This window comes from Pseudomonas sp. Z3-8, assembly GCF_051131975.1.
GTDB lineage: Bacteria > Pseudomonadota > Gammaproteobacteria > Pseudomonadales > Pseudomonadaceae > Aquipseudomonas.
In genome coordinates this window covers 2,644,752-2,702,422 of sequence record NZ_CP071643.1, presented here as the reverse complement: position 1 = coordinate 2,702,422, position 57,671 = coordinate 2,644,752, and the positions used below count along the sequence as shown (strand labels likewise).

At 62.2% G+C, this 57,671-nt stretch carries 49 protein-coding genes and 2 tRNA genes (1 of these 51 only partly in view); 29 read left to right on the top strand and 22 right to left on the bottom strand.

Annotation, left to right across the window (positions count from 1 at the left end; genetic code table 11):
- The 5 genes from J3P94_RS12525 to J3P94_RS12505 all read right to left on the bottom strand — a co-directional run.
- Positions 1–158: the 5' portion of a hypothetical protein gene (locus J3P94_RS12525; RefSeq protein WP_434573763.1), read on the bottom strand. 58 nt of this gene lie to the left of the window's left edge; only the first 158 of its 216 coding nucleotides appear in the window; it begins with the start codon at positions 156–158; the stop codon falls past the left edge of the window.
- A 493-nt stretch (positions 159–651) separates the two neighbouring features.
- Positions 652–1,089, bottom strand: coding sequence for a hypothetical protein (locus tag J3P94_RS12520; RefSeq protein WP_434573762.1), 438 nt, complete (start codon positions 1,087–1,089; stop codon positions 652–654).
- A 93-nt stretch (positions 1,090–1,182) separates the two neighbouring features.
- The gene (locus tag J3P94_RS12515; protein ID WP_434573760.1) at positions 1,183–1,626 is read right to left on the bottom strand and encodes a hypothetical protein; all 444 of its coding nucleotides are present in this window, start codon (positions 1,624–1,626) and stop codon (positions 1,183–1,185) included.
- Positions 1,627–2,004: 378 nt separating this feature from the next.
- A tRNA-Leu gene (locus tag J3P94_RS12510) sits at positions 2,005–2,091 on the bottom strand.
- Positions 2,092–2,283: 192 nt separating this feature from the next.
- Positions 2,284–2,357, bottom strand: a tRNA-Cys gene (locus J3P94_RS12505).
- 340 nt (positions 2,358–2,697) lie between these two features.
- On the opposite strand from J3P94_RS12505, the gene J3P94_RS12500 reads away from it, so the two are divergent.
- The 10 genes from J3P94_RS12500 to J3P94_RS12455 all read left to right on the top strand — a co-directional run bounded on the left by J3P94_RS12500 (position 2,698) and on the right by J3P94_RS12455 (position 15,261).
- A complete protein-coding gene (locus tag J3P94_RS12500; protein WP_434573758.1) occupies positions 2,698–3,537 on the top strand; it encodes an SRPBCC family protein in 840 nt (279 codons plus the stop codon).
- The gene (locus J3P94_RS12495) at positions 3,537–4,709 is read left to right on the top strand and encodes a zinc-dependent alcohol dehydrogenase (protein WP_434573756.1); all 1,173 of its coding nucleotides are present in this window, start codon (positions 3,537–3,539) and stop codon (positions 4,707–4,709) included. The genes J3P94_RS12500 and J3P94_RS12495 overlap by 1 nt, the downstream gene beginning before the upstream one ends.
- A 243-nt stretch (positions 4,710–4,952) precedes the next feature.
- Positions 4,953–6,176 carry an MFS transporter gene (locus J3P94_RS12490; protein ID WP_434573755.1) on the top strand — a complete coding sequence of 408 codons (1,224 nt, stop codon included), beginning with the start codon at positions 4,953–4,955 and terminating at the stop codon, positions 6,174–6,176.
- A gap of 99 nt (positions 6,177–6,275) precedes the next feature.
- Positions 6,276–6,791 carry a sigma-70 family RNA polymerase sigma factor gene (locus tag J3P94_RS12485; RefSeq protein WP_434573754.1) on the top strand — a complete coding sequence of 172 codons (516 nt, stop codon included), beginning with the start codon at positions 6,276–6,278 and terminating at the stop codon, positions 6,789–6,791.
- Positions 6,792–7,757: a FecR domain-containing protein gene (locus tag J3P94_RS12480; RefSeq protein WP_434573752.1), complete on the top strand. Its 966-nt coding sequence runs from the start codon at positions 6,792–6,794 to the stop codon at positions 7,755–7,757.
- Between the two features lie 88 nt (positions 7,758–7,845).
- Positions 7,846–10,281 carry a TonB-dependent siderophore receptor gene (locus J3P94_RS12475; RefSeq protein WP_434573751.1) on the top strand — a complete coding sequence of 812 codons (2,436 nt, stop codon included), beginning with the start codon at positions 7,846–7,848 and terminating at the stop codon, positions 10,279–10,281.
- A 63-nt stretch (positions 10,282–10,344) separates the two neighbouring features.
- The gene (locus tag J3P94_RS12470; protein WP_434573749.1) at positions 10,345–11,517 is read left to right on the top strand and encodes an ABC transporter substrate-binding protein; all 1,173 of its coding nucleotides are present in this window, start codon (positions 10,345–10,347) and stop codon (positions 11,515–11,517) included.
- Complete coding sequence (locus J3P94_RS12465; protein ID WP_434573748.1) at positions 11,514–12,572, top strand: FecCD family ABC transporter permease; 1,059 nt, start codon at positions 11,514–11,516, stop codon at positions 12,570–12,572. The genes J3P94_RS12470 and J3P94_RS12465 overlap by 4 nt, the downstream gene beginning before the upstream one ends.
- Positions 12,566–13,321: an ABC transporter ATP-binding protein gene (locus tag J3P94_RS12460; RefSeq protein WP_434573746.1), complete on the top strand. Its 756-nt coding sequence runs from the start codon at positions 12,566–12,568 to the stop codon at positions 13,319–13,321. The genes J3P94_RS12465 and J3P94_RS12460 overlap by 7 nt, the downstream gene beginning before the upstream one ends.
- 1,160 nt (positions 13,322–14,481) lie before the next feature.
- Positions 14,482–15,261: a TSUP family transporter gene (locus J3P94_RS12455; RefSeq protein ID WP_305500574.1), complete on the top strand. Its 780-nt coding sequence runs from the start codon at positions 14,482–14,484 to the stop codon at positions 15,259–15,261.
- Here the strand turns inward: J3P94_RS12455 and nudC are convergent.
- The 12 genes from nudC to J3P94_RS12395 form a co-directional block, all read right to left on the bottom strand.
- Positions 15,229–16,059 (bottom strand): NAD(+) diphosphatase, encoded by an 831-nt coding sequence (nudC, locus tag J3P94_RS12450; RefSeq protein ID WP_434573743.1) that lies wholly within the window; start codon positions 16,057–16,059, stop codon positions 15,229–15,231. The two genes, J3P94_RS12455 and nudC, sit on opposite strands and share 33 nt — an antisense overlap.
- Before the next feature lie 6 nt (positions 16,060–16,065).
- Positions 16,066–16,878, bottom strand: coding sequence for a crotonase/enoyl-CoA hydratase family protein (locus J3P94_RS12445; protein WP_434573742.1), 813 nt, complete (start codon positions 16,876–16,878; stop codon positions 16,066–16,068).
- A 214-nt stretch (positions 16,879–17,092) separates the two neighbouring features.
- Entirely contained in the window at positions 17,093–18,583 is a 1,491-nt protein-coding gene (locus J3P94_RS12440) for an efflux transporter outer membrane subunit (protein WP_434573740.1), read from the bottom strand.
- Positions 18,580–21,684, bottom strand: a complete 3,105-nt coding sequence (locus tag J3P94_RS12435; RefSeq protein ID WP_434573738.1) for an efflux RND transporter permease subunit — start codon at positions 21,682–21,684, stop codon at positions 18,580–18,582. The genes J3P94_RS12440 and J3P94_RS12435 overlap by 4 nt, the downstream gene beginning before the upstream one ends.
- Before the next feature lie 148 nt (positions 21,685–21,832).
- Positions 21,833–24,928 carry an MdtB/MuxB family multidrug efflux RND transporter permease subunit gene (locus J3P94_RS12430; RefSeq protein ID WP_434573736.1) on the bottom strand — a complete coding sequence of 1,032 codons (3,096 nt, stop codon included), beginning with the start codon at positions 24,926–24,928 and terminating at the stop codon, positions 21,833–21,835.
- Complete coding sequence (locus tag J3P94_RS12425; RefSeq protein WP_434573735.1) at positions 24,925–26,241, bottom strand: MdtA/MuxA family multidrug efflux RND transporter periplasmic adaptor subunit; 1,317 nt, start codon at positions 26,239–26,241, stop codon at positions 24,925–24,927. The genes J3P94_RS12430 and J3P94_RS12425 overlap by 4 nt, the downstream gene beginning before the upstream one ends.
- 190 nt (positions 26,242–26,431) lie before the next feature.
- A complete protein-coding gene (tpx, locus tag J3P94_RS12420; protein ID WP_434573734.1) occupies positions 26,432–26,932 on the bottom strand; it encodes a thiol peroxidase in 501 nt (166 codons plus the stop codon).
- A 106-nt stretch (positions 26,933–27,038) separates the two neighbouring features.
- The gene (locus J3P94_RS12415) at positions 27,039–27,710 is read right to left on the bottom strand and encodes a DUF3313 domain-containing protein (protein WP_434573733.1); all 672 of its coding nucleotides are present in this window, start codon (positions 27,708–27,710) and stop codon (positions 27,039–27,041) included.
- An 84-nt stretch (positions 27,711–27,794) separates the two neighbouring features.
- On the bottom strand, positions 27,795–28,289 hold the full coding sequence (locus J3P94_RS12410) for a hypothetical protein (protein WP_434573732.1): 495 nt from the start codon (positions 28,287–28,289) through the stop codon (positions 27,795–27,797).
- A 185-nt stretch (positions 28,290–28,474) separates the two neighbouring features.
- Entirely contained in the window at positions 28,475–29,272 is a 798-nt protein-coding gene (locus J3P94_RS12405; protein ID WP_434573730.1) for a transglutaminase family protein, read from the bottom strand.
- On the bottom strand, positions 29,269–30,219 hold the full coding sequence (locus J3P94_RS12400) for an alpha-E domain-containing protein (RefSeq protein ID WP_305500558.1): 951 nt from the start codon (positions 30,217–30,219) through the stop codon (positions 29,269–29,271). Before J3P94_RS12400 ends, J3P94_RS12405 begins: the two co-directional genes overlap by 4 nt.
- A 3-nt stretch (positions 30,220–30,222) precedes the next feature.
- Positions 30,223–31,632, bottom strand: coding sequence for a circularly permuted type 2 ATP-grasp protein (locus tag J3P94_RS12395; protein ID WP_305500557.1), 1,410 nt, complete (start codon positions 31,630–31,632; stop codon positions 30,223–30,225).
- Between the two features lie 684 nt (positions 31,633–32,316).
- On the opposite strand from J3P94_RS12395, the gene J3P94_RS12390 reads away from it, so the two are divergent.
- From J3P94_RS12390 to J3P94_RS12360, 7 genes are all read left to right on the top strand, one after another.
- Positions 32,317–32,907 carry an amino acid synthesis family protein gene (locus J3P94_RS12390; protein WP_434573727.1) on the top strand — a complete coding sequence of 197 codons (591 nt, stop codon included), beginning with the start codon at positions 32,317–32,319 and terminating at the stop codon, positions 32,905–32,907.
- Between the two features lie 45 nt (positions 32,908–32,952).
- Positions 32,953–33,786: an alpha/beta fold hydrolase gene (locus J3P94_RS12385; RefSeq protein ID WP_434573725.1), complete on the top strand. Its 834-nt coding sequence runs from the start codon at positions 32,953–32,955 to the stop codon at positions 33,784–33,786.
- A complete protein-coding gene (locus J3P94_RS12380; protein WP_434573723.1) occupies positions 33,783–35,264 on the top strand; it encodes an aldehyde dehydrogenase in 1,482 nt (493 codons plus the stop codon). Before J3P94_RS12385 ends, J3P94_RS12380 begins: the two co-directional genes overlap by 4 nt.
- Before the next feature lie 12 nt (positions 35,265–35,276).
- The gene (locus J3P94_RS12375; RefSeq protein WP_434573721.1) at positions 35,277–35,762 is read left to right on the top strand and encodes a flavin reductase family protein; all 486 of its coding nucleotides are present in this window, start codon (positions 35,277–35,279) and stop codon (positions 35,760–35,762) included.
- Between the two features lie 167 nt (positions 35,763–35,929).
- Positions 35,930–36,334 carry a carboxymuconolactone decarboxylase family protein gene (locus tag J3P94_RS12370; protein WP_305500549.1) on the top strand — a complete coding sequence of 135 codons (405 nt, stop codon included), beginning with the start codon at positions 35,930–35,932 and terminating at the stop codon, positions 36,332–36,334.
- 61 nt (positions 36,335–36,395) lie between these two features.
- Positions 36,396–37,148: a GntR family transcriptional regulator gene (locus J3P94_RS12365; RefSeq protein WP_434573718.1), complete on the top strand. Its 753-nt coding sequence runs from the start codon at positions 36,396–36,398 to the stop codon at positions 37,146–37,148.
- Between the two features lie 2 nt (positions 37,149–37,150).
- Complete coding sequence (locus J3P94_RS12360; RefSeq protein ID WP_305500547.1) at positions 37,151–37,714, top strand: NUDIX hydrolase; 564 nt, start codon at positions 37,151–37,153, stop codon at positions 37,712–37,714.
- Between the two features lie 9 nt (positions 37,715–37,723).
- On the opposite strand, the gene J3P94_RS12355 is transcribed toward J3P94_RS12360, so the two are convergent.
- Positions 37,724–38,017, bottom strand: a complete 294-nt coding sequence (locus J3P94_RS12355; RefSeq protein WP_434573716.1) for a DUF1330 domain-containing protein — start codon at positions 38,015–38,017, stop codon at positions 37,724–37,726.
- A gap of 81 nt (positions 38,018–38,098) precedes the next feature.
- On the opposite strand from J3P94_RS12355, the gene ribBA reads away from it, so the two are divergent.
- The 7 genes from ribBA to J3P94_RS12320 all read left to right on the top strand — a co-directional run bounded on the left by ribBA (position 38,099) and on the right by J3P94_RS12320 (position 45,059).
- A complete protein-coding gene (ribBA, locus tag J3P94_RS12350; RefSeq protein WP_434573714.1) occupies positions 38,099–39,208 on the top strand; it encodes a bifunctional 3,4-dihydroxy-2-butanone-4-phosphate synthase/GTP cyclohydrolase II in 1,110 nt (369 codons plus the stop codon).
- A 320-nt stretch (positions 39,209–39,528) separates the two neighbouring features.
- Positions 39,529–40,554, top strand: coding sequence for an ABC transporter substrate-binding protein (locus J3P94_RS12345; RefSeq protein WP_434573712.1), 1,026 nt, complete (start codon positions 39,529–39,531; stop codon positions 40,552–40,554).
- Positions 40,551–41,474 carry an ABC transporter permease gene (locus J3P94_RS12340; protein WP_434574159.1) on the top strand — a complete coding sequence of 308 codons (924 nt, stop codon included), beginning with the start codon at positions 40,551–40,553 and terminating at the stop codon, positions 41,472–41,474. The genes J3P94_RS12345 and J3P94_RS12340 overlap by 4 nt, the downstream gene beginning before the upstream one ends.
- Positions 41,475–41,480: 6 nt before the next feature.
- On the top strand, positions 41,481–42,290 hold the full coding sequence (locus J3P94_RS12335; RefSeq protein ID WP_434573710.1) for an ABC transporter permease: 810 nt from the start codon (positions 41,481–41,483) through the stop codon (positions 42,288–42,290).
- 17 nt (positions 42,291–42,307) lie between these two features.
- A complete protein-coding gene (locus J3P94_RS12330) occupies positions 42,308–43,459 on the top strand; it encodes an ABC transporter ATP-binding protein (RefSeq protein WP_434573708.1) in 1,152 nt (383 codons plus the stop codon).
- A 40-nt stretch (positions 43,460–43,499) separates the two neighbouring features.
- Complete coding sequence (locus J3P94_RS12325) at positions 43,500–43,985, top strand: flavin reductase family protein (protein ID WP_434573707.1); 486 nt, start codon at positions 43,500–43,502, stop codon at positions 43,983–43,985.
- 30 nt (positions 43,986–44,015) lie between these two features.
- Positions 44,016–45,059: an LLM class flavin-dependent oxidoreductase gene (locus J3P94_RS12320; RefSeq protein WP_434573705.1), complete on the top strand. Its 1,044-nt coding sequence runs from the start codon at positions 44,016–44,018 to the stop codon at positions 45,057–45,059.
- 177 nt (positions 45,060–45,236) lie between these two features.
- On the opposite strand, the gene J3P94_RS12315 is transcribed toward J3P94_RS12320, so the two are convergent.
- Complete coding sequence (locus tag J3P94_RS12315) at positions 45,237–47,288, bottom strand: TonB-dependent siderophore receptor (RefSeq protein ID WP_434573703.1); 2,052 nt, start codon at positions 47,286–47,288, stop codon at positions 45,237–45,239.
- 355 nt (positions 47,289–47,643) lie between these two features.
- On the opposite strand from J3P94_RS12315, the gene J3P94_RS12310 reads away from it, so the two are divergent.
- Positions 47,644–49,440 carry a methyl-accepting chemotaxis protein gene (locus tag J3P94_RS12310; RefSeq protein WP_305500532.1) on the top strand — a complete coding sequence of 599 codons (1,797 nt, stop codon included), beginning with the start codon at positions 47,644–47,646 and terminating at the stop codon, positions 49,438–49,440.
- Positions 49,441–50,005: 565 nt separating this feature from the next.
- Here the strand turns inward: J3P94_RS12310 and J3P94_RS12305 are convergent.
- On the bottom strand, positions 50,006–50,203 hold the full coding sequence (locus J3P94_RS12305) for a YbdD/YjiX family protein (RefSeq protein WP_003201656.1): 198 nt from the start codon (positions 50,201–50,203) through the stop codon (positions 50,006–50,008).
- Positions 50,204–50,218: 15 nt separating this feature from the next.
- Entirely contained in the window at positions 50,219–52,279 is a 2,061-nt protein-coding gene (locus tag J3P94_RS12300; RefSeq protein ID WP_434573701.1) for a carbon starvation CstA family protein, read from the bottom strand.
- A 329-nt stretch (positions 52,280–52,608) separates the two neighbouring features.
- Here J3P94_RS12300 and J3P94_RS12295 point away from each other — a divergent pair, with 329 nt between their 5' ends.
- On the top strand, positions 52,609–53,970 hold the full coding sequence (locus J3P94_RS12295) for a cache domain-containing protein (RefSeq protein WP_434573699.1): 1,362 nt from the start codon (positions 52,609–52,611) through the stop codon (positions 53,968–53,970).
- 31 nt (positions 53,971–54,001) lie between these two features.
- A complete protein-coding gene (locus tag J3P94_RS12290; protein ID WP_305500528.1) occupies positions 54,002–54,634 on the top strand; it encodes a response regulator in 633 nt (210 codons plus the stop codon).
- Here the strand turns inward: J3P94_RS12290 and J3P94_RS12285 are convergent.
- Positions 54,631–55,854: an arabinose transporter gene (locus tag J3P94_RS12285; protein ID WP_434573697.1), complete on the bottom strand. Its 1,224-nt coding sequence runs from the start codon at positions 55,852–55,854 to the stop codon at positions 54,631–54,633. The two genes, J3P94_RS12290 and J3P94_RS12285, sit on opposite strands and share 4 nt — an antisense overlap.
- Before the next feature lie 141 nt (positions 55,855–55,995).
- On the opposite strand from J3P94_RS12285, the gene J3P94_RS12280 reads away from it, so the two are divergent.
- Positions 55,996–56,649, top strand: coding sequence for a TetR family transcriptional regulator (locus tag J3P94_RS12280; RefSeq protein WP_434573696.1), 654 nt, complete (start codon positions 55,996–55,998; stop codon positions 56,647–56,649).
- A gap of 88 nt (positions 56,650–56,737) precedes the next feature.
- Entirely contained in the window at positions 56,738–57,529 is a 792-nt protein-coding gene (locus J3P94_RS12275; RefSeq protein ID WP_434573694.1) for a transporter substrate-binding domain-containing protein, read from the top strand.
- Positions 57,530–57,671 lie beyond the last annotated feature (142 nt).

Genomic DNA, 57,671 nt, shown 5'->3' with positions numbered 1-57,671 from the left:
CCCGGCGGTGGATTCCAGTCTTCCGGCCTCTCGCCAGTGCCCTGCTTTGGCTCGGATTCAGCTTGTTCAAGACCGGAATCATGACCTTTGCCAGTCTCAGGCGTCTTTTCATCAGGTCCCGGATATGGCGCTTCTGGACCGTTGTTGTCGATTACCATGATGTGTCTCCCGTTCTGAAGCGCAGGATCTGCGCATACCTGTGAGAGGATTCGCTCGGGGAGGAAGTGCTATGGCCTCGACGAGCGGACGAAAAACGGCTGATCGGCCTGATGCTGCTCACTTTCAATGGAAACGACAGACCCGTGGCGAGGGAGCTTGCTCCCGCTCGGCTGCGAAGCAGTCGTAAACCAGCAGATGCGGTGTGTCTGATGCTCGGTGTTCAGCAGGTTTTGGGGCCGCTTCGCGACCCAGCGGGAGCAAGCTCCCTCGCCACGGGTCTGTGGTGAACTTGGCTGGTACACGCCAAGCGCTTGCTGAGCTGATAGTGTGAAGTGGCATCGAGGAGATGGGCGGGGCGATCACGTTGATAATTCATCACCTGCACGGCCTTGGCCCAAGCGGCGCCCTCCCCTTACTGACACCTCACGATATCGCCGTCTGTGGCGCGGAAGCTTGAAAACTTCAGGGTGCGCGAGGTGCTACGGATCGGAACTAGCCGCAAGCCGGAATAGTTTGTTCCAGCACTTTTTTCAGAATGCCCATGAATGTTTTAACGCTCATCAGGCTATCGAAATCGCCGCTGGGAATCTCGTAGTTATCCGCTAAATCGCCGTTACGATCCACATTGAATCGGGATATCTCGCTCTCTTTGCCAGCAAGATTGGGAATGGTGACCACGACCTCGAGTCCTCCCCTGCCGTCGATTACAAGAGGGCTTATAAGCAACGAAAAAGGCTTACCCAACACCGATCCAACGAAGCCGCGCTGCTCAGGTAGATGATCGATAGTTACCAGTTGACCGTATTTACGATCCGCGAGATTCTTCCAGTGATCTAACCGATCAAGAAAGTTAGTTCTCGCATGAGTTATGTCTCTGGCAGCTTGCCCAAGGTAGCTGCCGAAACTGTCGGGGTCTTGCTGAAAATCCATTTTAAATCCTCCCGTTTAATTGTCTCGCTCGACTGAGCAAGAACGTAATCCCCCAACCCAAACAAAATTGCCACTGGGCGCAGCATCAGGCGGTTAGGGGCGCGGAACGTCCTCATCCACTCGCTCCCCGGTGCTCGTGTCGACAATGATAATGTCCCACCAGGTGTCACTGGGGGCGGTTGTAAGCTTGTATGAGCGACCAGCGACAAGATCAACATCTCGGAGCTTTCGATCCAAAGAACTGGCAGTGCCTACCCAATACCTGAGTTCCAGTCGATGCCTACCCGCAGTGAGTCGATATTCTGTTTGGGTAGCGAGTGCGAAATTGGTTTTCCTGCCGTCAACAGTGGCAATGAACAGTGACTTGTTGGTTAGGCCGATGCGCGCAACGTCAGAATCCGGCAACCCTTCAGCTGCTTTTTCGGTGTAGGAGATACAGCCACTGGTGGCAGTGACCATCAGGGCAATTGCTAAGACTCGTAATGCCCGTGCTTTTGACATCTCTGCATCCAGAACCATGTGGAATGAACGCAGCATTCAACCCCAAATCCAATCAAATTGCCATCACCGGTCACGGGAGGGCGGCGCCATCTCGACAACAAGCGCGAACTGAAACCTGATCGTGTCTTTGATGATCCGCCGGCGCCACTGAAAACAATCGAGCCGCTCCACTTAAGGCAGTACCTTTCCTGGCGGAAGGCTGCGCCGATCAGAGCGAACCGTGAGAAGGCTTTGCTCAGGGCGATATGGAACTTCGCCAGGGATAAAGGCGGTCGTTATGACCGAACGATTCATCCACAACCGGATAGGCAAAAAGGTATCGCCACCAAGTAATTGCGGACCATGGTCAAAATTGCGGACCAGAAACGAAAAAGGGCTTGCCTCAGCTTTCGCTCGCAAACCCTTGATCTTGAATGGTGCCCGAAGCCGGAATCGAACCGGCACGCCCTTACGAGCGGGGGATTTTAAGTCCCATGCGTCTACCAGTTTCGCCATTCGGGCGGTAGCGCGGTCAAGCCGTGTGGAACTGTCAAATGTGCATCTGACAGGATCCAGGCTAGTGCAACAGAGCGGGAAATATATACATCCCTCCCCTGTGAAGCAAGGTTGGCATCGGCCTTTTCAAGACAAAACCTTTCCTTGCCTGGAAATAAAAAAGCTCTGTAGATCAATAATCTACAGAGCTTTTAAAAGTGGAGGCCGAAGTCGGAATCGAACCGGCGTAGGTGGATTTGCAATCCACTGCATAACCATTTTGCTATTCGGCCTCAAGACGCCTGATGCACTACAAACCACATCAACCGCATACAAACTGTATCGGAGTCCAGCTCGCTTACAGCGCGCTATCTCCTTGAAAACATTGAAGTTTTTTACGCTCCGATGCATTCGATGGGCGCAATTATGTACTCATTTGCCCAGGCTGACAACCCCTTGATTTCAAAAAAAATTTACCTGACGGCCAGGCCAAAGCGGCTTTTCGACGGGGTAGCGCAACGAGCTGGACCCTTGTCTCCTGCTCATCGGGAAACCATCGATTTAAACGGAACAACCTCCTTCACCCTCGGTTCATTCGTTATGTCGTCCTTGAATCAGTAAAGGAGAACCATCATGACTGAACGCCCACAACTGGTGGCGAGCCGGGCTCCGGTGCCGACGCCTTCGCATCCCAATCTCGGCAAGCCGGAGCGGCTGATGTCGCTGGCGGCCGGTTCATTGTTGATCGCCAACGGCCTGCGCCAAGGCGGCCTCAAGGGCTGGCCTCAGGTATTGCTTGGCGCGTGTGCTGCCTGGCGTGCCTATTCCGGCACGTGCCGGGTAAAACGGGCGCTGACGCATAGTCCGTTCGAGCAGACCTTCGAACAGGATCGTGACTGGGGCGGCAGCAAGGTGATTTCCCGCAGCATCACGGTTGGCAAGCCCAGGGAGGAAGTGTTCGCGTTCTGTCGCGACCCCGCCAATCTGGGTGCGCTGATGCCTTGGATCGACGCCATCGAGCAGACCGGCGAACGCACTTATCGCTGGGTCGCCCATGGCCCGATGGACAAGACGTTGCACTGCGACCTCGAACAGTGCGAGCCCAAGGAAGACCGCAAGCTGCACTGGATCGCCGGGCCGGACACACGATTCAAGCACGATATCCAGATGCATTTCAGCGATGCCCCGGGCGGGCGCGGTACGCAGATCAAAGTCATTGTCGCTTGCCAGACGCCGCTCGGCGCGGCTGGCTACGCGCTGGCGGCGGCGATTTCCCGGTTCTCGGACAAAGCGTTGTTGAATGTGCTGCGCAGCATCAAGCAGCAGCTTGAAACCGGAGAAGTCAGCACGAACAGGATGCGCCCGGAACAGACGCAGGATTTTCTCTTCGTGCACCCTGCCACACGCGCGACTCAGGCACCCGCCAATGACTCATCCACTGCAAAATCCGAACTCAACGGAGGAACCGTCTGATGCGCGCATTGACTTGGCAAGGCCCCAACAAGCTTCAGGTCGAGACGGTCGCCGACCCCTCCATCCTAAACCCTCGTGACGCCATCGTGCGGGTGATTCTGTCCTCGGTGTGCGGCTCGGATCTGCACCTGCTGGGCGGTTACGTGCCGACCATGCAGGCCGGTGACATCATTGGTCACGAGTTCATGGGCGAGGTGGTGGAGACCGGCTCGGCCGTCACGCAATTCAAAAAGGGCGACCGGGTTGTCACGGTGTCGATTGTCGGCTGTGGAGAATGCGAGCACTGTCAGCGCTCGGACTTTTCCTGCTGTGACAATTCCAATCCGAACCCCACGGCGACAGACATTGCCTACGGCCAACCGGCGTGCGGCATCATCGGCTACAGCCATGCCTTCGGCGGTTATGCCGGCAGCCATGCGACCTATATCCGCGTGCCCTACGCCGACGTCAATCTGTTCAGCATTCCCGAAGGCGTCAGAGATGAGCAGGCAGTGTTTGTCTCCGACGCAGTGCCTACCGGCTATTTCGCCGCCGACAACGCCGACATTCAGCGCGGCGATACGGTAGCCGTCTGGGGCTGCGGCGGCGTCGGGCTGATGGCGATCACCAGCGCTTACCTGCTGGGCGCCGAACGGGTGATCGCCATCGACCGCTTTGCCGATCGCTTGCGCCTGGCCGAGGAAAAAGCCGGGGCCATCGCCCTCAACTACGAGACCACCGATGTGCATGCCGCCTTGCTGGAGCTGACCGGCGGTCGTGGGCCGGATCGCTGCATCGATTGCGTCGGCATGGAGGCCCACGGCACCGAGGTCGATTATTTCTACGACAAGACCAAGCAATTGCTGCGCCTGCACACCGAGCGCGGAACGGTGCTGCGCCAGTCGATCCGCGCCTGCCGCAAAGGCGGGACGGTGTCGGTGGTCGGGGTCTATGGCGGCTTGCTGGACAAATTCCCGATGGGCGCGATCGTCAACAAATCCCTGACCCTGCGTTCCGGCCAGCAACCGGGGCAGCGCTACGTGAAGCGCTTGTTCGAACACATCCAGAACGGTGAGCTGGACCCCTCCTACCTGCTGACCCATCCCATGGGGCTGGAGCAGTCGGTAGAGGGCTACGCGATGTTCAAGGAAAAACGCCAGGATTGTCTGCGGGCGGTATTTCGGCCGGAGTGAAGCTCGTGGCGAGGGAGCTTGCTCCCGCTCGGCTGCGCAGCAGTCGTAGATCGGCGGGCGCGGTTTGCCTGATGCACCGTGTCGGGCCATCTGGGGCCGCTGCGCAGCCCAGCGGGAGCAAGCTCCCTCGCCACGAGAGCGAGTGCGCGCCAGCGGCGGGATTGAGTGTCGGCGCATTTTCCCCTTGCCCCGATCGACGCAGTGGTGGATAAGACACAGCTTTGTCGCCCTGCGAATGTGTCCATGCCCCGTATAGGTCTCCACCAGACTTCCAGTGTTCGCCTGCTCGTCTTCCTGCTGTTCTCCATCCAGCTGGTTTCCATGGGCGCGATGGAAATGAGCGGGCCGTTCTGGCCTGTGCATTTGCGCCAGCTGACCAGCAACGACGCGCTGTTCAGCTTTGCCAGCACGGCGGTGTACGTCGGCCCGATGCTGGGCATCATCCTGACCAGTGCCTTCTGGGGCCGGATCGGTGATCGTTACGGCCACAAGCTGATGATGATTCGCGCGCTGGCGGGGCTCTCGTTGACCCAGCTCGGGCTGGCATTGAGCAGCGATATCTGGACGATCCTGGTCCTGCGTTTCCTGCAAGGCGCCTTTGCCGGTTATATCGCCCCGGCCCAGGCCTATGGGGTGAGCATCGAGGCACCGTCGCGGCGGGCCAGGCTGTTTGCGCTCCTGCAGATTTCCACGAACGTCGGTTCGTTGCTCGGGGCGGTGGTCGGCGGGCTGATTCTCGATCATGCGACGTTTTTCTGGATCAACATCGTGGCCTCGGGCCTCTGCGCCGTATGTACCGTCGTCGCGGCGCTGGCGTTGCCCAACGTGGCGCCAGTAAAAAAAGCACCGCTGGCAGGCAAGCCTCCCCTGCCGCCCAGGCTGTTCGACCCGGCAATCAACTGGCTGCTGGGCATCATGGGCCTGCTGCTGCTGGCGCGAATGCTGCCACAGACTTCGTTTTCCTTGTACGTGGGGACGACCTTCGAGGTCAGCAATGCCATGGTCGGGCTTTGCTACGGCTTGCTAGCCCTGGGCTTCATTCTTTGTGCGACGTCCTGGTCGCGCTACTTCGAACGGCGCAACCCGGCGCAAACGCTGCAGGCCATGGCGAGCATCGTCATCTGCCTGGTCATCGTCACCGCCGTGGCCGGCCTGACGCCCCAGCCGGTCGTCTTCGCCCTCGCCTATTTCATCTGGGGCCTGCTGCTGGGCGCAACCACGCCAGTGCTGACGGCGCTTATCTCCAGAAGCGTCGACAACAGTCGCCAAGGCCAGGTGCTGGGGTTGGCACAGGGCGTTTCACAGACGGCATCGATCATTGGCATCTCCCTTGGTGCATTGCTCAGTCAGGTGTATGGCCTGGAGCACATTTTCCTTTATGTCTGCCTCGCCTACGCAATCGCACTGGTGCCCTTGATGCTACTGCGCCACAAACCACTCGGAATCGCCGACAGGGCTGGCGAATAGCGACACAAACCTAAATTGCCCGCCTATCAACCTTGCGCGGCACTGAGCGCCTCCACTACTATTGGGAATAATTCTCACTATCAAAAAAATACAACAGCCATGAGCGATCCAGGGTCAGCGGTCAACGATTGTCACCTGCGCACCGTCGCAGACCTCTACAGCGGACACCATGGCTGGTTGTACGCCAGGCTTTATCGAAAACTGGGCAATGCGCTGGACGCCGCCGACCTGGCCCATGACACGTTCATTCGCATCCTCGCCTCGAAGGTGGCGGTGATCGAGGAACCGCGTGCGTACCTGAGCTGCGTCGCCGGGGGCATCCTGGTCAACTGGTTCCAGCGCAAGGCACTCGAACGCGCCTACCTCCAGGCACTGGCGGCATTGCCCGAGCCCGAGGCGCCATCGCCCGAACGACGCTTGCTGGTGCTCGAGACACTGCATGAAATCGACGCCATGCTCGACACCCTGCCGCCCCTGGTAAAGCGTGCGTTCCTGCTGTCGCAGATCAACGGCCTGAAATATGACGACATCGCCACGCAACTCGGCGTTTCGCTGATCACCGTCAAGCGCTACATGAAACAGGCTTTCCTGCACTGCCTGATGCTGGTGGACTGAATGCCTGCCCATGACCGCCACGCCCTCGACCCGGCCATTCTCAACGAAGCCGCCGATTGGCTGATGCGCCTGAGCGAAGGCAGCGTCAACGACGCCGAACGCCTGGAGTGGGAACGCTGGCGTACCAGCAGCCCGGCCCACCGCCAGGCCTGGGCGCGGGCCGAACTGCTGCTGAGCAAGCTGCAAGGCTTGCCGCCCGCGCTGGCGATGCCGGCGCTGGACCGCCCGAGCAATCCGGCGCGGCGTGCCGCCATGGGGAAGCTGGCCGCCCTGCTCGCCCTGGCGCCATTGGCCTGGGGCAGCTGGAAGCTCAACGACTGGCAACAGTGGACCGCCGATTACCGCGCTCCGGTGGGCGAGCGGCGCGACCTGACCCTGACCGACGGCACCCGCCTGACGTTGAACACCGACACCGCAATCGATGTGTTTTTCGACGAACACCAGCGCCTGCTGCTGTTGCGCCGAGGCGAAATACTGGTCCAGACCGCAGCGGACCCATCAGCGCTCGCCCGGCCGTTCCGGGTGCAGACCGACGAAGGCCGGATGCAGGCGCTCGGGACGCGCTTCAGCGTTCGCGAAGACACCGGCCATACTCGCCTCGTCGTGCTGGAAGGCGCGGTGCGCATCGAGGTCAAGGGCATCGGCGAGCAAGTGGTCGGGGCTGGCCAGAGCAGCGGTTTTACTGCCCGGGGCATCGACGCCCTGAAACCTGTCGACAAGTCGGTGCTGGCCTGGACTCAGGGCATGCTGATGGCGGACAACATGCGCCTGGCGGATTTCGTCAACGAACTGAGCCGTTATCGCAACGGCGTGCTGCGTTGCGACCCGGCGATCGCCAACCTACGGATATCCGGCGCCTTTCCCCTGAACGACAGCCGGCAGACCCTGAACATGCTCGCCCGAACCTACCCCATCCGCGTCACATCCCGCCTGGGCGATTACTGGGTGATGCTGGCGCCGGCTTGAGCCCTGAAAAAATAATCGGGCGGGGCTGATACTTTTTTCAATCCTGGCTGGCTTAGAGAGCAAACCCTCTGCACAGGATCATCCCGCCATGCCCGTTGCCCGCCCCCTGCGTTCGGATCGCAAGCTGAATCTGGCGATTCGCAGTGCCATGCTCAGCGTTGCACTTTCCACCTTGAGCCCGTGCACTTGGGCGGCACCGGGCGCGCCGCTGGACAACGTTGCCAGCCAGTCCTACAACATCCAGTCAGGTCCTTTGGGTGCCACGTTGTCGGCGTTCGCCGTGCAGGCCGGCATCGCATTATCGTTTGAACCCTCCCTGACCCAAGGCTTGAACAGCCCGGGCCTTTCAGGGCAGTTCACGGCGCGTGAAGCGTTTACCCGATTGCTGGCCGGCAGCGGCCTGGAACTGGTCGCCCGCGACGATGGCAGCTACACCCTGGAAAAATCCGCCGGCGACGGGGGGCTGGCCCTGGCGCCAACCACCATCAATGCCGCCGAGGTGCGCCCCGGGGATTTGCCGGCGACCTACAGCGGTGGCCAGGTGGCCCGTGGCGGCCGGGTTGGCCTGCTGGGGAACAAGGACCTGATGGACACGCCATTCAGCGTCAGCAACTACACCTCGACCCTAATGAAAGACCAACAGGCCGTAACCGCCGCCGACGTGCTGGAGCGCGACTCCTCGGTGCGCTCCACCGGCCAGACTGGCGGCATCGTCGATTCGTTCTTCATTCGCGGTTTCCCGGTGGGCGAAGGCAACCTGGGTGAGCTGGCGTTCGACGGCGTGTACGGCGTGGCGCCGAACTACCGGGTGTTCACCGAATATGCCGAGCGCATCGAGGTCATCAAGGGCCCGGCTGCCCTGTTGTACGGCATGTCGCCCAACAGCGGCGTCGGGGGCGTGATCAACATCGTGCCCAAGCGCTCGCTGGACCAGGACCTGACTCGCGTTACCGCCAGCTACGCCATGGACACCCAGGCAGGCGGGCATGTCGACATCAGCCGCCGCTTCGGCGAGGAACGCCGCTTCGGTGTGCGCATCAACGGCAGCCTGCAGGGTGGCGACACCGCGATCGACAAGCAGTCCCGGGATGTCGGCATCGGTGCGATCTCCCTGGATTACCAGGGCGACCGGTTCAGGACCAGCCTGGACCTGATCAGCCAGGAAGAACAGTGGGACGCACCCTCCCGGCCGTTTGCCATCGCCAGCGGTGTCGAGGTGCCTTCGGCGGCCAACGGGCGCAGCAACGTGACCCAGGAATGGGGCTGGTCCGAAACCCGCGATAAGTCGGCGCTGCTCAGTGGTGAATATGACCTGAGCGACAACCTGACGGTATTCGGCCACGCCGGGGGCGGCAAGTCCGATGTGGCACGACTGTCGGACCAGACCCCGACGATCCTCAACAGCGCCGGCGACACCCGCTCGATACCGGGCTACTACAAGTTCGAGGTGGAGCGTTACACCGTCGATGCCGGTGCCCGTGCCCGCTTCGAAACCGGTCCGGTCAGCCACAGCGCCACCTTGCAGGCCAGCCGCTATCGCGATGAATTGCGCCGGGGAATCAATTCTGGCGCCCCGGTCTTTTCGAATATCTATCACCCGGTGGCGCGCGACAAACCGTCCATCGCGTCGCCCGATGTGGCGAAGGTCTCGGATACCGAACTGTCCGGCGTGGCCCTGGCCGATACCTTGTCGATCCTCGATGAACGGGTCCAGGTAACGCTTGGCCTGCGCAAGCAGAGCATTGAATCAAACAACTACAACACTCTCGGGAATGTCACCAGCGCCTATGACGAAAGCGAAACCACGCCTTTGTTCGGCGCGGTGGTCAAGCCCTGGGAACATGTGTCGTTCTACTACAACTACATCGAAGGCCTGAGCAAGGGCGACACCGCGCCGGCCACTGCGAGCAACTCGGGCGAAATCTTCAAGCCCTACATCTCTCGCCAGCAGGAGGTCGGGGTAAAGGTCGACTACGGCACGTTCACCTCGACCCTGGCGCTGTTCCAGATCAAGAAGCCCGCCGGCGAATTGACCAACGGCACGGCCGGTGGCATGTATTCGGTCCAGGGCGAGCAGCGCAACCGCGGCATCGAACTGAACATGTTCGGCGAACTGCGCGAGGGTACGCGCCTGCTCGGTGGCGTCACCTTGCTCGACGGCGAACTCACCAAAAGCGGGACCGCCGCCAATCGCGGCAACAAACCGGTGGGCGTGCCCGAAGTGCAGGCCAACCTCTGGGCCGAATGGGACACCCCCTGGGTCCAGGGCCTGACGTTGACCAGTGGAGCGATCTACACCGGCAGCCAATACGTCAACCAGGCCAACACCCAAGAGCTCGATCCGTGGACACGCTTTGATGCCGGCGCCCGCTACAGCACGGTACTCGATGGCCGGCCGACCACGCTGCGCGCCACGGTGCAGAACGTATTCGACCGCGAATACTGGTCCGGCGTGGCCTCCTACGGCGCGTTCTCCCAAGGCGCGCCACGCACCCTGTTGCTTTCAGCGACGGTCGACTTCTGATTGCGCCTCGCCCCGAACAGCGCGTGCACCGCTGGCGGGGCGATCCCTGACAAGGTTCCAACCATGCAGATTCAATCTCTGACGCGCTCATCGCTAATCGCCTGGCTGCTGGGTGCTGCCGCCCTGTTGCTGAGCGGCCTTTGTTTTGCAGGCACATCGCCTGTCACCACAACCACCGTCACCGACTTGCTCGGCCGCCAGGTCCAGGTGCGCATTCCGGTGCAACGGGTCATCCTCGGCGAAGGTCGCCAGTTGTACCTCGTCGCGGCACTCGACACCGACAATCCGATCCGCCGCATCGTCGGCTGGCGCAAGGACCTGATCCAGTCCGACCCGGACACCTACGGCGCCTACCTGCGGCGGTATCCGGCAATTGCCCGGATTCCGACCTTCGGCGGTTTCGAAGACGGCACCTTCGACATCGAGCAAGCGATCAGCCAGCAACCGGACGTGATCGTCCTCAACATCGAGGCCCAGCACGCCACCGAAGACGCGCGCTACATCGAGAAACTCGATGCGCTGGGCATTCCGGTGGTCTACGTCGACTTTCGCAACAACCCGATGCAGAACACCGAACCGACCATGCGCCTGTTTGGCCAGCTGTTCGGCGAAGAGGCACGCGCCGAGGCGTTCATTGCCTTTCGCAACCAGCAGATCCGTCGCGTCACCGATGTGATCCAGGCCCGCCAGCCGCCCCGCCCGAAAGTGTTCATCGAACGCATCGGTGGCTACACCGACGATTGCTGCCTGAGTTTCGGCAACGAAAATTTCGGCCGTTTCGTCGAGCTGGCCGGGGGCCGCAACATTGCCAGCGCAATCATTCCCAACACCTTTGGCCAGTTGAACGCGGAACAGGTGATCGTCGCCAACCCGGAACAGGTGGTGGTCACCAGCGCCAACTGGGAGGCCTTTGCGCCGGGCGGGCACTGGGTCGGTGTCGGGCCCGGTGCCGATCTGGCCGAGGCGCGGCGCAAATTGCAGTGGTACACCGCCCGCCCGGCCTATGCCGGGATCAAGGCTCAGCAAACCCAGGGTTTTCATGCCATCTGGCACCAGTTCTACAACAGCCCCTACCAGTTTATCGCCATCCAGCAACTGGCCAAGTGGTTCCATCCGGAGCTGTTCACCGACCTGGACCCCGACGCGACGTTTCGCGAGTTCCACCAGCGCTTCTTGCCTGTGCCCTATGAGCCAGGCTATTTCGTCAGCCTCAAGCCCGCGCAGGCCCAACCATGAATGGCCGTATCGAGGGGATCGCCCTGGGCACGATTTACCGCGAGCAGGTCTGGCGCAAACGCTTGATCCTGCTCAGCCTGGCCCTGTTGCTGCTGTTCAGCGTGCTGCTCGACCTGGCCCTCGGCCCGGCCAGCTACAGCCTGGATGAAGTGCTGGGCGCGCTGTTCTCTCCCGATGCCGCGGCGCCCCAGGTGCGGGTGGTGATGTGGGATATCCGCCTGCCGGTGGCGCTGATGGCCGTGGCCGTGGGCGCCGCGTTGTCCCTGGCCGGCGCGCAGATGCAGACCATCCTCAACAACCCGCTGGCGAGCCCATTCACCTTGGGCATCTCGGCGGCAGCCAGTTTCGGCGCGGCCCTGGGCTTGGCATTCGGCGTGGCCCTGGTGCCGGTGATCGCCCAATACATGGTGCCGCTCAATGCCTTTATCATGGCGATGCTCTCGGCGCTGCTGATCCATGTCCTGAGCCTGCGCCGGGGCATGACCAGCGAAACCATCGTGCTGCTCGGTATCGCCCTGGTGTTCACCTTCAATGCGCTGTTGGCGCTGGTGCAGTTCTTCGCCACCGAGCAGGCCGTGGCCGCCGTGGTGTTCTGGACCATGGGCAGCCTGACCAAGGCCACCTGGCCGAAACTCGGCGTGATCTGCCTGGTAATCCTCGTCACCTTGCCGATTTTTGCCCGCCGCGCCTGGGCCATGACCGCCCTGCGCCTGGGGGATGAAAAAGCCGCGAGTTTCGGCATCAACGTGCGCAAATTGCGCTTGCAGACCCTGGTCATGGTCAGCCTGCTGGCCGCGTTTCCAGTGGCATTTGTCGGCACCATCGGCTTCATCGGCCTGGTGGGGCCGCACATCGCCAGGATGCTGATCGGCGAAGACCAGCGTTTCTTCCTGCCGGCCTCGCTGCTGACCGGCGCGCTGATCCTGTCGGCCAGTTCGGTGGTGAGCAAGACCCTGATACCCGGGGCGATCTTCCCGATCGGTGTGGTCACGTCGCTGATCGGCGTGCCGTTCTTCATTTCTCTCATTCTGGGCGGCAGGAAACAGTCATGGTGACGATCGAGCTGCAAGGTGTCGGCGCTCGTTATGGTCGTCGGTCGATACTGGACGGGATCACTACGCCGCTGCTCACGGGTGGCGAGGTCGTGGCGGTGGTGGGCCCCAACGCGGCCGGAAAATCGACCTTGTTCAAACGCATCGCCGGCCTCATCGACGGCCCCGGCCATATTCGCCTGGAAGGCTCGCTCCGGGGCCAGCAGGGCATTTGCTACATGCCGCAGAACCTCAACGCCAACGCCCGGCTGACGGTCTACGAATCGGTGCTGCTCGCGCGCAAACAGCAGGCGCCCGGGTGGACAGTACAAGCCGATGAGCTGGAAGTGGTGGACCGCATCCTCGCGTCCCTGGGCATCAGTGATTTGTCGTTTCGCAACCTCGGTGAACTGAGCGGTGGGCAACAGCAACTGGTGTCGATCGCCCAGACGCTGGTGCGCGAGCCCGAAGTCCTGTTGATGGACGAACCCACCAGCGCCCTGGACATGCACCGCCAGGTCCAGGTCCTGAGCTTCATGCGCGCCCTCGCCCGCCAACACTCGATCATCGTGTTCATTGCCATTCACGACCTGAACCAGGCGTTGCGCTTTGCCGACCAGGTGCTGGTCATCGCCGAGGGCACCCTGCAAGGCTGCGGTCGAAGTGAAGAAGTGATCACCGAGCAGATGCTGCGCAACGTGTATCGGGTCCAGGCCCGGATCGAACGCTGTTCAAGGGATCAGCGGCACATCATCGTGGACGACGTGGTTTGAGCGGTAGCGTGGCGAGGGAGCTTGCTCCCGCTCGGCTGCGCAGCAGTCGTAAATCGGCAGGTCCGGTTTGCCTGATACACCGTGTGCGGCAATTGGGGCCGCTGCGCAGCCCAGCGGGAGCAAGCTCCCTCGCCACGAGAGTGGGTGTGCACCCGTGTATCTTCGCAGCTTCGCCGCCGCTGTTTTTTGCAGGATCAAATTCGCTACAGTCGATCCGCGCTGGCAAATACAACGCGTCACCGTGGCGAGGGAGCTTGCTCCCGCTCGGCTGCGCAGCAGTCGTAGACCGGCGGGCGCGGTTTGCCTGATACACCGTGTGCGGCAATCTGGGGCCGCTGCGCAGCCCAGCGGGAGCAAGCTCCCTCACCACGAGAGCGGGTGTGCACCCGTGTATCTTCGCAGCTTCGCCGCCGCTGTTATTTGCAGGATCAAATTCGCTACAGTCGATCCGCGCTGGCAAATACAACGCATCACCGTGGCGAGGGAGCTTGCTCCCGCTCGGCTGCGCAGCAGTCGTAGATCGGCAGGTCCGGTTTGCCTGATACACCGTGTGCGGCAATCTGGGGCCGCTGCGCAGCCCAGCGGGAGCAAGCTCCCTCGCCACGAGAGCGGGTGTGCACCCGTGTATCTTCGCAGCTTCGCCGCCGCTTTTATTTGCAGGATCAAATTCGCTACAGTCGATCCGCGCTGGCAAATACAACGCATCACCGTGGCGAGGGAGCTTGCTCCCGCTCGGCTGCGCAGCAGTCGTAGACAGGCGGGTCCGGTTTGCCAGATATGTCGTGTGCAGCAATGGGGCCGCTGCGCAGCCCAGCGGGAGCAAGCTCCCTCGCCACGAGAGTGGGTGTGCACCCGTGTATCTTCGCAGCTTCGCCGCCGCTGTTTTTTGTAGGATCAAATTCGCTACAGTCGATCCGCGCTGGCAAATACAACGCATCACCGTGGCGAGGGAGCTTGCTCCCGCTCGGCTGCGCAGCAGTCGTAGACAGGCGGGTCCGGTTTGCCAGATATGCCGTGTGCAGCAATTGGGGCCGCTGCGCAGCCCAGCGGGAGCAAGCTCCCTCGCCACGATTTGAGGCAGTCGCGGCCCGGCGTTGTTATGGGTAACATAGCGGCCTTTCCCGCAGTCTTTCTGCGCCCTGCCGAATAAGCCCCATTCCATGCCTTTTGAGCTCAGCGTCGACCTTTCCACCCTCGCTATCCTTGCCGTCGTCGCGTTCATCGCCGGCTTCATCGACGCCATCGCCGGCGGTGGCGGGCTGCTGACCACGCCGGCGCTATTGACCGCCGGCCTGCCACCGCACCTGGTGCTGGGCACCAACAAGCTCAGCTCGACCTTTGGCTCAGCCACGGCGAGTTTTACCTTTTACAAGCGCAAGCTGTTTCACCCACGGCAATGGACCCACGCCCTCGTCGGCACGCTGGTCGGTGCCTTGGTCGGTGCCGTCGTTGCTCATTACCTGCCCGCCGAGTGGCTGAACAAAATGCTGCCGGTGATTGTCTTTGCCTGTGGCCTGTACCTGTTGTTCGGCGGCACGCCCAAGGCGCCGCTGGACAGCAATGCGCCGATCAAGAAGACCTGGCAGTCATCCCAGGGTTTCACCTTGGGTTTCTACGACGGCGTGGCCGGCCCGGGCACCGGTGCGTTCTGGACCGTCAGCAGCCTGCTGCTCTACCCCATCGACCTGGTCAAGGCCAGCGGCGTGGCCCGCAGCATGAACTTCGTCAGCAACATTGCGGCGCTGTCGGTGTTCATCTTTTCGGGCCAGGTGGATTGGATCATCGGCCTGAGCATGGGCCTGTCGGTGATGGTCGGCGCGTTCTTCGGCGCGCGCACCGCCATCAGCGGCGGCGCGAAGTTCATCCGCCCGGTGTTCATCACCGTGGTGCTGGGCCTGACCGTGCGCCTAGCCTGGCAGCACTGGTTCAGCGTGGCCTAGACGTCGGGCGACATACAGGTCGATCAGGTAGCGGGCGATGGAGCGCGAGGCCGGCAACGGCGGCAGGTCATGGACGCTGAACCATTGGGCGTCCTCGATCTCGTCTTCCTGGGGCACGATCTCACCGCCGGCATACTCGGCATGAAAACCCAGCATCATCGAATGGGGAAACGGCCAGCACTGGCTGCCCACGTACTGGATGTTCTTCACTTCGATGCTGACCTCCTCGCGTACCTCTCGGACCAGGCAATCCTCGGCCGACTCGCCCGGCTCGGCAAACCCGGCCAGGGTGCTGTAGACACCGGTGACAAAGCGCGGCGAACGCGCCAGCAAGACCTCATCGCCACGGGTAATCAGCACGATCATGCTCGGCGAGATTCGCGGGTAATGCCGCAGATCGCATGCCTCACAGTACATCGCCCGCTCTCGCGGCACCTGGGTCATGCGCTGGCCGCAACTGCCACAAAAGCGATGTTCGCGAGCCCAGGTGCCGATCTGCGCCGCATAACCCAGCACCTTGAACAGCGTGTGGTCGTCCTCGAGCATGAAGGCCCGCAGGCCTTTCCAGTTGCAGCCGGGAATCTCCAGCGAGCTATGCAGTTCCAGCAGGTAGACCGGCTCGCCGTCGAGATGGCCAATGCCGTGCTCGGCGAGAATCGATACATCCTGGCGCTTGAGCCACTCGCGGGGAAACAGTGCGCCGTTGTCGTCGTAGAGAAAGCCCTCCGGGCTGCGGGCCACGGCCCAGCCGCCCGCGAGGTCGGTGTCGAGTACTGCGGTGGTCCAGCGTGAAATCATGATCGATCAATCCAGAAATTCGGGTTTCTGTTTGCTCATATGGGCGGCCATGGCCACGCGCAGGTCATTCGATTGCAACATGGCGGCATTCCACGTGGCGACGTATTCCAGCCCGTCGTCGATGCCGTGATCACGCATGTAGCCAATCATTTCCTTGGTGCCGGCTATGGCGATCGGCGACTTGGCGGCGATCTCCCGGGCGATGCCCATCACTCCGTCAAGCAGGCTGGCGGTATCGCTGTAGACACGATTGACCAGACCAATGCTGCGCGCTTCGTCGGCACCAAAGGTGCGCCCCGTATAAGCGAGTTCACGCAGCATGCCGTCCCCGATGATCCGGGGCAAGCGTTGCAATGTGCCAACATCGGCCGCCATGCCGATGTCGATTTCCTTGATGGAGAATTGCGCGTCCTCGGCCGCGTAGCGCATGTCGCAGGCAGAAATCAGGTCGATGGCACCGCCCAGGCAATAACCCTGGATCGCCGCGAGAACCGGTTTGCGGCAATTGTCCACGGCGTTGAACGAGGCTTGCAGTTCGAGGATCTTGCGCCGCAGCATACGGGCGTTGCGGCCGACGTCCTTGCCCAGTTCGTTCGCCACGCCGGCCAGCATCATCAGGTCGATGCCCGACGAAAAATGCTTGCCGGCACCGCTCAGGACCACCACCCGCACTTCGTCGGTATCGTCGATCCACTGGAAGATCTCGATGATCTCGCTCCAGAACGCGGCGTTCATGGCATTGATCTTGTCGGGGCGATTGATCTGCACATGGGCGATTTTGTCTGCAAGTTCGACGTGGAACGCTTGGTATTGCGACATGGCAGTGATCCTTTACCGGCTGAAAAGAGGCCTGAACTATACCAAGCCATCGCCAAGGGACGTAGGCAGCGCATCGGCCAAAAGCGGGACTGGCTTCGCCGAAAGCCACTGTGGGAGCGAGCTTGCTCGCGATAGCGGTGGTTCAGCCAAGGAGATGTCGCCTGGGCTGCCGCCATCGCGAGCAAGCTCGCTCCCACATGGATAGCGCTGGGTATCAGTCCGCTGCTGGCTGTTCGCTCGCCTGCAACTGCCCATCCCACCCGCCGCCCAGCGCCGCGATCAGTTGCACGCTGGCGATCAACCTGCTCTGTTGCAGGCTCAGCATGCTGCGTTCGTTGCTCAGGGCGGTGGCCTGGACGGTCACCACGTCGAGGTAACCGATCAAGCCGGCCCGGTACTGGTTCTGGGTCAGGCGCAGGGACTCGCGGGCGGCGTCCAGGGCTTCCTGGCGCACGCGGGCTTCGTCTTCGAGCACCTTGAGCTGGATCATGTAGTTCTCGACTTCGCGAAAACCGTCGAGCACGGTCTGCCGATAGGTCGCCACGGTCTGGTCGTACGCCGCGACGCTGCGGTCGACTTCCGCCGAGCGCTGGCCGCCGTCGAACAGCGTCATTGCCAGCTGTGGCCCGACCGACCAGAAGCGGTTCGGCACACTTATCCAGTTATCGTAGGTACTGCTGCTGTAGCCGCCACTCAGGCTCAGGGTCAGGTCCGGATAATAGGCCGCCTTCGCCACGCCGATGTTGGCGTTGGCGGCCATCACCGAGCGTTCCGCCGAAGCGATGTCCGGACGTCGTTCGAGCAATTGCGAGGGCACCGCCACCGGGACCTGCGGCAGCGCCGGGACGTCCTCGGTTTCGTCCAGGCTGAATTCGGCCGGAGGCAGGCCGATCAGCACGGCGATGGCATTTTCGAACTGGGCCCGCTGCCAGATCAGGTCGATCAGGTCGCCCTGGGTGGTCTTGAGCTGGTTCTGCGCCTGGGCCACCGCGTCCTTGCCCGACACCCCTGCGCGGTACTGGTTTTCGGTCATTTTTAATGAGCGCTGATAGTTATCGACCGTGGTCTGCAACAAGCGCTTCTGTTGGTCGATGACCCGTAACTGCAAGTAGTTCTGCACCAGCTCGGACTGCTGGCTCAGGCGCATCGCCGCCAGGTCGGCAAAGCTGGCTTGCGCGCTGGCTTCATCGGCTTCCAGGGTGCGGCGCAACTTGCCCCAGACATCCGCTTCCCAACTCACCCCGGCCTGGGCGCTGTAGGTGTCGCGAATGCCGCTGGAAGAACTGCTCAGGCTCGAACTGCTGCTGCCGGTGCCTTGGCTGGAGCGGTTCTTGCCGACGGTAAGGTCGACCGTTGGGAAAAAAGCTCCCCGCGCACTGCGCGCCAACGCCTGGGCCTGACGATACTGGGCTTCGGCCTGGGCCACGGTCTGGTTGGATGCGTTGAGCTTTGCCACCAGCTCATTCAGCCGGGCGTCGCTGTACAGCTCCCACCAGGCGCCCCGGGCCAAGGCGTCGCTGGGGTTGGCCTGGCGCCACCCTTGGGCTTCCTTGTACTGCACCGGCGCAGCGGCCTCCGGGCGCTGGTAATCCGGGCCGATCGCGCAAGCACTGAGCAGCGCAACGCACAGCGCCAGGCTCAATACCCGCGAGCCACGGGCGGCTGCCAGCGGTGCGGCAAGGTTGAAAAGCGAACGGTCGGTCATAGCGGAGTTTCCAGGGCAGCATCGGTGCGCACCCCACGCCAGCGGTTGAAGCGGTGGCGCAGGTTATCGAGATAAAGGTAAACCACCGGCGTGGTGTAAAGCGTCAGGACCTGGCTGAACACCAGGCCGCCGATGATGGTCAGGCCCAGCGGCTGGCGCATCTCCGAACCTTCGGCACCGCCGAGCAACAGCGGCAAGGCACCGAGGATCGCCGCCACCGTCGTCATCAGGATCGGCCGCAAGCGCAACAGGCAAGCACTGCGGATCGACTCCAACGGCGTCTGGCCGGCACGCTCCAGTTGCAGCGCGAGGTCGATCATCAGGATCGCGTTTTTCTTCACCACGCCAATCAACAGGAACAGCCCCAGCAGCGAGATCAGGCTGAACTCGCTGCCCAGCACGTAGATCGACAGCAACGCGCCAACGCCGGCCGAAGGCAACGTGGACAGGATGGTCAACGGGTGGATGTAGCTTTCATACAGCACGCCCAGGACCAGATACACCGCCAGCAGCGCCCCGAGCACCATGAACGGCTGGCTTTTCTGGGTGGCGGCGAAAGCGTCGGCGGTCCCGGCCATTTTCGCGATGACGTCTTCGGGCATCCCCAGCTTGGCGATCGCCCGTTCAATGGCGGCCGTGCCCTGCTCCACGGTCACGCCTTCGGCCATATCGAAGGAGATGCCCTCGGAAGCGAACTGGCCTTCGTGGCTGACCCGGTCGTCTTCCAGGCTGTTCTCGTAATGGGCAATTGCGGACAGCGGGACCCGCGCGCCATCGGCCGTAATCACCTGGACCTGTTCGAGGGTATTGGGGTCCTGGGCGTATTTGGGATTGACCTCCATGACTACCTGATACTGGTTGAGGCTGTCGTAGATGGTTGATATCTGCCGCTGGCTGTAGGCGTTGTTCAACACCGATGTGACCATGTCCATGTCGATGCCCAGGCGCTTGGCCTGGTCGCGGTCCACAATCAGGGTTACCTGCTGTGCCCCGCCACCGTCACGGGCATCGATGGCGGTAAGCTCCGGCAAGGCGCGGAACGCCGCGACGACCTTGGGGTACCACTCGCGCAGCGACGCCAGGTCGGCGCTCTGCAGGATGTAGGAATATTGCGAGGTGGTCTGCTCGCGGCCGCCACCAAATTGCAGGTCCTGGTCGGCCATCAGCATCAACTGGCCGCCGGGCACCTTGGGCATCTCCTTGCGCAGGCGCTCGATGACTTTCTGCGCGGAAATCCTGCGCTCGTTGATCGGCTTGAGGCGCACCAGCATGAAGGCATTGTTGGTGCCGTTGTTGCCACCGATAAAACCGGCCACGCTCTGTACGGCCTCGTCCTTGAGCACAGCGCGACGGAAGATCTCCATCTTCGGTTGCATCACGTTGAACGACAGCCCGTCGTCACCGCGCACGAAGCCGATCAACTGGCCGGTGTCCTGCTGGGGCATGAAGGTTTTCGGCACCACTACATACAACGCGATGTTCACGCCAATGGTCACCAGCAGACTGAGCAAGGTCAGGCGCCGATGGCGCAGTACCCAGTCCAGCGTGCGCGCATAGCCACGGACCATTCTTTCGTTGGCGCCCTGGCTCCAACGCTGCAAGCGGTTCTCCTGCCCTGGCACGTGAGGCTTGAGCCAGCGCGCGCAGAGCATCGGCGTAAGCGTCAGGGACACGATAAGCGAGACGATGATGGCCGCCGCCAGGGTGATGGAAAACTCCCGGAACAGGCTCTCGACGATCCCGCCCATGAACAGGATCGACAGGAACACCGCCACCAGCGAGGCGTTCATCGACAGCAGCGTGAAGCCCACCTCCTCGGCCCCCAAATACGCGGCCTTCAGCGGCGGCACGCCTTCATCGATGTGCCGGGAAATGTTCTCCAGCACCACGATGGCATCGTCCACCACCAGCCCGGTGGCGAGGATCAACGCCATCAGCGACAAATTGTTCAGTGAGAAACCGTACAGATACATCACCGCGAACGTGCCCACCAGCGACACCGGCACCGCCAGGGTCGGGATCAGCGAAGCGCGGAAATTGCCGAGAAACAGGAACACCACCAGTACCACCAGGGCGACGGCGATCAGCAAGGTCATTTCCGCTTCGTGCAGGGTCGCCTTGATCACCGGCGAGCGATCCATCGCCAGGTTCAGCTTGACGCTGGCGGGCAACACGGCCTGCAAGGCCGGCAACTGGGCCTTGATCTCGTTGACGGTCTCGATGATGTTGGCGCCGGCCTGGCGATTGATCACCAGCAACACGGCGGCATCGTCGTTGAAGAAACCGCTGTTGTAGCGATCCTCGACGCCGTCGCTGACCTTGGCCACGTCCTTGAGCCGCAACACCGAGCCATCCTGGTAGCGGATGATCAGTGTTTCGTAATCCTTGGCCTTTTCCAGTTGGTCGTTGGCCTGGACTTGCCACATCCGCTGGTCGTCCTCGACCGAGCCCTTGGGCCGGCGCACGTTGCTGTTGGCAATCGCCGTTCGCACGTCGTCCAGCGCCACGCCGTACTGATTGAGCAATTGCGGCTCCAGTTCGATGCGCACCGCGGGCAGCGAACTGCCGCCGATCTGCACCTCGCCCACGCCCGACACCTGGGACAGGCTCTGGGACAGAATGGTCGAGGCCAGGTCATAGAGCTGGCCTTTCTCCAGCACATCCGAGGTCAGCGACAGCACCATGATCGGCGCCTGGGACGGGTTGACCTTCTTGTAGGTCGGCATGCTGCGCATCCCGCTGGGCAGCAGGTTGCGCGAGGCGTTGATGGCCGCCTGCACCTCCCGGGCCGCACCGTTGATGTCGCGGTCCAGGTCGAATTGCAGGATCACCCGGGTCGAACCCTGGCTGGACCGACTGCTCATGGTGTTGACCCCGGCGATCGCGCCGAAGGAACGCTCCAGCGGCGTCGCCACGGTAGAAGCCATCACCTCGGGACTCGCCCCCGGCAGGTTGGCCTGGACCACGATCACCGGGAAATCCATCTGCGGCAGCGGCGACACCGGCAGCAAGCCAAAGCACACACCGCCGAGCAGCATGATGGCGAAGCTCAGCAGCATGGTCGCCACGGGGCGGCGGATGAAGGGGCCGGAGAGGTTCACTGGTCGCCGCTCCAGCTTTCAACCAACAGGCTCTTGTGGCGAGGGAGCTTGCTCCCGCTGGGTCGCGCAGCGGCCCCTTTTGTGAGCGCTGCGCACTCAAGCGGGAGCAAGCTCCCTCGCCACGGAAAGCACCCATGGAGTCCGGACGTCATACCCGCACCTCTTTCTCCTCAGGCCGGGCAAACCGACGGCCCAGACGATCGAAGTACAGGTAGATCACCGGAGTGGTGAACAAGGTCAACACCTGGCTCACCAGCAACCCGCCCACCATCACCAGGCCCAACGGCTGGCGCAACTCGGCGCCAGAGCCGGTGGCGAGCATCAGGGGCACCGCGCCAAACAGCGCCGCCAGCGTGGTCATCAGGATTGGCCGGAAGCGCAGTAACGCGGCCTGGTAGATGGCCGTCTGCGGATCCAGGCCCTGGTTGCGTTCGGCGTCCAGGGCGAAGTCGATCATCATGATCGCGTTTTTCTTGACGATGCCGATCAGCAGGATGATGCCAATGATCGCGATCATGCCCAGGTCATTGCCGGTGAGGATCAACGCCAGCAAAGCGCCGATGGCCGCCGAGGGTAAGGTGGACAGGATGGTGATCGGATGTATGTAACTTTCGTACAAGACCCCCAGCACGATGTACATGGTCACCACCGCAGCCAGGATCAACAGCAAAGTGCTCGACAACGATGCCTGGAACGCCTGCGCCGCGCCCTGGAACTCGGTCTGCACGCCCACTGGCATGCCGATGTCCTGCTGGACCTTTTCGATCACCTCCACCGCATGCCCGAGGGCCACGCCTGGCGCCAGGTTGAACGACATCATCACCGCCGGGAACTGGCCGATGTGGGCGATTGCCAGTTGCGCCTGACGCTCTTCGACACGGGCCAGGCTCGACAATCGGACCTGGCCGCCGTCGGTGGTCTTGACGTGGATCTGGTCCAGCGCCTGCGGCCCGATCCTTTCCCCGGCCTGGGCCTGCAGCACCACACGGTACTGGCTGGCCTGGGTATAGATGGTGGAGATTTGCCGCTGGCCGAAAGCGTCGTACAGCGCATCGGTGATGTTCGACACCGACACGCCCAGGCGTGAGGCGGCGTCGCGATCGATGACCAGGTAGACCTGCAAGCCCTTGTTCTGCAGGTCACTGGCGACATCGGTCAGTTCCGGCTGTTGGGCCAGGGCCTCGACCAGACGGCCGCTCCAAAGGCTGAGCAACTCGGCGTCCGGCGATGACAGGCTGAACTGGTACTGGGTGCGGCTGACGCGGTCTTCGATGGTCAGGTCCTGCACCGGCTGCATGAACAGGCGAATGCCCACCAGCCGGTTGAGCTGCGGTTGCAGGCGGGTGATGATCTCGCTGGCGCTGTCGTCCCGCTCGCTGTGGGGCTTGAGGTTGATCAGCAGGCGTCCGCTGTTTAGCGTGGCGTTGTCGCCGTCGACACCGATGTAAGAGGACAGGCTCTGCACCGCCGGGTCGGCGAGGATGACCTTGGCCAACTGCTGCTGGCGCTCGCTCATGGCGGCGAAGGAAATCGACTGCGGCGCTTCGGAAATGCCCTGGATCACGCCCGTGTCCTGCACCGGGAAAAAGCCCTTGGGCACGGCCAGGTACAACACCACCGTCAGCACCAGGCTGCCCACCGCCACCAGCAGGGTCAGCGGCTGATGCTTGAGCACCCATTGCAACTTGCGCCCATAGGCAGCGATCAACCAGTCGATCCAGGCACCGCTGGCCCGGTAGAAACGGCCCTGCTGCTCTTCCTTGGGCTCGCGCTTGAGCAAGCGGGCGCACATCATCGGCGTCAGGGTCAGGGACACCACCAAAGAAATCAAGATTGCCACCGCCAGGGTGATGGCGAACTCGCGGAACAATCGGCCGACCACGTCCGCCATGAACAACAGCGGGATCAGCACCGCGATCAACGACAGCGTCAAGGAAATCAGCGTGAAACCGATCTGCCTGGCGCCCTTGAGCGCGGCTTGCATCGGGCTGTCGCCCTCCTCGATGAAACGCGCAATGTTCTCCAGCATGACGATGGCATCGTCCACCACAAAACCGGTGGCGATGGTTAGCGCCATCAGGGTCAGGTTGTTGACGGAAAACCCGGCCAGGTACATCACGCCGAATGTACCGATCAACGACAGCGGCACGGCCACCGACGGAATGATCGTGGCGCTGACCCGCCGCAGGAACAGGAACGTCACCATCACCACCAGGGCAATGGCGATCAGCAGTTCATGCTGCACATCGGTGACGGAGGCGCGGATGGTCTGGGTGCGGTCGGTCAGCACGGTCACGTCGAGGCCGGCCGGCAGGTTATCGGTGATGCTCGGCAGCAGCGCCTTGATCCGGTCCACCACCTCGATGACGTTGGCCCCGGGCTGGCGCTGGATGTTCAGTAGCACGGCCTGGTTTTCGTTGGCCCAGGCGGCGAGGCGTTCGTTCTCCGCGCCGTCGACGATCTGTGCCACGTCCTTGAGCCGCAATGGCGCGCCGTTGGCGTAGGCCAGGATCAGTTCGGCGTAGTCCTTGGGCGAGGTCAGCTGATCGTTGGCGTCGAGCATCGAGACCCGCGTCGGGCCGTCGAAGTTGCCCTTGGGCTGGTTGACGTTGGAAGCGCCGATCAGGGTCCGCACATCGGCCAGGTTCAGCCCGGCGGCCGCAAGTGCCTCCGGGTTGACCTTGATCCGCACGGCCTGGCGCTGGCCGCCGGCGATGGTCACCATGCCAACGCCGCTGATCTGGGCGATCTTCTGCGCCATGCGCGTGTCCACCAGGTCATTGAGCTTGGGCAGCAGCATGGTCTTGGAGGTGATCGCCAGCGTCAGCACCGGGGTGTCCGCCGGGTTGACCTTGTTGTACACCGGCGGCGCCGGCAGGTCGGTAGGCAACAGATTGGTCGCGGCGTTGATCGCGGCCTGCACCTGCTGCTCGGCGACATCCATGTTGATGTCCAGATTGAAACGCAGGGTGATCACCGACGCACCACCGGAACTGGTGGAAGCCATTTGGGTGAGGCCCGGCATCTGCCCGAACTGCCGCTCCAGGGGCGCGGTCACCGCGCTGGTCATGACGTCGGGACTGGCCCCCGGGTACAGCGTCATCACGCGGATGGTCGGGTAGTCGACCTGGGGCAGTGCCGACACCGGCAGCAGCCGATAGGCAATCAGGCCGGCCAGGACAATCGCCAGCATGCTCAACGTGGTGGCGACCGGGCGAAGGATGAACAGCCGCGAGAGATTCATGCGCCGCCCTTTTTCGCCTTGTTGGCCGTGGTCGGCTCAGTCGGGGCCGCGGCCGTCTTGCCTTGCAGGTGTTCGGTCGGTGTGGTCGGCACCTCCTGGCTGTCGTTGACCACTTCCACCTCGCTGCCCTCCTTCAAGCGGTCGGTGCCTTCGAGCACCACCCTGTCGCCGGCGGCCAGGCCCTCGGTGACAATGGTTTTTTCGCCATCGCTGGCACCGATCTTGAGCTTCCTGATGGTGACTTTCCTGTCGCCATCAAGCGCGTAAACGAAGGTGCCGTTGGTGCCGAACTGGATGGCTGCGGTCGGCGCCAGGACCACACCCTTGAGGGTGTCGGCCAGCAGGCGCACGTTGACGAACTGGTTGGGAAACAGCGATTGGTCGCGGTTTTCGTAGCGCGCCTTGAATTTCAAGGTGCCGGTGGTGACGTCGATCTGGTTGTCCAGGCTTTGCAGAACACCGCTGGCCTGCAGTTTCACATCGCCACGGTCCCAGGCCTCGACCGGTAGTTTCGCTCCGCTGCGATAGCGGGCGAGCACGGTTTCGAGGTTGTTTTCCGGCAGCGTGAACACAACGCTGATGGGCTGGGTCTGGGTGATGACGGCCAGGGCCGTGGTGTCGTTGGCGGCCACCAGGTTGCCGATGTCCAGTTGACGCAAACCTACGCGGCCGCTGATCGGCGCGCGGATCCTGGTGAATTCCAGGTTGAGCTTGGCGTCGTTGACCGCCGCCTGGTTGGTCTTGACCGTACCCTGGTACTGGCCCACCAGCGCAGCGGCGGTATCGAGGGTCTGCTTGGCGATACTGTCTTCGGCGTACAGGCCGCGATAGCGTTCCAGGTCGACCTGGGCATTTTTCAGTTGGGCCTGGTTTTGCAGCAGCGTGCCTTCGGCCTGGAGCAAGGCATTCTGGTAAGGACGAGGGTCGATTTCCGCCAGCAGGTCGCCGGCCTTTACCATCTGCCCTTCTTCAAAGGCGATCTTCACCAACTCGCCGCCGACCCGGCTGCGAACGTTGATCGTATTGAGCGCGGTGACCGTGCCCAGCGCCTTGTAGTACAGGGGAAAATCCCCGGTGACCGCTGGCGCCACCCGAACCGGAATCGGCCCCGTAGCCCCGCCAAACCCTGGCCGCATGCCACCCGAGCGTCCCGCGTGTCCAGCCGCGGCTTTCTGCTCTGCGCCGTTTTTCGGGTCGGTACTGGCGGGCCAGAACTTCCAGGCCAGCAGCGCGATGACCAGTACGACAAACAGGCCGAACAGCCAGCGACGGGATTTGCGGGAAACAGAGGATTGCATGGAGTGGTCAACCATTGGGCGCGTGAGCTTCTTTTACAGGAGGCTGAACGATAAGCACTGGCGGATATTTAGCAAAGCGCCTTTACCGGCAATTTACCTTGGGCTTACATTCCGCCCGGTTAGCTAAAGCCTTGAAACACAAATGAAAACGGCCTGGTCAGGCCAGGCCGTTAACAATTGTAATAAATACTTTATTTCAGCGCAGTTATTTCAGAGCAGCGAGTGCAGCGTCGTAGTTCGGCTCTTCAGCGATTTCCTTGACCAGCTCGCTGTGCAGCACGGTGTCGTTTTCATCCAGCACCACAACGGCACGGGCGGTCAGGCCTTTGAGCGGGCCGTCGGCAATCGCAACGCCGTAGTTCTCAATGAACTCGGCACCGCGCAGGGTCGACAGGTTCTGCACGTTTTCCAGGCCTTCGGCACCACAGAAACGGGCCTGGGCGAACGGCAGGTCGGCGGAGATGCACAGCACTACGGTGTTGTTCAGATCGTTGGCCTGGGCGTTGAACTTGCGCACGGAAGTGGCGCAGGTCGGCGTGTCGACGCTTGGGAAAATATTCAGCACTTTGCGCTTGCCGGCGAAATCCTTCAGGGAAACGTCCGACAGATTGCCGGCAACCAGGGAAAAGGCTGGCGCCTTGGAACCGGCTTGGGGCAACTGGCCGTTGACTTGGACAGGGTTGCCTTTGAGAGTGACTTGAGCCATGAACGGATTCCTTCTGACAGGTTTGAAAATGGTGAGGCCGGAGTTAACCATGAAATGGTGCTCCGACCTATGCCTGCACACAAAAAGTCACGAGTGACCGGGCCTGCTATTTAGCCTTGAGCTGCAAATATGACTGATGCAGATCCGCCGCCCAGCCATCGATGACCCCTTTGACATCATCGGGCTTCATGATCTGGGACTCGTTCGACAACGGTTTACCCGTGCCCTTGCGCACCACCTGGGCGATTACCGCATTATTGCCACCGTCGAGAAACACCGCTTCGGTGCCCAGGGTGGTTTCCTGGTCACGAATGCCGCTGGCGGTACTGACCGCGGCGGCCACCAGGGCGATCGGAATCACTTCGTAGGGTTTCAGGCCCTCGGTCTTGCTGTTGACCGCGGTGATCGCCGCCCGCACCACCAGGACACCCGGGCCAGGGCTGGTCGCCAGCGGCAGGGACTTGCCGGCTTCACGCTTGAGCGCCTGGTCGTAGTAGCTGGTGATGCCGGCCAACGTTGCCGACGGGATCTTCACCGTCGCTTGCGGCTTGGGGTACAGCTGGGTCGGTTCGATATAGATGCGGGAGTACTTCGCCAGATCGATCTTCGGATCGACCCAGCGCATCACCTCGGCCCCCGACGGCGATTTTTCTTCCTTGAGCCGGCTGTAGTCCCCCAGGAATCCGGAATACTCGTCCGGCTGGGTGACTTTGCTGGAGCAGCCCGCGAGCGCGAGCGAGGCGATGCAAACGGTGCCGATCAGGGACGCGAATTTCATGCTGTTACTCCTGTAAGCCACACCCGACGGGGGGCGGAACTACAGGTATAGCCAATGCGCGGGGTTTTGCCCGGCCAAGCGTATTCAGCTTCGCTCGCGCGGTATAAGACTCTGCAACTGCTGAGCGAGGAAATTTGCATCGAAGACGTAGGTGTCCGGATCCTTCAACCCGTTGGTCCTGCGCCATTGCCACTGCGTTGATGGCGGCTGGCAAACCAGGGAAATGCTGCCGTGGCGAGTGGCGGTCAGGCCGATGATGGACAAGGAAATCAACCCGCCCGCGCCCATCACATCCGGCACAAACTCAACCGGTTTACCGGTAATGGACAAGGTCAGTTTTTCCGTCTTGAAAGTCGACGTCTCGGCAGGAACACTCGGCCCATGGGCGACATACGCGCCACGGCTCAACTCCAGCAGGTTCGGCGCCAGGACCGGCGCCAACCATTGCTCGATCTGCCCGTACAACGCCTCGATCCGCTCAGCCCATACCGCCGAGTGAGCCTGGTGCTGCTGCTTCTTGTGCGCTTCGCTGTCGGCGTAGTGACGGAGCATCTCACCCAATTGCTGTACATCGTCCATGGCGCTGTTCCTTTATAAGGGGGTGTTGCGAAGCGCGATGATGACAGGTTCGCACGGCTGCGTACGCAAAAGAACCGTGCAGCCGCCTTCGCGAGCAGGCTCGCTCCCACAATGGACCGGTGTCCGGCCGAAACCCTGTGGGAGCGAGCCTGCTCGCGAAGGGGCCTCAGGCTTTATTGGATCAATTACTGATGCTGCACCTGCACCATTGAGCTCACCTGCACCCGCGCGTGCATCTGCTCCGCCCCGCCGCCCCGGCGCATGCCGCGCACCGGGCAGGCGTCGAGGTAGTCCAGGCCGATCGCCAGTTTCAGGTGGCGATCGGGACGGGTCAGGCGATTGGTTACGTCGAAACTGTACCAGCCATCCCCCAGCCAGGCTTCAGCCCAGGCATGGCTCGCCAGGTGGTTTTCGTCTTCGGTGCACAGGTAGCCAGACACATACCGCGCCGGCACGCCCAGGCTACGGGCACACGCCACGAACGCATGGGCGTGGTCCTGGCAGACGCCGGCACCGCCGGCAAACGCCTCGGCCGCCGTGCTGCTGACCGCGGTAGTGCCCGGAAGGTAGGCCATGCGATCGGCAAGGCCATTCATCAAGTCGGCCAGCGCCGAACGATCACGCCGTGCCCCGCACCGGGCCACGGCGAAAGCGCTGAGACTCTCATCGGCCTGGCTGAGACGGCTGGTGCGCAGGAACGGCAGCGGTGACTGGCTGTCAGGCTCCATCTCGACGGCCTGGTCGATCTGCACTTCACCGTAAGCGGTCAGTACCAGAGCCCCATGAGGCTCGTCCATGGTCATGACATGCAGGATGTTGCCGTAAGGATCGAGCTGGCTGCGCACCAGGCGTGGCAACTCCAGGTGCCATTGCAGAATGCGCTGGCGCGGGCTGTCCTTGGGCGTCAGGCGCAGGAACTGGATGCTGGTGCAGACTTCGTCGGCATAGCTGTAGGTCGTGTCGTGGCGAATGGACAATTTCATACCACCTCCAGGTAGGCATCGTGAACGGTCTGGCCCAGGTGGCGGATCTGGCCGATGAGTTCGGTCAGCCATTGATGCAGGCCCGACGCGAGAATCTCGTCGATGCCGGAATAACGCAGGCGCGCATTCAATTCCGCGGCCAGGCGCTGGGCCGGACGACCGTTGTTGCCAGGCAGGCTGGCGAGGATATGGTCCAGTTCTTCGATGCACGCATGCAGCGAGCGCGGCACGTCGGCCCGCAGCAGCAACATCTCCGAGACCTGCTCGGCGTTGGGCGCGTTACGGTAGATCTCGTTGAACGCCTCGAACGAAGACAGCGCCCGCAACAAGGCACTCCATTGGTAATAGCCGCGCGCCGAGTTGTCGCTGACCTCCTCCGACTCCTCGCCGAACATCTCGTAGCGCGCGTCCAGCAGGCGCAAGGTGTTGTCCGCGCGCTCGATGAAGGTTCCCAGGCGAATGAAACTGTAGGCGTCGTTGCGCATGATCGTGCCCGACGTCGCTCCGCGGAACAGGTGCGAACGCTCCTTGACCCATTCGCAGAAATGGCTGATGCCGTAGCGGCCCAGGCCGTTACTGGCGATGTTGCGCATCTCCAGCCAGGTGGCGTTGATGTTTTCCCACATGTCGGCGGTGATGCGTCCGCGCACGGCGTGGGCATTGGTGCGCGCGGCACGCAGGCAGCTATAGATACTGCCGGGGTTGGCTTCATCCAGAGCAAAGAAATGCAGCATGCGCTCGCTGTTGAGCGCGTCATAACGGGCGTTGTAATCGTCCAGCGTACCGGCCGCCAGCAGCGACATCGCCAGCTCGGCATGCCCGTCGCTGCGCCCGGCCTGGGGCATCAGCGACAGCGAATAACTGACTTCGAGCATGCGCGCCAGGTTCTCGGCGCGCTCCAGGTAGCGGGACATCCAATAGAGGTCCGAAGCGGTTCTTGAAAGCATGTCTTAGTCCTCCACTACCCAAGTGTCCTTGGTGCCGCCACCCTGGGACGAGTTCACCACCAGCGAGCCTTCGCGCAGCGCCACGCGGGTCAGGCCGCCCGGTACCAGGCGGGTTTCCTTGCCGGACAGCACGAAGGGACGCAGGTCGATGTGGCGCGGGGCGATGCCGCTTTCGACAAAAGTCGGGCACGTGGAGAGGCTCAAGGTCGGCTGGGCGATGTAGGCCTCCGGCCGGGCCTTGAGACGGGCACGAAAATCCTCGATTTCCGCTGCGGTGGCGGCCGGCCCCACCAGCATGCCGTAGCCGCCGGAACCCTGGGTTTCCTTGACCACCAGGTCGGGCAGGTTCGCCAGCACATGGGACAGGTCCTGGGGTTTGCGGCACTGCCAGGTGGGCACGTTCTTCAGGATCGGTTCTTCGGTGAGGTAGAAGCGGATCATCTCGTCGACATAGGGGTAGATCGACTTGTCGTCCGCCACGCCAGTGCCGACGGCGTTTGCCAGCACCACGTTGCCGGAACGATAGACCGCGACCAGCCCGGGCACGCCGAGCATCGAATCGGGATTGAACGACAGCGGATCGAGATAGGCGTCGTCAAGGCGACGGTAAATCACATCCACCTGCTGGGGGCCGGCGGTGGTGCGCATATAAACGTGGTCGTCACGCACGAACAGGTCGGCGCCCTCCACCAGCTCCACGCCCATTTCCCGGGCCAGGAACGCATGTTCGAAATAGGCACTGTTGAAACGCCCCGGGGTCAGCACCACGGCGGTAGGGTTGTCGAGTGGACTTGAGCTTTTGAGGGTATCGAGCAGCAGGTTCGGATAGTGGTCGATGGGCGCCACGCGCTGGGCGGCGAACAGCTCGGGGAACAGGCGCATCATCATCTTGCGGTCTTCGAGCATGTAGCTCACGCCGCTGGGCGTGCGCAGGTTGTCTTCCAGCACGTAGTAGCTGCCGTCGCCGTCGCGAACCAGGTCGACACCGGCAATGTGCGCGTAGATGCCACGGTGCAGGTCCAGGCCCTGCATTGCGATCTGGTAGCCCTCGTTAGCCAGCACTTGCTCGGCCGGGATGATGCCTTCCTTGAGGATGCGTTGCCCGTGGTAGATATCGGCCAGGAACATGTTCAGGGCCTGGACCCGCTGGATGCAGCCACGCTCGACCGTCTGCCATTCGCTGGCCTTGATGCTGCGGGGGATGATGTCGAAGGGGATCAGGCGCTCGGTGCCCTGCTCGTCGCCGTAGAGGGTGAACGTGATGCCCGCGCGATGAAACAGCAGGTCGGCTTCGCGGCGGCGTTGTTCCAACAGCTCCAGCGGCGTATCCGCCAGCCAGCGCGAGAAGGCTTGGTAATGCGGGCGGCAGTCACCCTGTGCGTCGTACATTTCATTGAAAAAAGCGTGGGGCATAGCCAACTCCCAGCCGTGTCGTACACGGCATTTCTTATGACTTCGTCATTTCACCAGTCTGGCCTTGCCTTGTTTGATGAGCCTGTTCCTTGGAGCACCTCTTGGTTCTTGCGTCTTTGAGCCGTAGCAAACGCTGTGCCTAAGCGCGGGCGCATCCACACAATGCTGGAAAAAACGGCGCGCAACGCTGAAAAAGCGAAATTTCTTTTCTATTTGACGGCAAAAATCGGTTTGCTGGCTGAAACGTTTATTTCAGTGCCCGGCGTCGATGCCACAAACGGGTCGAATCGGTGCAGTCGGGCGAGAAGTTGGCCCCGGATGCCCTGAAAAGGGGAAATTTATACCCACCGGCAAAAATGGCTGGGTTTACCCAACGATAGCTCAAGCGCCGAGATTTCGCGGGAAAGCACATCGTGGCGAGGGAGCTTGCTCCCGCTGGGGCGCGAAGCGGCCCCATCATCGGCAACCATTTCACCTGTTACACCCAGTGGACTCCTTTGCGGCGACTGCGTCGCCGAGCGGGAGCAAGCTCCCTCGCCACTGGGTTCCCTGGCATCCTCAAGACCTCCTGCCCGCCCCCAGCCTTCCGTCGCCTCCCCTTGCACAAATCCTAAGTCGCCACTTGCACCAACAGTATTATGGTATACCATCATACGCACAGACACTTTCCCCACGGAGCAGCTCATGAGTTTCGAAATTCGCAAGATCGTCAGCTATGTCGAAGAAACCTTCATCGAAGGTGGCAAGGCTACCGACAAGCCGGTGACCATGGTCGGGCTGGCGGTGGTCATGAAGAACCCTTGGCTGGGCCGTGGTTTTGTCGAAGACCTGAAACCGGAAATCCGCGCCAATTGCTCCGATCTCGGCGCGCTGATGGTCGAGCGCCTGGTGGGCATCATTGGCGGTGCGCAAAAGATCGAAGCCTATGGCAAGGCCGCGGTCGTCGGCGCCGATGGCGAGATCGAGCACGCCTCCGCCGTGATCCATACCCTGCGCTTCGGCAACCACTACCGCGAAGCGGTCAAGGCCAAGAGCTACCTGAGCTTCACCAACAAGCGCGGCGGCCCCGGCACCTCGATCCAGATCCCGATGATGCACAAGGACGACGAAGGCCTGCGCTCGCACTACATCACCCTGGAAATGCAGATCGAAGACGCACCGCGCGCCGACGAAATCGTCGTGGTGCTGGGCTGCGCCGATGGCGGTCGCCTGCATCCACGCATCGGCAATCGTTACATCGACCTGGAAGAGCTGGCCGCCGAAAAGGCCCAGTGAACCCGCCGGGGCAACCACAATAAAAAAGGCATGCAGGAGCGCTCCATGATTCGGCTCACCGCTGAACTCACCCCGGCCGGCACCAGTTACCTGGCGACCGGCCAAGGCCAGCCCGTGGTCCTGATCCACGGCGTGGGCCTGAACAAAGAAATGTGGGGCGGCCAGGTCGTTGGCCTGGCCACGAAGTATCGCGTCATCGCCTACGACATGCTCGGCCATGGCGCCAGCCCGCGCCCTGCCACTGGCACCGGACTGCTCGGGTACGCCGATCAGCTGTTGGAGTTGCTGGACCACTTGCAACTGCCCCAGGCCAGCGTGATCGGCTTTTCCATGGGTGGCCTGGTGGCACGCGCCTTCGCCTTGCACTATCCGCAACGCCTGCAAGGCCTGGTGGTGCTCAACAGCGTGTTCAACCGCAGCGCCGAACAACGCGCGGGGGTCATCGCCCGCACCGCCCAGGCCGCCGAGCATGGCCCGGACGCGAACGCCGAAGCCGCGCTGTCGCGCTGGTTCAGCCGCGAATACCAGGCGGCCAATCCGGCGCAGATCGCCGCGCTGCGCCAGACCCTGGCGCAGAACGATCCCCAGGGTTACCTGACCACCTATGAGCTGTTCGCCACCCAGGACATGTACCGCGCCGACGACCTGGGCAGCATCCAGGTGCCGACGTTGATTGCCACCGGCGAACTGGACCCCGGCTCGACCCCGGAAATGGCCCGGCAACTGGCCGAGCGGATTCCCGGCGCCACGGTTGCCGTGCTCGCCGAGCAACGGCATATGATGCCGGTAGAGTCGCCGCGCCTGGTCAACCAGTTGCTGCTGGAATTCCTCGACACGGCCAACACCCGACAAAATCCAATAAAGGGGATCGTTGCATGACACTCGCACGCTTTTCGATGTGCATCGGCGGTGAATGGGTCGATGCGCTGTCCGGCAAGACCTTCGAGAGCCTGAACCCGGCGCTGGCCGAGCCCTGGGCCGAGCTGCCCGATGCCGACGAAGCCGATGTCGATCGCGCCGTACAAGCCGCACAAACAGCTTTTGACAGCCCGGCCTGGCGCGGACTGACCGCCACTGCTCGGGGCAAACTGCTGCGCCGTCTCGGTGACCTGATCGCCGAAAACAAGGAAAAGCTGGCCCAGCTCGAAAGCCGCGACAACGGCAAGCTGATCCGTGAAACCCGTGGCCAGGTCGGCTATCTGCCGGAGTTTTTCCACTACACCGCAGGCCTCGCCGACAAGCTCGAAGGCGGCACCCTGCCCCTCGACAAGCCGGACCTGTTCGCCTACACCGTGCACGAAGCCATGGGTGTGGTCGCCGCGATCATCCCCTGGAACAGCCCGCTGTACCTCACCGCCATCAAGCTCGCCCCGGCGCTGGCGGCCGGCAATACCATCGTGATCAAGCCGTCCGAGCACGCCTCGGCGACGATCCTGGAACTCGCTCGCCTGGCCCTCGAAGCCGGGATCCCGCCGGGCGTGGTCAACGTCATCACCGGCTACGGCCCGAGCACCGGCGCCGCCCTCACCCGCCATCCGCTGGTACGCAAGATCGCCTTCACCGGCGGCGCGGCCACGGCCCGGCATGTGGTGCGCAGCAGCGCCGAGAACTTCGCCAAGCTGTCATTGGAGCTGGGCGGCAAGTCGCCCAACATCATCTTTGCCGACGCCGACCTCGACAGCGCCATCAACGGTGCGATTGCCGGCATCTACGCCGCCTCCGGCCAGAGCTGCGTGTCCGGATCGCGGTTGCTGGTACAGGACGAAATCTACGACGAGTTTGTCTCGCGACTGGTGGAGCGCGCCCAGCGCATTCGCATCGGCAACCCCCAGGAAGACGCCAGCGAAATGGGCCCCATGGCCACCGCACAGCAACTGGCCGTAGTCGAGGGCCTGGTGGCCGACGCGATTGCCGAAGGCGCGCGCCTGCGCCTGGGCGGCAAGCGCCCGCCGAACCTGGGAGACGGCTGGTTCTACGAGCCGACCCTGTTCGAGTGCGATCGCAATTCGATGAAGATCATGCAGGAAGAAGTCTTCGGCCCGGTGGCGTCGGTCATTCGTTTCAAGGACGAAGCCGAAGCCCTGGCGATCGCCAACGACTCGCAGTTCGGCCTCGCCGCCGGCATCTGGACCCGTGACCTGGGCCGCGCCCATCGCCTGGCCCGGGACGTGCGATCTGGGATCATCTGGGTCAACACCTACCGCGCGGTCTCGGCCATGGCGCCCATCGGCGGGTTCAAGAACAGTGGCTACGGACGCGAAAGCGGCATCGATTCAGTGCTGGCCTATACCGAGCTGAAAACGGTGTGGATCAACCTTTCCCAGGCGCCCATGCCTGACCCGTTCGTGATGCGCTAGGAGTCCTGAGAAATGATCGAACCCGGCATCTACAAAGAAGTCATGAGCTCGTTCCCGTCCGGCGTCACGGTGGTTACCACCCTGGACCCGGAGGGCAATATCGTCGGCATTACCGCCAGCGCTTTCAGCGCCTTGTCCATTGACCCAGCGCTGGTGCTGTTCTGCCCCAACTATGCCTCCGATACCTACCCGATCCTGCGCGACAGCAAGCAGTTCGCGATCCACTTGCTGTCCGCCGACCAGACCGCCGAAGCCTACGCCTTCGCCGGCAAAGGCAAGGACAAGGCCAAAGGCATCGACTGGCACCTGAGCGATTTGGGTAATCCGTTGCTGGGTAAAGCCACGGCAATCATCGAGTGCGAGCTGTGGCGCGAATACGACGGTGGCGATCACGCGATCATCGTCGGCGCGGTGAAGAACCTGATCCTGCCCGCGCAACCGGTCACGCCGATGATCTACCACAAAGGCAAGCTGGGCCCGCTGCCCGTGCTGGCCTGAGGCTGACACAAAACCCTGTGGGAGCGAGCTTGCTCGCGATGACGGCTGCACATTCAACATTGATGTGACTGATCCACCGCTATCGCGAGCAAGCTCGCTCCCACAGGTTCAGCACTTTTTTCAGGAGCCGGTATCAGCCCGGTCGAGGATTTCGGGAGCACACCGCGATGAGCAACGAAAAATACCAGCAAGGCCTGAAGATCCGCACCCAGGTACTGGGCCAGGACTACGTCAACCGCGCCATCGAGAACGCCGACGATTTCACCCGGCCGCTGCAGGAAATGGTCACGGAATATTGCTGGGGCCATGTCTGGGGCCGCGAGGGTTTGTCGCTCAAGGAGCGCAGCATGATCAACCTGGCGATGATCTCGGCGCTCAATCGTCCGCACGAACTCAAGCTGCATGTGCGCGGCGCCTTGCGTAACGGACTGAGTCGTGAGCAAATACGCGAAATTCTGCTTCAGGTCGGCATTTATTGCGGCGTCCCCGCTGCCGTAGACAGTTTCCGGCTTGCCCGCGAAGCCTTCGCCGAAGCCGACGCCGAGGCCTCCAGTCAACCCTCGGCTGTTTGAACTGAACGAGCATGGATGTTTGCCCGTTTTGCATGGACAGCCACATAACAGAGCGGACCCCATGAAACGCCTGCCACTCGACGACAGCTTCAAGGTCAATCGCAACCCCGTTACCCTGCGCGAGATCGTGCTGGATAAACTGCGAAGCGCCATCATGAACTTCCAGCTGCTGCCGGGCGATCGCCTGGTCGAACGCGACCTGTGCGACCGCCTGGGCGTGAGCCGTACGTCGGTGCGTGAAGCCCTGCGTCACCTCGAATCCGAAGGCCTGGTGGAGTTCGCCGATGCCAAGGGTCCACGGGTGGCGATCATCACCCTGGCCGACGCCGGTGACATCTATGAGCTGCGGTGCGTGCTCGAAGGCCTGATCGTCCAGTTGTTCACCCTGCGGGCCAAGGCCAAGGACATCAAGGCCCTGGAAAAAGCCCTCGAGGAAAACCGCAAGGCTCTCAAGGACGGCGAGCTGCAGCAGGTGCTGGATTCGGTCCAGGGTTTCTACGACGTACTGCTTGAAGGTTCCGGCAATCATGTTGCCGCCACCCAGTTGCGCCAGTTGCAGGCGCGCATCAGCTACCTGCGGGCGACGTCGGTGTCCCAGGAAAACCGCCGTGGCAGCAGCAACCAGGAAATGGAACGCATGGTCGAGGCGATCAAGAGTGGCGATCCGCTGATGGCCCACCAGGCCTGCGTCGATCACGTACGCGCCGCCGCCAAGGTTGCGCTGGAATACCTCAAGCGCCAGCAGGAAGAGACCGGCAACATCCCGGAAATCACCGCACCCATCGCGTTGAAAGAACCGCGCATAGGACGCTGATCATGTTCAGCCCGAGCTTTTGTCCAAAGTGTGGCGGCACTGACTTGAGCCAGCGCCTGCCAGCGGGCGATACCCATGAGCGGCTGATGTGCGGCGGCTGCGGCTACATCCACTACGTGAACCCGAAGATCATCGCCGGCTGCATCATCGAACAGGACGGCAAGTACCTGCTGTGCCAACGCGCCATCCCGCCGCGCCCCGGCACCTGGACACTGCCGGCCGGCTTCATGGAAGGCAACGAGACCACCGAGCAGGCGGCCCTGCGCGAGGTCTGGGAAGAGACCGGCGTGCGCGCCGAAATCATCTCGCCCTACTCGATTTTCAGCGTGCCGAAAATCAGCGAGGTGTACATCATCTTCCGCGCCATCGCGCTGGAGATCACCGGCGAGTTCGGCGCGGAAACCCTCGCCTGCCAATTCTTCGCTGCCGAAGACATTCCGTGGGACAGCATCTATTACCCGGCCATCCGGCAGATCCTCGAACGTTACATAGAGGAACGCCAGGCCGGGGTCTACGGCATCTACATGGGCAACGACGACAGCGGCAAGATTCACTTCATCCGCTGACGCCTGCGATCAGGGCGCCACGCCCTCGACGATGATCACCTCGGCCCGCGCCACACCCTCACGATGCTTCTTCGCCTGCTGATACTCCTCGCAGTGATAGCAGGCCAGCGCCTGTTCGTAGGAATCGAATTCGATCACCACGCTGCGCTGCGGCGTGGCCCTGCCTTCCATCGCTTCGCTGCGTCCGCCCCGGGCGAGCATCCGTCCGCCATACAAGGCAAACGCCGCTGGCGCGCGCTGGGTGTATTGGCTGTATTGATCGGGGTCGCTGACATCCACATGAGCAATCCAGTACGCCTTCATAGTGACCTCTGTGTTTGTTTTGTATTATGGTATACCACAAGCTGCTTCCATCCTGCACCTTCAAAACAAAGAGAGCCCGCCATGGCCTTTAACAGCATTGAGGAAATCATCGAAGACTACCGCCTGGGCAAGATGGTGTTGCTGGTGGATGACGAAGATCGGGAAAACGAAGGCGACTTGCTGCTCGCCGCCGATTGTTGCAATGCCCAGGCGATCAGCTTCATGGCCCGCGAAGCACGCGGGCTGATCTGCCTGACCCTGACTGATGAGCACTGCCAACGCCTGGGCCTCGAACAGATGGTGCCGAGCAACGGCAGCGTGTTCAGCACCGCGTTCACGGTGTCCATCGAGGCCGCCACGGGCGTGACCACCGGTATTTCCGCCGCTGACCGGGCGCGCACCGTCGCCGCCGCTGTTGCTCGTGACGCGGGGCCGGCCGACATTGTCCAGCCGGGGCATATCTTCCCGCTACGCGCCAAGGAAGGCGGCGTGCTGACCCGCGCCGGGCATACCGAAGCCGGTTGCGACCTGGCGCGCCTGGCAGGCTTCACGCCGGCGTCGGTGATCGTCGAAGTCATGAACGATGACGGCACAATGGCGCGCCGGCCGGACCTGGAAATTTTCGCCCGAAAGCACGGCATCAAGATCGGCACCATCGCCGACCTGATCCACTACCGCCTGAGCACCGAGCACACGGTGGTGCGCATCGGTGAACGGGAACTGCCGACGGTGCACGGTACCTTCCGCCTGTTCACCTTTGAAGATCGCATCGAAGGCGGCGTGCACATGGCGATGGTCATGGGCGACATCCGCCGGGAAGAACCGACGCTGGTGCGCGTGCATGTGATCGATCCACTGCGGGACCTGGTGGGTGCGGAGTACAACGGCCCGTCCAACTGGACGTTGTGGGCGGCCCTGCAGAGGGTGGCGGAGGAAGGTTGTGGCGTGGTGGTGGTGCTGGCCAACCACGAGTCGTCCCAGGCGCTGCTTGAGCGTGTGCCGCAACTGACCCAGCCGCCACGGCAGTTCAGCCGCTCCCAATCGCGCATCTATTCTGAAGTAGGCACTGGCGCGCAGATTCTGCAGGACCTGGGTGTAGGCAAGCTGCGGCATTTGGGGCCACCGCTCAAGTATGCCGGGTTGACCGGGTACGACCTGGAGGTGGTGGAGAGCATTCCTTTTACCGGGTAGGCCTGTGCGCCATTCCCTGTGGGAGCGAGCTTGCTCGCGATGACAATAGACCTGTCGACATCCATGGCGACTGACAAACCGCTATCGCGAGCAAGCTCGCTCCCACAAGGTTCATGGACATAGAAAAAATCCGCTCCAGGCAGATAGCCGGTACGGCAAAACCCTTGCAGAAAGTTTGGAATACCATAATATGATATTCCATCGACCGAACGCTTCTGCCTACCCTGGCGCGGTCACTTGCAAGACCTGCTTGACCCAAAGCTCCCGATAAGTGGGCGAACAGAAGCCCACTCAATAAACACAACAATGAGGGCGTGAACATGGTGTTGAAGAAAAGTGCAGCCGCAATTCTTTTTGCCGGCCTGCTGAGTGTCACCAGCCAGGCGACGATGGCCGCTGAAAGCGTCAACTTCGTCAGTTGGGGCGGCAGCACCCAGGACGCGCAGAAGCAGGCCTGGGCCGATCCATTCAGCAAGGCCAGCGGCATCACCGTGGTCCAGGATGGCCCGACCGACTACGGCAAACTCAAGGCCATGGTCGAAAGCGGCAACGTGCAATGGGACGTGGTTGATGTCGAGGCCGACTTTGCCCTGCGCGCCGCCGCCGAAGGCCTGCTCGAACCTCTCGATTTCTCTGTCATCCAACGTGACAAGATCGACCCGCGCTTCGTCTCCGACCACGGTGTCGGCTCCTTCTATTTCTCCTTCGTGCTCGGCTACAACGAAGGCAAGCTCGGTTCGGGCAAGCCAACGGATTGGTCCGCGCTGTTCGACACCAAGACCTACCCTGGCAAACGCGCCCTCTACAAATGGCCAAGTCCTGGCGTGCTGGAACTGGCCCTGTTGGCCGATGGCGTGGCGCAGGACAAGCTCTATCCGCTGGACCTGGACCGCGCCTTCAAGAAACTCGACACCATCAAGAAAGACATCGTCTGGTGGGGCGGCGGCGCCCAGTCCCAGCAGTTGCTGGCGTCCGGCGAAGCCAGCATCGGCCAGTTCTGGAACGGTCGGATCTATGCCTTGCAACAGGACGGCGCGCCCGTCGGCGTGAGCTGGAAGCAGAATCTGGTCATGGCCGACATCCTGGTTATCCCGAAAGGTGCGAAAAACAAGGCCGCCGCCATGAAATTCCTGGCCAACGCCAGCAGCGCCAAGGGCCAGGCTGATTTCTCCAACCTGACCGCCTACGCCCCCGTCAACGTTGATAGCATCGCGCGCCTGGACTCGGTGCTCGCCCCCAACCTGCCGACCGCCTACGCCAAGGATCAGATCACGCTGGATTTTGCGTACTGGGCCAAGAACGGTCAGGACATCGCGACACGGTGGAATGAATGGCTGGTCAAATGAAAATGGCGGCAGCGGCAACCCCTCGCACCGGGAGCGCCGTCGGCGCTGCCGGTCCGGCCGTGGCGCGCAAGCAGACGCCGTCGTTGATGCAACGCTGGCGCGGCGCCGGCAACCTGATTCCTGCGCTGCTGTTCCTCGGCCTGTTCTTCCTGGCGCCACTGATCGGCCTGCTGCTGCGCGGCGTGCTGGAACCCGTGCCGGGCCTGGGCAACTACGAGCAGCTGTTCGCCAACTCGGCTTACGCCCGGGTGCTGTTCAACACCTTTTCGGTGGCCGGGCTAGTGACGTTGTTCAGCCTGCTGCTGGGCTTCCCGCTGGCCTGGGCCATCACCCTGGTGCCCCGTGGCTGGGGCCGCTGGATGCTGAACATCGTGCTGCTGTCGATGTGGACCAGCCTGCTGGCGCGCACCTATTCCTGGCTGGTGCTGTTGCAGGCCTCGGGCGTGGTGAACAAGGCATTGATGGCCCTGGGCATCATCGACCAGCCGCTGGAAATGGTGCACAACCTCACCGGCGTGGTGATCGGCATGAGCTACATCATGATCCCGTTCATCGTCCTGCCGCTGCAGGCGACCATGCAGGCCATCGACCCGATGATCCTGCAGGCCGGTTCCATCTGCGGCGCCAGCCCCTGGACCAACTTCTTCCGGGTGTTCCTGCCGCTGTGCCGGCCGGGGTTGTTTTCCGGCGGGCTGATGGTCTTCGTGATGTCTCTCGGTTACTACGTGACCCCGGCGCTGCTGGGCGGCGCGCAGAACATGATGCTGCCGGAATTCATCATCCAACAGGTGCAGTCGTTCCTCAATTGGGGCCTGGCCAGCGCCGGCGCCGCACTGTTGGTGGCGATCACCCTGGTGTTGTTCTACTTCTACCTGAAGCTCCAGCCGGAATCCCCGGTGGGCGCCAGCAACGCGAGGTAAGCCGCCATGCTCCTGACTCCCAATGCCATGAGCCGACGCATGCGGTTCGGCCTGTACTTCACCACCGGCGTGATCGCCTTGTTCCTGCTGCTGCCGATCGTGTTCATCGTGCTGCTGTCGTTCGGCTCGTCCCAGTGGCTGGTCTTTCCACCGCCGGGCTGGACCTTCAAATGGTACGGCCAGTTCTTCTCCAACCCGGACTGGATGAGCGCCGCGCTGACCAGCCTCAAGGTCGCGGTGCTGACCACCGTCAGCGCCGTGGCCCTGGGCCTGCCTACCGCGTTTGCCCTGGTACGTGGGCGCTTCCCTGGCCGGGAAATGCTCTACGGCCTGTTCACCCTGCCGATGATCGTGCCGCTGGTGATCATCGCCGTGGCGGTCTACGCGCTGTTCCTGAAACTCGGCTACACCGGGACGATGTTTGCCTTCGTGGTCAGCCATGTGATCGTCGCGCTGCCGTTCACCATCATCTCGATCATCAACTCGCTCAAACTGTTTGACCAATCCATCGAGGACGCGGCGGTGATCTGCGGCGCCTCGCGCCTGCAAGCGGTGTTCAAGGTGACGTTTCCGGCCATTCGCCCGGGCATGGTCGCCGGCGCCTTGTTCGCATTCCTGGTGTCGTGGGACGAGGTGGTGCTGAGCGTGATGATGGCCAGCCCGACCCTGCAGACCTTGCCGGTAAAAATGTGGACCACTTTGCGCCAGGACCTGACGCCTGTGATCGCCGTCGCTTCGACGCTGCTGATCGGCCTCTCGCTGCTGGTAATGGTGATCGCCGCCGCCCTGCGCCGGCGCAACGAAATCAGCGCCTGAGCGCCTAGGAGAATACGATGAGTGCCGTCAAAGACCCCGCACAGCAGAACAACAAGACCCTGGTCAGCCTGCGCAACCTGAACAAGCACTACGGCGATTTTGCCGCCGTGGACGATATATCCCTGGAGATCCAGGACGGTGAATTCCTGACCTTCCTCGGCTCCAGCGGCTCGGGCAAGAGCACCACCCTGTCAATGCTGGCCGGCTTCGAAACCCCCAGCAGCGGCGAGATCCTGGTGGATGGCAAATCCCTGGTCAACGTGCCGCCGCACAAGCGCGACATCGGCATGGTGTTCCAGCGCTATTCGTTGTTTCCTCATCTGTCGGTGCGCGACAACATCGCCTTCCCGCTGGCGATCCGCAAACTGGCCAGCGCCGAGCGCGAGCGCCGGGTCGACGCCATGCTCAAGCTGGTGCAATTGGGAGAGTTCGCCCATCGGCGCCCTTCGCAACTGTCCGGCGGACAACAACAGCGCGTGGCAATTGCCCGGGCGCTGGTCTATGAACCGCGCATCCTGCTGATGGACGAACCTCTCGGCGCGCTGGACAAAAAGCTGCGCGAAGATTTGCAGGACGAACTGCGCCAGTTGCACCGCCGGCTGGGCATCACCATCGTCTACGTCACCCACGACCAGGAAGAAGCCATGCGCCTGTCCCAGCGCATCGCGATCTTCAGCCACGGCAAGATCGTCGGCCTGGGCAGTGGCTACGACCTCTACCAGAATCCACCGAACGCCTTTGTCGCCTCGTTCCTGGGCAACTCCAACTTCCTCAAGCTCAAGGCCCAGGGCAATGCCGCGGCGACCTTCGAAGGCCAGTCACTGTCGATCCGCCTGACCACCGGCCTGCAAACCGACCAGGACGTGCTGCTGATGGTCCGCCCGGAAAAAGCCCTGGCCTTGAGTGTCGAGCAGGCGACCCAGGACACCCTGCCGGCCGGCTGGAACGAAGTCTCGGCCAAGGTCGTGGAGGTGCTCTTTCTTGGCGAAAGCCAGACCTGCAGCGTGGTCACCTCCGGCGGCACCCAGATGACCGTCAAGGCGCTGTCCGCCGCCGGCATGCCGCTCAAGGCCGGCGACCCGGTGCGGGTGCGCTGGGCCGCCGCCGATGCCTGCGTCTACACCCAATGGGCCGAGAGCGAACTGAACAAGGCCGCCGGCGCCCACTGAGAACACCGCGTCATAACCGCCTGCGTGCGAGGACTGCGAAATGATCGATGCCAACCTCTACAAACAAGTCATGGGTTCGTTCCCGTCCGGCGTGACGGTAATCACCACGCTGGACGATGACGGGCAAATCGTCGGGCTGACCGCCAGCGCCTTCAGTTCATTGTCGATGGACCCGGCCCTGGTGCTGTTCTGCCCCAACTACAGCTCCGATTCCTATCCGGTGCTGATCCGGAACAAACGCTTCGCCATCCACGTGCTTTCCGGCGGCCAGCAGAACGAAGCCTACGCGTTCGCCCGCAAAGGCAAGGACAAGGCCCAGGGCATCGAATGGACCTTGAGCGCGCTGGGCAATCCGTTGTTGGGCAACGCTACCGCCATCATCGAATGCGAACTGTGGCGTGAATACGAGGGTGGCGACCACGCCATCATGGTCGGCGCCGTGAAGAACCTGATCGTGCCGCAACACACACCGGGGCCGCTGGTTTATTGCCACGGCAAGATGGGCGCCCTGCCCGTCCTCGCCTGAACCGATCGTCAACAATAAAGAGAAAGCGCCATGAAATTTTCCCTGTTCGTACACATGGAGCGCTGGGACGAAAGCGTCAGCCATCGCCAGTTGTTCGAAGACCTCAGCGAGCTGACGCTGATGGCCGAAGCCGGCGGTTTCAGTACCGTGTGGATCGGCGAACACCACGCCATGGAATACACCATTTCGCCAAGCCCGATGCCGCTGCTGGCGTACCTGGCCGGCAAGACCACGACCATTCACCTCGGCGCCGGCACCATCATCGCGCCGTTCTGGCACCCGCTACGGGTGGCTGGCGAATGCGCATTGCTCGACGTTATCAGCAACGGCCGCATGGAAGTCGGGCTGGCCCGGGGCGCCTATCAGGTGGAATTCGACCGCATGGCCGGCGGCATGCCAGCTTCTTCCGGCGGCCAGGCATTGCGGGAAATGGTCCCGGTGGTGCGCGCCCTGTGGCAAGGCGACTACGCCCACGACGGCGCGATCTGGAAATTCCCCACTTCCACCTGCGTGCCCAAGCCCATCCGCAAGCCTCATCCGCCGATGTGGATCGCCGCCCGCGACCCTGACTCGCACAACTTCGCCGTCGCCAATGGTTGCAACGTGATGGTCACGCCTTTGATGAAAGGCGATGAAGAAGTCCTCGACCTGAAGAACAAATTCCAGGCCGCCCTGGACAACAATCCCGACGTGCCACGTCCGCAATTGATGGTGCTGCGCCACACCCATGTACACGCCGAGGACGATCCCGAGGGCTGGAAGATCGGCGCCCAGGCAATCTCGAAGTTCTATCGCACCTTCGACGCCTGGTTCGGCAACAAGCAGGTGCCGGTCAATGGCTTCCTGGCGCCAAGCCCGGAAGAAAAATTCGCCGAGCGCCCGGAGTTTCAGCTGGAGAACATCCGCAAGAACACTATGATCGGCACCCCGAAGGAAATCATCGAGCGGATCAAGTACTACCAGGAACTGGGCGTGGACGAGTTCAGTTTCTGGTGCGACAACAGCTTGCCGCATGCCGAGAAGAAAAAATCCCTGGAGTTGTTCATCCAGCAGGTGGTGCCGGCGTTTCGCTGATCCGTTACATCGCCTTCGCGAGCAGGCTCGCTCCCACAGGGTCTGTAACACCCGCTCCCACAGGGTCTGGAACACCCGCAGCCTATGTGGGAGCGAGCCTGCTCGCGAAGGCGGATTGAAGCTGAAAAAAAATGCCCGGACATTTGATGCCCGGGCATTTTTATTCAAGCACTGCGATCAGAACGTCACGCTGGCGCTCAATCTGGCAGTACGCGGCTCGCCGACGTTGACCTGCAACTGGCTCCCGGTAGACGACGGGTAGTACTGCTTGTCGAACAGGTTGTCGACGTTCAACTGCAACGAGGTCTTTTGTCCGAACACCGGCGACTCCCAGCGCAGGAACGCGTCGGCGACGGTGTAGCTGCTGAGCCAGAAATCGTTGGCGTTGTTGGCGGCGCGTTCGCCGACATACCGCGCTCCGGCCCCGGCGTGCCAGGCGCCGAATTCGGCCGGCACGTTCAGATGGTGGCTCAGGTACAGGCTGGCGGTGTGCTTGGGGGCATCGGCCAGACGGTGACCTTCGTCCTCCGGATCGTCGAGGATTTCCGTATGGGTGTAGGCGTAAGTCCCGATCAAGTCCCAGCGGTCGGCGAGGCGGCCCGTGATGTCGAGTTCCAGACCCTGGGAACCTACCTTGCCGGCGGCTTCCGCCAGCGTCACGCCATTGACCGTGGTGGACGTAACGACGTTTTTCTTCACGATGTCGAACAGCGCAACGTTGATATTCAAGCCTGGGAGCGGATCGTACTTGGCGCCGATTTCATAGCTGCGGCCCTCTTCCGGATCGAAGGTATTGCCGGCGTCGTCAACGTCGTCGTTCGGCTTGAAGGAACGGCTGTAGTTGCCATACAGCGACAGGCTACCGGTGGCTTTGTAGACCAGGCCGAGAAATGGCACGAAGGCGTCGCCGTTGTCATCGCGATTGAGTTCGTAATCGCTACCTACACCTTGATCGCTGTATTGGTCGTAATGTTGATAACGACCACCGACTACAAGAATCCAGCGGTCATCCAAATGCCAGTTGTCTTTGAGGTACACGGAACTGGAGTTCAATTGGTTGCGCAGGTCACTGTCGGTAGTGCTGACCAAACTCGGCTCTGGCAGGTTGCCGTAAACCGGTGAAGTTATGTTGAAGCCGGGCTGGGGGTTGCCACGATAGGTCTTGCCCCGGAATTGATCCGATACCTGATTATCGATGCCGAGCAACAGGTCATGACGCTGTCCGAGCAGCTCTTGCTTACCCATGAAATCCCAACTGGCGTAGCGGGTCTCATCATCGTAATGGGCGCCATTGGCCCTGCGGCGCAGTACATTTCCTGTGAGCGTAGCGGGCTGGGCAATCGCAAGACGGTAGCGGTCATTGTTCCAGCCGTAGGTCACCCGGGTTTTCCACGCTTCGCTCAACTCGTACTCGAACCGCGCGGTGGCCGTCTCGCGGATCCCGACGCTCTTGGCCCAAGGCTCGTCCAGGCGCTTGTCATAGTCGATGTCGGCCGGATGCCCATTCTTGAACACCGTGCCACGGTCAAACGGGTTGGAATATTCGTTGTACTCGTAGCTCAGGTTCAACGAAGCACGCTCACCGGTCCAGGCCAGCGATGGCGCCACCAGCGTGCTCTCATTGACGCCGTAGTTGCGCCAGTAATCCTCATGGCCGCGTTCGGCGATCAGGCGATAGGCCAACCCGGTGTCGCCCAACGGCCCGGTGGTGTCCAGGGCCATGGTGCCGCCGCCCTCGCTGTAGGCGGAGCCGCTCAGCGTGGTGCTCTGGGTGTATTCGGGCTTCTTGCTGATAACGTTGATCAGGCCACCCGGTTCCAGCGCGCCGTACAACATAGAGGCCGGGCCTTTTAGCACTTCGACTCGCTCAGTGGTGGCGCTGAAGTTGTGGCCCAGGTTCGAACGCACACCATCGCGCAGGATCGAACCGTCATCGTTGGTGCCAAAACCGCGCTTGACCAGCGAGTCCCGGGATCCCCCCAGGGTGTTGCCCTGGCTGACGCCGCTGACGAACTTCATCGCGTCGTCCAGCGAGCGCACCTGGTAGTCCGCCAGGGTCTGCTGGGTCACCACGTTGATCGACTGCGCCTCTTCCTTGATCGGTACATCGCTCTTGCTCGCCGTGCTGGCTTGCGTCGCCGTGTAGCCTTCGTCCTGAATGATCCGACTGCCTTGCACATCCGTGGTGGGCAGTTCAAGGGTGTCCTGGGCCTTCAAGGGGCTTGCCATGAAACAGCAGGACAGCGCGGGTAAAACACATTTGACGAGGGCATTGCGGTAAGCGAGGGGGGTGGAACGATTCAAGACGCTGCACTCATGGGGGGGATGTGAATGAGAGCGAATATACTTTGAGAATCATTCCCAGTAAATCTTTTGTATCAAATTGATAGCGCTATACACCCTGTAGGAGCGAGCCTGCTCGCGAAAGCGGTGGGTCTGCCAGCATTGATGTTGGCTGTACCTGCGCCTTCGCGAGCAAGCTCGCTCCCACAAAGTGATATCAAATCGCCCTGCTACCCTAAAGCTTTGGCGTCAGCGGTCGAATGTATTCCATTCAGTGATTTTTTTGCCCAGGAGCAGCGGCATGCAGACGTTAAAGGCCTTGTACGAGTCTATCGAGATGCAATTCTTCGATACCCTCACCAAAAAGCTTTCAAGCCTTTTCCTGCTGGTCGTCGTCAGTGGCCTGCTGTACTGGGTCGCCGTCAGTGCCCGGGCCGATATTCTCGTGCAGTTGCGCACGGCCCAACTGGACGCCGCACTGCTGGGCCAGATCGAAGATCGCCTCGACAGCCTCACCCATGCCCTGCTCTTCGGCGCGCTCCTGACGTTCGGCATGATCAGCTTCATGGTCTGGTATTTCCGCCACCTCATCGTGCGCCCCGTCACTGTGATGACCAAGGCGCTGGAAGAGATCGCCAACGGCGAAGGTGACTTGTCCAAGGACTTGCCGCTGGTCACCCATGACGAGATCCGCACGCTGGCCGCCACCTGCAACCGCTTCCTGGCCAAGCAGCGCGAGATCATCAGCAACGTCCAGGCCTTGACGGTGCACATTGCCGTGGAGTCGGCCCGTTCATTGAAGAACATCAGCGACTCCAGCGACAGCGCGACCCACCAGGCGCGCTTCGCCAAGGAAGTGATGGACCAGAGCAACACCGCCGTGGGCCGTATCGAAGAAGTCTCGCGCCAGACCCAGGGCATCTCCAGCACCACCGCGCAGAACCTGAACATGGCCCGCGATTCCTATGCCGAGTTGCTGGAAGTGACCGGCAACATCAGCGAGATCTCCAGCAGCCTGGGTGAATTCGCCACGCTGGTGGACGCGCTGAACCAGCGTTCGTCGAGCATCAAATCCATCGTCGGGCTGATCCAGCAGATTTCCGCCCAGACCAACCTGCTGGCGCTCAACGCCGCCATCGAAGCGGCGCGCGCCGGGGAAAGTGGCCGTGGCTTCGCCGTGGTCGCCGATGAAGTGCGCACCCTGGCGCAAAACGTCAGCCGGGCTACCGATGATATTTCCCGCAACATCGACGCGATGCTCCAGGAAGTCAGTTCCACCCACGAGCAGACCACCCAGATCAGCCACAGCGCCCGGGAAACCCAGAAGGTAGTGGAGCGCGCCTCTGGCCATTTCGAGAGCATGATCGTCGACTTCGAGTCCACCAACGGCAAACTGGCGGATATCGCCGACCACATCCAGCAGTTCGCCGACTCCAACACCGGTATCAACGAACGCGTCACCCAGATCCATGCCGACAGCCAGTCGATCGACCAGCGCATGCAGCAGTCGGCGACCGCCACCCGCGATCTGTCCGGTGTTGCCGAGAAGGTCCAGACGCTGCTGGGCCGCTTCGTGCTCGGCCACGGCAAGCTGGACGCCGCCATCACCCGCGCCAGCGAATGCCGCGACACGCTCCAGGTTCAGCTGCAGGCGCTGCAGGAAGAAGGCGTCAACCTGTTCGACCAGAATTACCAGTTGATCCCGGGCACCGATCCCAAGCAATACATGACCAGCTACACCGAACGCTTCGCCCGGGTCTGCCAGGAGGAATGCGACAAGCTGACCCGCAGCACGCCGGGCGGCAAGGTCTCGTTCATCGTCGATACGAAGGGCTATTGCCCGGTCAACAACAGCTGGGTGTCCAAGCAACCCACTGGCGACCGCGCGGTCGACCTGCCGGTGTGCCGCAACAAGCGGATCTTCAACGACCCGATTGGCCTGCGCGCGGCGGGCAACGTCCAGCGCTTCCTGCTCCAGACCTACCTGCGCGACACCGGGGAAATCATGACCGAGATCGACGTACCGTTCTTCTTTGGCGGCCGTCACTGGGGCAACCTGCGGGTGGGGTTTGATGCGGCGGTGTTGCTGGCTGACTGATCAAAGGATCAAGCCAGACAACTGTGGCGAGGGAGCTTGCTCCCGCTGGCGTGCGCAGCAGGCCCCGGCGGTTCTTCAGGCTGACCGCATCACCCGTCTTGCGACTGCTGCGCAGCCGAGCGGGAGCTAGCTCCCTCGCCACATTGGCCTTTCTGCGCACATACAATCCTGAATTCACCCCAAACAACTGTGGGAGCGAGCCTGCTCGCGAAGGCGTCAGGTCAGTCGACATCGTCCTTGACTGACACTCCGCTTTCGCGAGCAGGCTCGCTCCCACAAGGGCATCTGTGGCACATGCAAATCCTGGGTCCAACCCAAAACAACTGTGGGAGCGAGCCTGCTCGCGAAGGCGTCAGGTCAGTCGACATCGTCCTTGACTGACACTCCGCTTTCGCGAGCAGGCTCGCTCCCACAAGGGCATCTGTGACACACGCAAATGCTGAGTCCAACCGAAAACAACTGTGGGAGCGAGCCTGCTCGCGAAGGCGTCAGGTCAGTCGACATCATCCTTGACTGACACTCCGCTATCGCGAGCAGGCTCGCTCCCACAGGGGATTACTTCAGTTCAACAGCATTTGGGGCCACCCTTGCCACCGTAGCGGGCTTCCTGGCGTTCTCGGAAGAACGCCTCGTAGTCCATCAGCGGCTTGTCGGGGTGCTTGGTTTGCATGTGCTCGACGTAGTTGTCGTAGTCGGGCATGCCGACCATCAGGCGGGCGGCCTGACCGAGGTATTTACCGAGGCGACTCAAGTCATTGAACATCGTTGCAATCCCCTATCAAGCGTCCGGCAGGGCCTGGAATGGTGCTTCTTTGTCCGTGCGTTCTTTCGTGCCCCAGGCGGCGATGCCAACCTTGAGCGCATAGAACAGGATGCTGAAGACCACGAACAGGAACAACACCGTCAGCGTTGCGTTGGTGTAGGCGTTGAACACCACGTGCTGCATCTGCTCGATGCTCTTGGCCGGGGCCAGGATCTGGCCGGCGGCCAGGGCATCGTTGTACTTGCGCGCCAAGGCCAGGAAGCCGATCGCCGGGTTGGCGTCGAACAGCTTGATCAGGCCCGCGGTGGTGGTGCAGATCAGCAGCCAGCTGGCCGGCAGCAGCGTGACCCAGACGTAGCGCTGGCGCTTCATCTTGATCAGCACCACGGTGGCGAGCATCAGCGCGATACCGGCCAGCATCTGGTTGGAGATGCCGAACAGCGGCCACAAGGTGTTGATGCCGCCCAGCGGATCGATCACGCCCTGGTACAGCAGGTAGCCCCACAGCGCGACGCAGCCGGCGGTGGCGATCAGGTTGGCGGTCCACGATTCGGTGCGCTTGAGGGCCGGCACGAACGAGCCGAGCAGGTCCTGCAGCATGAACCGCCCGGCACGGGTGCCGGCGTCTACCGCGGTGAGGATGAACAGCGCTTCGAACAGGATCGCGAAGTGGTACCAGAACGCCATGGTGTTCTCACCCGGCAGCACCGAGTGAAGGATCTGCGCGATACCCACCGCCAGGGTCGGCGCACCGCCGGCACGGGCCAGGATGGTGGTCTCGCCGATGTCCTTGGCCACCGCTTGCAGCGCGTCGGGGGTGATTGCAAAACCCCAGCTGCTGACGGTCTGGGCCACAGCCACCACGTCGGTGCCGACGATCGCCGCCGGGCTGTTCATGGCGAAGTACACGCCCGGCTCGATCACCGAGGCCGCGACCATCGCCATGATCGCCACGAACGACTCCATCAGCATGCCGCCGTAACCGATGTAGCGGGCGTTGGTTTCGTTATCCAGCAGCTTGGGCGTGGTGCCCGAGGAGATCAGCGCGTGGAAACCCGAGACCGCGCCGCAGGCGATGGTGATGAACAGGAACGGAAACAGACCGCCCTTCCACACCGGCCCGGTGCCGTCGGTGAACTGGGTCAGCGCCGGCATTTTCAGCTCGGGCATGGTCACCAGGATGCCGATCGCCAGGGCGATGATGGTGCCGATCTTGAGGAATGTGGACAGGTAGTCCCGTGGCGCCAGGATCAGCCACACCGGCAGCACCGCGGCGACAAAACCGTAGCCGATCAGCATCCAGGTGATCTGGATCCCGGTGAAGGTGAAGGCCTTGGCCCAGACCGGGTCGGCAGCGATCTGCCCGCCCAGCCAGATCGAACCGAGCAGCAACAGCACGCCGATGAGCGAGATTTCACCGATGCGGCCCGGGCGGATGTAGCGCATGTAGATGCCCATGAACATCGCGATCGGGATGGTCGCCATCACCGTGAAGATGCCCCACGGGCTCTCGGCCAGGGCCTTGACCACGATCAGCGCCAGCACCGCGAGGATGATGATCATGATCAGGAAGCAGCCGAACAGCGCGATGGTGCCGGGGATGCGGCCCATTTCCTCGCGCACCATGTCGCCCAGGGAGCGACCGTTGCGGCGGGTCGACAGGAACAGGACCATGAAGTCCTGCACCGCACCGGCCAGCACCACGCCGGCGATCAGCCAGAGCGTGCCGGGCAGATAGCCCATCTGCGCCGCCAGCACCGGCCCGACCAGCGGCCCCGCGCCGGCAATGGCCGCGAAGTGGTGGCCGAAGAGGATGTGTTTGTTGGTCGGGACGTAGTCCAGGCCATCGTTGTTGAGCACGGCGGGCGTGGCCCGGCGCGCATCGAGTTGCATCACGTTGTTGGCGATGAAGAGGCTGTAGTAGCGGTAGGCGACCAGGTAGATGGCCACGGCTGCGACGACGATCCAGAGGGCGTTGATCGGCTCTCCGCGGCGCAGGGCCACGACGCTCAGCGCACACGCTCCCAGAACAGCCACGGCAAACCAGGCGAGGTGTTTAACCAGACGGGTTGTCATTGCATGTCTCCTGCCGATATCCAATGGATTGCGGCGATTGTTTTTATAGTGTGGCCCCGGCAATTCGGAGCTGGCCCAATATCCCTGCTGGCCGTCAATAAATAAATCCGTAGTACTACGTAGATGCCCCTTCCTCCTGTGTCCCCCTGTGGGAGCGAGCCTGCTCGCGAAGGCGGTGTGTCGGGTAACGATAATCCTGACTGACCCGACGCCTTCGCGAGCAGGCTCGCTCCCACACAGGCTCGCTCCCACAGGTTTTATGTTTCACCCATGGGTTTGGCATATGATGCCGCCATTCGCCTCCCCGCCGGATCCGGACAGGAGTACAGATGCTGCTCAAACACAAGATCGTCGCTCTCGGGATCCTGCCGCTGGTCCTGGCGATTGCCGTTATTGGTGCCTTGGTCATCTCGCTCAATCGCCAGTTGGGTGACCAACAGGCGCAGCTGATCGAAGACAGTATCCTGGCCAGTAAACGCGCCGAGCTGAAGAACTACGTAGAGATGGCGCAGAGCCTGATCGCCCCGTTGTACAACGACGGCCAGGGAGATGCGCGGGCACAACAGCAGGTACTGGAAGAACTGCGCAAGCTCAGCTTTGGCATCAACGGTTATTTTTTCGTCTACGACCGCCAGGGTCGCAGCCTGATGCATGCCCGCCAGTCGGAGCTGGTGGGGCAATATCTCTGGGACATGAAGGATCCTCAGGGCCTGCCCGTCATCCAGGCCTTGCTCAAGAGCGCCGAATCAGGCGAAGGCTTTCAGCGCTATGCCTGGAACAAGCCCTCCTCCGGTCAGGTAACCGACAAGCTCGCCTACGTCGTGATGCTCGATCGTTGGGGCTGGATGCTGGGCACCGGGATCTACCTGGAAGACGTCGAACGCGCCACCCAGCAGGCTCGCGCCGAAGTGGCCCAGGGCATCCACACCACCATGCAGGCCATCGCCGCCATCGCGTTGGTCGCGGTGCTGCTGGTGTTTGCCGGCGGCATCACCCTCAATGTCAGCGAGCATCGCCTGGCCGACAAGAAACTGCAGCGCTTGAACCAGCGTATCGTCAGCTTGCAGGAGGAAGAGCGCTCGCGGGTGTCTCGCGAACTCCACGACGGCATCAGCCAGCTGTTGGTTTCGATCAAGTTCCAGTTCGAACTGGCCAGCCATGTGATCGAGAACGGCCAGGAAAATGGCCTCGGCATCTTGAAGAATGCCACCGATCGACTGGGCGAAGCGATCGGTGAAATCCGCAGTATTTCTCATGATTTGCGTTCCTCGTTGCTCGATACCCTGGGCCTGCCCGCCGCCATCGGCCAGCTCGCGGCCGAATTCGAACAGCGCAGTGGCCTGGAAGTGTCCTACCGAAGCAACGAATTCGACTGTCGCCTGGAAAACGGCGCCCCGGTCTCGCTGTTCCGGATTGCCCAGGAGGCGCTGACCAACATCGAGCGACACGCCGGGGCGAAACGAGTCGCCATCACCCTGTTCGGTTCGGGCCAATCCCTGCGCCTGACCGTGGTGGATGACGGGATGGGCTTCAACGTCCCGCAGGTCGAGCGTGGTCACACCGGCATCGGCCTGCGTAATATCCGCGAACGGGTCGAGCATTTTGGCGGGCGGCTGGAAATGACCTCGGTTCCGGGACGAAGCGAACTGGATATCCTGTTGCCCATGACCCTGTCGGTCACGGAAAGTTGATGCGCGTTCATTTCCACAAGAGCACCTGCCCATGACCCTGCCCCCCGCCATACGCGTCGCCCTGGTCGACGATCACTCGCTGGTTCGTGACGGCATTCGCGCGCTGCTGTCCGTCATGCCCCGCCTGGACGTGGTCGGCGAAGCGGAGAACGGCGCGCAAGCGATCGACATGGTCGGGCGCTGCCAGCCGGACCTGCTGCTGATGGACATCGGCCTGAAGGACATGAACGGCCTCGAGCTGACCCGGCTGCTGGGCAAGCAATACCCCGGCTTGAAGATCCTCATCCTGAGCATGTACGACAATCATGAGTACATCAGTGAATCCGTGCGCGCCGGTGCCAGCGGTTACGTCCTGAAGAATTCACCTTCCAAGGAGATCATTGCCGCCATCGAAGCCATCATCGGCGGCGGCACCTTCTACAGCGCCGAGATCGCCCAGCGCCTCGCCACCGACCCGAACACCGACAGCGAACTGACGCCGCGCGAGAGCCAGGTCCTGGCGAAAATGGTCGAGGGGCTCAACAACAAGGAAATGGCCCGTGAACTGGACATCAGCGTACGCACCGTCGAAACCCACCGCCTGAGCATCCGCCGCAAACTCAATATCGACAAGCCTGCGGCACTGGTGAAATACGCGATCGATCACGGACTTGTTTCCCGCTAGCGAGGGAGCTTGCCTGGCTGCCTTCCGAGCAACACCAAAGCCACTACAAACGACAGCGCCACGGCGATGGCGCCGCCCAGGTAAACCGCACCAATGCCCCAGCCACTCGCCAACAGGCCGGCCAGCGGGCTGGTGATGCCCAAGGCAATATCGAGAAAGGCGACATAGGCGCCCATGGCGAGACCGCGAGCCTGTGGTGGCGCACGCCGCACCGCCTCCACGCCAAAGCCGGGAAACGCCAGGGAATAACCGAAACCGGTGAGTGCCGCCCCCAGGTAGGCGCTGGTCGCGCTGTCGGCGCTCCAGATCAGTAGCAGCCCAACGCTTTCGATCAACACACAGACCAGTGCCACACGGGCGCCACCAATCTTGTCCGGAAGGTGCCCGAACAGCAGCCGCGCACCGATGAACGCCACGCCGAACGCGGTGAACGCCAACGAGGCGTTGCCCCACTCCCGGGCCGCGAACAACAGGGCGATAAACGCGGTGAGAACACCAAAACCGACGCTGCAGAACGCCAACCCCAAGCCAGGAACCCAGACAGCGCCGAGCATCTTGTAGAACGGTGTACGCCGGGTCGCCGTAGGGGCGACGGCGCGCACGCCGGCGACAATCGCCAAGGCCAGCAGCGGCACGAACATCGAGGCCAGGACGATGCCCACGAAGCCCCAACCGGCATTCAGCGCAACACCGAGCGGCGCACCCAGTGCGTAGGCGCCGTACATGGCGATGCCGTTCCAGGCCATGACCTTGCCGGCATGCTGCGGCCCCACCAGGCCGATGCCCCAGCCCATCGCTCCGGTGACGATGAGGCTTTCCCCGATCGCCAGCAGCACGCGGCCGCCCGACAAAAGCCAGACCGACGTAACCGGCGCGGTAACGAACGCCAGGGAAAGCAGATAGACCAGCCCGGAAACGGCGGCCGTCACCAGCCCGGCCATGACCGCGCGCTTGCCGCCACGCAGGTCGGCAAAATTGCCGGCCCAGGCCCGTGACAGCAGCGCCGCGGCGAACTGTGCCCCGACCACCAGGCCAATCACCAGCGTGCCCATGCCCAGCGTGTCATGCAGGTGCAGCGGCAAGACCGGCAATTGCATGCCGATGGTGAGGAAACCGACGAACACGGTCAGTGTGAGCGGCAACAGCTTGAGCGCCGGACAGGCCTCGACGGTTGCCCCGAGCGCCGATGCGGCGCCGTGATGAAGATTTTCTTGAGTCATGACCCTACCCATGGAAAGGAAGCGAAGTGAAGTTGAACGGCGTCTGTGCAGCCGACTAGAATGCGATCAATTAGTCGCATTCAAGATACGAATAATCCGTCGCATTGCCTATTCGCATTCCTTTCGAGGTGCATGAACTTCATGTCCGAACGCCCAAGCCCGCAGATTTCCTCGCGCAAACAGCCGAAACAGGCCCGCTCCACCGAACTCGTGGCGGCCGTCCTGGAGGCGGCTGTTCAGGTTCTGGCAAGCCACGGCGCCCCGCGTTTCACCGTCGCTCGTGTGGCGGAGCGCGCGGGTGTCAGCGTCGGGTCGGTGTATCAATACTTCCCGAACAAGGCGGCGATCCTGTTCCGGTTGCAGAGTGACGAGTGGCAACAAACCACCGCCATGCTGCGGGACATCCTCGAGGACCAGGGCAAGCCGCCTCTGCAGCGATTGAGGGATCTGGTGCAGGCGTTCATCCAGTCCGAATGCGACGAGGCGCAGATACGCATCGCCCTCAATGACGCCGCCCCGCTCTACCGCGATGCCCCCGAACATCAGACGGCGCGAATCTCGGTGCAGCAATCGGTGGACGCTTTCATGCAACAAGTGCTGCCGGAAGCCAGCGCGCAGACCCGCGCCCTGGCCGGTGACCTGATCATCACCACGCTCGGTTCCGTGGGTAAGCGATTTTCGGCAACGCCACGCTCCGGCGAGGAAATCCGGGCCTATGCCGATGCCATGGCCGATATGTTCTGTGCCTATCTGGAGAGTCTGCGGCAGAAAGCCGTCGAGATCGCGCCAGGCTGACTGCTCGTCCCGACGATCCGGTGACAGCCCGCCGACACTTTTACTACACTCGCCCGTCTTGTCCTTCCCTTTGCGAGACGTCCGATCCATGAAAACCATAACAAGCACGATGACGTTCTGTGGCCTGCTGGCGTTCTGCGGCAGCGCCCTGGCCGAGCCAACCCCTTCGCATCTGGACAAGGTCCTGCAACAAGGTGAACTGCGGGTGTGCACGACGGGCGACTACAAGCCCTATACCTACAAGGCCGCATCGGGTGAATACGAGGGCATCGACATCGACATGGCCCGTTCCCTCGCCACCAGCCTCGGCGTCAAGGTGCAATGGGTCCAGACCACCTGGAAAACCCTGATGCCAGACATGTTGGCCGGCAAATGTGACATCGGCATGGGCGGGATTTCGGTAACCCTGGAACGGCAGAAAAAAGCCTATTTCAGCAGCACCCTGGACGTTGACGGCAAGATCCCCCTGGTGCGTTGCGAAGACCAGTCGCGCTACCAGACCATCGAGCAGATGAACCAGCCTTCGGTGCGTCTTGTCGAGCCGGCCGGCGGCACCAACGAAGCCTTCGTGCGGGCATTCCTGCCCAAGGGCCAACTGGCTTTCCATGACAACGTGACCATCTTCCAGGAACTCCTGGAAAAACGCGCCGACGTAATGATCACCGACGCCTCCGAAGCGCTCTACCAGCAGAAACTCAAACCGGGCCTGTGCGCCGTCAACCCGACCCAGTACCTGCAATACGGCGAGAAGGCCTACCTGCTGCCGCGCGATGACCACACCTGGAAAATGTACGTCGACCAGTGGCTGCACCTGAGCAAGGCCAATGGCAGCTACCAGAAAGTGATCGGACAGTGGCTGGCCGTCCCCGGCGCCCAGTGATGTATCTGCAAATATAAAACCTGTGGGAGCGAGCCTGCTCGCGAAGGCGTCAGACCAGTCGACATTTCCATCAACTGACACACCGCTTTCGCGAGCAGGCTCGCTCCCACAAGAACATCTGGGCGCATGCAGATCCTGAGTC

Coding starts and splice junctions, on each gene's coding strand:
- J3P94_RS12520 (WP_434573762.1), bottom strand. CDS start 1,089: ATGGATTTTCAGCAAGACCCCGACAGTTTCGGCAGCTACCTTGGGCAA.
- J3P94_RS12515 (WP_434573760.1), bottom strand. CDS start 1,626: ATGCTGCGTTCATTCCACATGGTTCTGGATGCAGAGATGTCAAAAGCA.
- J3P94_RS12500 (WP_434573758.1), top strand. CDS start 2,698: ATGACTGAACGCCCACAACTGGTGGCGAGCCGGGCTCCGGTGCCGACG.
- J3P94_RS12495 (WP_434573756.1), top strand. CDS start 3,537: ATGCGCGCATTGACTTGGCAAGGCCCCAACAAGCTTCAGGTCGAGACG.
- J3P94_RS12490 (WP_434573755.1), top strand. CDS start 4,953: ATGCCCCGTATAGGTCTCCACCAGACTTCCAGTGTTCGCCTGCTCGTC.
- J3P94_RS12485 (WP_434573754.1), top strand. CDS start 6,276: ATGAGCGATCCAGGGTCAGCGGTCAACGATTGTCACCTGCGCACCGTC.
- J3P94_RS12480 (WP_434573752.1), top strand. CDS start 6,792: ATGCCTGCCCATGACCGCCACGCCCTCGACCCGGCCATTCTCAACGAA.
- J3P94_RS12475 (WP_434573751.1), top strand. CDS start 7,846: ATGCCCGTTGCCCGCCCCCTGCGTTCGGATCGCAAGCTGAATCTGGCG.
- J3P94_RS12470 (WP_434573749.1), top strand. CDS start 10,345: ATGCAGATTCAATCTCTGACGCGCTCATCGCTAATCGCCTGGCTGCTG.
- J3P94_RS12465 (WP_434573748.1), top strand. CDS start 11,514: ATGAATGGCCGTATCGAGGGGATCGCCCTGGGCACGATTTACCGCGAG.
- J3P94_RS12460 (WP_434573746.1), top strand. CDS start 12,566: ATGGTGACGATCGAGCTGCAAGGTGTCGGCGCTCGTTATGGTCGTCGG.
- J3P94_RS12455 (WP_305500574.1), top strand. CDS start 14,482: ATGCCTTTTGAGCTCAGCGTCGACCTTTCCACCCTCGCTATCCTTGCC.
- nudC (WP_434573743.1), bottom strand. CDS start 16,059: ATGATTTCACGCTGGACCACCGCAGTACTCGACACCGACCTCGCGGGC.
- J3P94_RS12445 (WP_434573742.1), bottom strand. CDS start 16,878: ATGTCGCAATACCAAGCGTTCCACGTCGAACTTGCAGACAAAATCGCC.
- J3P94_RS12440 (WP_434573740.1), bottom strand. CDS start 18,583: ATGACCGACCGTTCGCTTTTCAACCTTGCCGCACCGCTGGCAGCCGCC.
- J3P94_RS12430 (WP_434573736.1), bottom strand. CDS start 24,928: ATGAATCTCTCGCGGCTGTTCATCCTTCGCCCGGTCGCCACCACGTTG.
- J3P94_RS12425 (WP_434573735.1), bottom strand. CDS start 26,241: ATGGTTGACCACTCCATGCAATCCTCTGTTTCCCGCAAATCCCGTCGC.
- tpx (WP_434573734.1), bottom strand. CDS start 26,932: ATGGCTCAAGTCACTCTCAAAGGCAACCCTGTCCAAGTCAACGGCCAG.
- J3P94_RS12415 (WP_434573733.1), bottom strand. CDS start 27,710: ATGAAATTCGCGTCCCTGATCGGCACCGTTTGCATCGCCTCGCTCGCG.
- J3P94_RS12410 (WP_434573732.1), bottom strand. CDS start 28,289: ATGGACGATGTACAGCAATTGGGTGAGATGCTCCGTCACTACGCCGAC.
- J3P94_RS12405 (WP_434573730.1), bottom strand. CDS start 29,272: ATGAAATTGTCCATTCGCCACGACACGACCTACAGCTATGCCGACGAA.
- J3P94_RS12400 (WP_305500558.1), bottom strand. CDS start 30,219: ATGCTTTCAAGAACCGCTTCGGACCTCTATTGGATGTCCCGCTACCTG.
- J3P94_RS12395 (WP_305500557.1), bottom strand. CDS start 31,632: ATGCCCCACGCTTTTTTCAATGAAATGTACGACGCACAGGGTGACTGC.
- J3P94_RS12390 (WP_434573727.1), top strand. CDS start 32,317: ATGAGTTTCGAAATTCGCAAGATCGTCAGCTATGTCGAAGAAACCTTC.
- J3P94_RS12385 (WP_434573725.1), top strand. CDS start 32,953: ATGATTCGGCTCACCGCTGAACTCACCCCGGCCGGCACCAGTTACCTG.
- J3P94_RS12380 (WP_434573723.1), top strand. CDS start 33,783: ATGACACTCGCACGCTTTTCGATGTGCATCGGCGGTGAATGGGTCGAT.
- J3P94_RS12375 (WP_434573721.1), top strand. CDS start 35,277: ATGATCGAACCCGGCATCTACAAAGAAGTCATGAGCTCGTTCCCGTCC.
- J3P94_RS12370 (WP_305500549.1), top strand. CDS start 35,930: ATGAGCAACGAAAAATACCAGCAAGGCCTGAAGATCCGCACCCAGGTA.
- J3P94_RS12365 (WP_434573718.1), top strand. CDS start 36,396: ATGAAACGCCTGCCACTCGACGACAGCTTCAAGGTCAATCGCAACCCC.
- J3P94_RS12360 (WP_305500547.1), top strand. CDS start 37,151: ATGTTCAGCCCGAGCTTTTGTCCAAAGTGTGGCGGCACTGACTTGAGC.
- J3P94_RS12355 (WP_434573716.1), bottom strand. CDS start 38,017: ATGAAGGCGTACTGGATTGCTCATGTGGATGTCAGCGACCCCGATCAA.
- ribBA (WP_434573714.1), top strand. CDS start 38,099: ATGGCCTTTAACAGCATTGAGGAAATCATCGAAGACTACCGCCTGGGC.
- J3P94_RS12345 (WP_434573712.1), top strand. CDS start 39,529: ATGGTGTTGAAGAAAAGTGCAGCCGCAATTCTTTTTGCCGGCCTGCTG.
- J3P94_RS12340 (WP_434574159.1), top strand. CDS start 40,551: ATGAAAATGGCGGCAGCGGCAACCCCTCGCACCGGGAGCGCCGTCGGC.
- J3P94_RS12335 (WP_434573710.1), top strand. CDS start 41,481: ATGCTCCTGACTCCCAATGCCATGAGCCGACGCATGCGGTTCGGCCTG.
- J3P94_RS12330 (WP_434573708.1), top strand. CDS start 42,308: ATGAGTGCCGTCAAAGACCCCGCACAGCAGAACAACAAGACCCTGGTC.
- J3P94_RS12325 (WP_434573707.1), top strand. CDS start 43,500: ATGATCGATGCCAACCTCTACAAACAAGTCATGGGTTCGTTCCCGTCC.
- J3P94_RS12320 (WP_434573705.1), top strand. CDS start 44,016: ATGAAATTTTCCCTGTTCGTACACATGGAGCGCTGGGACGAAAGCGTC.
- J3P94_RS12315 (WP_434573703.1), bottom strand. CDS start 47,288: ATGGCAAGCCCCTTGAAGGCCCAGGACACCCTTGAACTGCCCACCACG.
- J3P94_RS12310 (WP_305500532.1), top strand. CDS start 47,644: ATGCAGACGTTAAAGGCCTTGTACGAGTCTATCGAGATGCAATTCTTC.
- J3P94_RS12305 (WP_003201656.1), bottom strand. CDS start 50,203: ATGTTCAATGACTTGAGTCGCCTCGGTAAATACCTCGGTCAGGCCGCC.
- J3P94_RS12300 (WP_434573701.1), bottom strand. CDS start 52,279: ATGACAACCCGTCTGGTTAAACACCTCGCCTGGTTTGCCGTGGCTGTT.
- J3P94_RS12295 (WP_434573699.1), top strand. CDS start 52,609: ATGCTGCTCAAACACAAGATCGTCGCTCTCGGGATCCTGCCGCTGGTC.
- J3P94_RS12290 (WP_305500528.1), top strand. CDS start 54,002: ATGACCCTGCCCCCCGCCATACGCGTCGCCCTGGTCGACGATCACTCG.
- J3P94_RS12285 (WP_434573697.1), bottom strand. CDS start 55,854: ATGACTCAAGAAAATCTTCATCACGGCGCCGCATCGGCGCTCGGGGCA.
- J3P94_RS12280 (WP_434573696.1), top strand. CDS start 55,996: ATGTCCGAACGCCCAAGCCCGCAGATTTCCTCGCGCAAACAGCCGAAA.
- J3P94_RS12275 (WP_434573694.1), top strand. CDS start 56,738: ATGAAAACCATAACAAGCACGATGACGTTCTGTGGCCTGCTGGCGTTC.